Source organism: Halomonas sp. SL1, assembly GCF_003030865.2.
Lineage (GTDB): Bacteria > Pseudomonadota > Gammaproteobacteria > Pseudomonadales > Halomonadaceae > Halomonas > Halomonas halophila.
Genome location: NZ_PYUQ02000016.1, coordinates 226,294 through 283,964, shown reverse-complemented (window position 1 = coordinate 283,964; position 57,671 = coordinate 226,294). Strand labels below are relative to the sequence as shown.

The window sequence follows — 57,671 nt, the reverse complement described above, 5'->3', positions numbered from 1 at the left end:
ACCAGCAGCAGGCCGCCCACTCGGGCGGCTATTTTTCTGCTGCTGCAATTTTTTGTATTTCAGCGGGAGAAATACGCAGCTCTTTTATGGCATCGTTGTCAAGATTGTTAACAGCCAGGTATACGGCTTCTGCAACACCTACTAGCTCATCACTTTCTCGTCTATGCCTTTCTCTTAAGCTGTGGTCGCTCCTAGCTCTTTCAGTCATTGTGGTAATTATTTGAGTTTCTCTAGGGCCTTCGGGCAATGTCTTGTTAGGAACTTCTTCGGCGAATTTCTTGGCAGCTTCTAATAGCTTGTCCATTTGCTGGTTGAGTTTTTTGTTGTGGAATTTGAAATATCCTGGGGTTTCTGACCAGTAGTTTATATCGTAGACATTCTCGACGATTTTCTTTGGGACGCCGTCATAGAAGTCAGCTTCTTTGAGATGAGTCATGTCGTTGTTAGTGACCATCGACTTTACGAAAAAGTATGTTTTTTTGTCAGCTTCAGATTTTTCTTTTTTTATGTTTAGGAGGTATCCAATTACTCCTGAGCCTATTAATGCACCAACTGTTGAGCCTAATAATCCTATTAATGCTGTCTGGATCTCAATTGGCATGTGGTGCCATCCTTTTTTTGACCGGCATTTCTGAGCTCTCTGAGTCGTCCAGTTGGGCGACTTTTCTTTTGGGTTGTCAGATTAGATCCCTTGGATGGAGCTTACCGAAGCTCTAGGCGCGCCGTCGACACCCCGCCCCGCCTACGCGCTAAACGTGCCGGTTTTTATGCACTCATGCACCAGCGCGCCAGGCCGCGCCGTTGAGCGGGTTCGGAGGGGTTTCAGGGAGGCGGCGGTTTATGCGGATCTGTGCAGATTTCGCGGCCGAGGAGTGCGTCCTGTGAGGGTTGCCGCTGCTGAGAAGGTGAGGGGGTCTCGGAAAAAGGTAACGTCGGTCACATGGGAGTGAATCAATGGGTAAGCGACTGATTCTTTGTGGCTTTCTTGTTACCCCTGAAAGGTAACGTGAGGTAATGTAAAAGGTAACGCGGTTGCAAGTTGCTGATTTTAAAGGGTATGAATTTCTCTCTCTGTGACCTCTTAAAAAGGTAACGCATTACCTTTGCATCACCTTTTTGTTACCTTTTGAACGATTGTTCGAACCTCTTTATATACAGTAGGTTAGCTAAGATTTTGGCAGCGCATTACCTCGGTTACCTTTTTCCGAGCCCCCCACGGATTCTGAGATTACCCCGCGTGACAGGCGCACACGCGCGCGTCACGCGCATGATCTCGCCAGTGTCCGGGGAACAGCCTGGGAACAGAAAGCGGCCAAAGCCTGCTGTTGTGCCTATGGAAATCAAATGGTTAGATGGAGGAAGGGCGGTAGTGGAGGTTTCGAATCCCTCCCCCTCCGCCAAGAATTCTAAAAAAGCCGCTGAGCCATCAGCGGCTTTTTTGTGTTTGTGTCCCTCCTCATCCCCCGCTTTTGCCCATCGGCGTCGCTCCGATGCCCGGTCCCGGAATCGCCCCGGATCTCCTGAACACTTTCAGGTTCAATGTCGCCGTTCGTCCTCCATGGATGACAGGTCATGCTTGGGCCGATCTGAAACTGCTCGGCAACGCGGTCCAGTCGAGGCAGGCGGTTTGACCTTTGGGTCGCACAAGGGTTCTAGGCTAAAAGTTTCATGGAAACCATGGCCGAAGCGCCTGGCCATGAATGCCACGCGCGCGAATGCCTGTCAGGCACTGAAGGAGGTGAATGCCCATGAACAGCGTCTCATCGGCGTCTTCCGCACCGCACAAGACGGCCCGTGTCTACCGTATGAAGACGGACGAGCACCTGTGTCCGTTTGGCCTGAAGACCGTGGATCTGCTCAAGCGCAAGGGCTATCGGGTCGAGGATCACCCCCTCGCCTCGCGGGACGCGATCGAGGAATTCAAGGAGCAGGCCGGTGTCGATACCACGCCCCAGGTTTACATCGGCGAGGAGCGCGTAGGAGGCTATGAGGAGGTTCGCGCCCACCTGGGAATGAGCGTGCCCGGCGAGAAGGAGACCACCTATCAGCCGGTCATCGCCATCTTCGCGATTTCCTTGCTGATCGGCCTGGCGGTGAGCTGGGCGGCCAGTGGCACTCTGGTATCGCCACGCATGCCCGAGTATGCGGTTGCCACCGCCATGGTGCTGCTGGGGCTCCAGAAGCTGCAGGATGTCGAAAGCTTCAGCACCATGTTCCTCAACTATGACCTGCTCGCCCAGCGCCATGTCCCTTACGGCTACGTCTACCCCTTCGCTGAGGCCCTGGCCGGTATCCTGATGCTGGCAGGCGCCCTGATCTGGCTCGCGGCGCCACTGGCGCTGTTCATTGGCACGGTAGGGGCCGTGTCGGTCTTCAAGGCCGTCTACATTGACAAGCGGGAGCTCAAGTGCGCCTGCGTGGGCGGCAACAGCAACGTGCCCCTGGGCTTCGTCTCCTTGACCGAGAACCTGGTCATGATGGGGATGGGGCTCTGGATGCCGCTGAAACAGCTCATCCTGTGAATGATACGTAGGCGGATGGCCGAGTCCTCGGATCGTACACCCGAATACCAAGAGGCTAACCCGACGCCGGCGGGCGCGGTTGCCGCGGGCGCGAAGGCATGATCGGGGCCGGCAGCTTCGCCCTGAGCGGCCGGGTGACACCGAGCTTCGGCGTGCTTCAGGCTTCGCCGAGCTGGAGCGACTACCCGGAGATCAACCGTGCCCCTGGGGGTACCTGATATCGAAGCTCATGGCACGGGCCGGGCGGTGGCTGCTGGCCGGCGGGCCGGTCCGGATACCAGATGCGGCACTCACCGGGCGGTGGCTGGTGGCCGCTGGGCACAGGGGTTCCGTACCGGTGATAGTCATCTCCGCGATGTCGATCCTCGTATCCTCCATAGCCACCGTATCCGTCTGCGTACGCCACGCAGCCGGCCAATGTTCCCAGCAGCCCCAGTGCGGCGCCAATCCTCGCGATTCCGATCATGACGTCCTCGGTGGGGAAGTGAAGCGACGGTCATTCTAGCCACCGTGGCAGGCAGGGCTGGCTCTCCACGGGTTCTTTCACGATATTGCCTCCAGCTGTTGCCTTTTTGCCACAGGGGCATCCCGGCAATGTCGGTTAACTTGCAGGTGACACTTGCCGCCGCACATCGCCGGGAGAGTTACCATGCGTTTTCCTCATATGCTGCTGTTCATCATTGCCCTGGCGAGCCTGGTGGGATGCAGCTATCAGCCTGCCCGGATCAGCTCGGTGCCGGCCATCATCATCGATGACGATGTCTACCACCGTGATCGCGACTGGGAAGACCGTGACTGGGATGACGATGACCGCTGGGAGCGAAGGAGAGAGTGGGAACGGGAGCGTCTCGAGGAGGCGTACGAACGCCGGGAGGAGCGTCGTGAGCGTGAACGTGAGCGCTGGGAGGAGGCCAGGGAGCGTCAAAGAGAGCGCTGGGAAGAGGCGCACGAGCGATGGGATTGACCGCGCTTGCGCGATGACGGCTGGGGCGGCTGACTGGCTAAGGGAGGTCCGGTGCCGCCGTTGAGCCTCCGGTTTGCCTGTTTGGCCCCTCCATGAGTAGCCTTTCCGTATCCGGCCTGCCGGCGCCTCCGAGGCTCATGCTGCATGATCCTGCGCGTTTCCTTCCCGAATATCCTGCTGTCGTGCGGCCTGCGCCCGATGCTGGCGGCCATGGTGCTGCTGTTCTTGCTCTCCACCGGCGCCATGGCGTCGTCGGGGCCGCCGCCGAGCATCGAGAGCGTCGCCATGCTGGCCGATCCGGGAGGGCAGTGGCAGGCAAAGGAGCTGGCCGGCCGGGAGGATGCCTTCCGGCCGGTCGAGACCAGGGCTGATCTGAGCATCGGCTACACCGGCCATCCGGTGTGGCTGCGCTTGCGGGTCTCGGGCGGGGCGCATGGCGCGAGCGAGGCCGTGCTGCGCTTCGTCTATCCGTTGCTGGAGCACGTCTCGCTCTATCGGGTCCAGGGCGGCGCGATCGCGGAGGTGTGGCAGAGCGGGCTGGTGGTGCCGCCCGAGCGGCGGGCGGTGGCGCACCGCTTGCCCGCCTTTCCGCTGAATCTCGAGGCCGGCGAGACCGCCACGCTGCTGGCGAGAGTGGAAAGCGCCGGTAGCATGGCGCTCGGCGTCGAGCTGCTGAGCCTCGAAGCCTTCCGGGTCGCCAACGACCGGGAGATGTTCTGGCTCTCCGCCTACGTCGGCCTGCTGGTGGCGCTGGGCGCCTATAACCTGCTGCTGTTCGTCGGGCTCCAGGAGCGCGTGTTCCTGCTCTATGCGCTGTTCGTCGGCAGCTTCTGCGTGGCGGTCATCACCGCCAACGGCCTCGGGCCATTGCTGCTGTGGAGCGGGCTGGGCGAGGCGACGGTTCGCTTCGTCACCTTAGGCTTCACGCTCTCGGCGGCGCTGGGCACGCTCTTCGCCCAGCAGTTCCTGCGTACCCGGCATTTCGCGCCGCGCTGGCACCGGGCCCTGCGCTGGCTGCTGGTGGCATGCCTGGCGGGCGTGGTCGGCGCCGGCCTTCTGCCGCGCCGCGGGGCCCTGCAGCTGATGGACGTGGTCGGGCTGGTGACCTGCCTGTCGCTGCTGGCCTGTGCCGTCACCTGTGCCTACCGCCGCGTGCCGGGCGCCAGGCTGTTCGTGCTGGCCTGGGCCTTCCTGCTGGTGGGCGCGTCGATCTTCGCCCTGCGCAATCTCGGTATCATTCCCTCGAACGCCTTCACGCTGTACGGCATCCAGGCGGGATCGGCGCTGGAGATGCTGCTGCTGTCCTTCGCGCTGGCGGCGCGCTTCAATACGCTCAAGCGCCAGAAGGAGAAGGCCCAGGCGCAGCTGGAGGCATCGCTGAAGACCCAGGAATCGATCCTCGAGAAGCGCGTCGCCGAGCGCACCGCGGAGCTCGAGGAGATGGCCCGCCAGGACACCCTGACCGGGCTGTTGAACCGCACCGGACTGGCCGATCGCGCGGCGGCGGCCTGGGGGCGCCGCGAGAAGAACGGCAGCCCGTTGGCGGTGCTGATGCTGGATCTCGACGACTTCAAGCCGATCAACGACCGCTTCGGCCACGCCACGGGCGACAGCGTCATCCAGGTCATCGCCGGGCGGCTGCGCCACCAGATACGCCAGCACGACCACTGCGCCCGCATCGGCGGCGACGAGTTCCTGGTGCTGTGTGAGGACCTGAGCGGCCTCGAGGAGGTCGAGGCGCTGAAGCAGCGCCTGGATGCCGCGATCCGCCAGCCGGTCCGGCTCTCGGACGACACGGCGATCCGGGTGGGCGTCAGCATCGGGATCGGCTTCGATGCCTCCGGCACCCAGGACCTCGAGTCGCTGATGCGCCGCGCGGACGCGGCGATGTATGCCAGCAAGCGTGACGAGCGGCGGCGCGCCGAAGGCTCGTGATGGCCGGCCGGGGAAAGCGATGCTTAACGAGCGTGGTCCGAGAGGCCGATCAGTCGGTCGGTGCGCTGGGCGCTGAGCCGCTGGATCAGCCGCCGCAGTCGACGTCGTTGTCGCCAGGACGCGAGGCGCTTGGTGTCCCAGCTCGCCGGCGTCAGGGCACACTGATCCCCGCGATCCTCGAGCCGGAAACGCCGCTCGGCGCCGACCGGCATGTCCTCTGGCCCGTAGATGCCGATGAGTCGGATCGTCAGGCTGTGCAGCACCAGATCATCCGCCGGGCGATGGCCGGCCATCTCGATGCCCTCCAGCTCGGCGATGCTGTGGATCAGCCCGGAAAAGGTGCCGATGTGCAGGAAATCGCCCGAGTCCAGCGGCCCCTGTCGGGTGTCATGCCGCCCGGCACTCGGGTCGTGGCGCCGCTCGGGGGGAGCCCCGTCGTGCGTGGTCGTGTTGCCCCGCGTCTCGTCACCTTCGCTGTACTGCTGCTCGCGGTCGGTCACGTCTACGGTGATGGTGCCCCGCGAGGTCTCGAGGTCGGCGACGATGTACTCGAGGAAGATCGATTCGGCGCTCATGTTGCTGATGATGCACAGGGCATCGATGTCGCGTTTCTTGCCGCGGTTGATCAACAGCCTAGGGCGCCGCTGTCGGCGAAAGCCCCAGTAGAGCAGCTGCGCATACACCAGCCAGATGGCCAGCGTGACCAGGTTGATGAAGACGACCAGCACGTCCCGGTGCTGCGCTAACCATTCGAACATGACGTTCCCTGTCGTTGCCTCGCGGATCGCTCCCCAGCCTAAAGCAAAAGCCCCGGCGCTGTCCTGGCGGCGGTGGGCGCTCGGGGTTCTGGCGGACCCTGGCGTCCTCGGAGCGTCGCGTTTCTGTTAGTGATTTCTTACGTCCGGCGGCGTCGATGCCATGCGGCCGGAAGCCGGGAGGCGCGTCATGATGGAGTCATGGCGTGCACCCGGCCACCAGGGCCCGGGTCAGGTCGGGCCATGGACGGCCCGTGCATGCCAGGGACTCGGTGAGCGCCCGGCGGTACCCGTACCCCCTGCGGGCAGCCGCCAAGTCTCATTGTTACGACGTGATCGAGACGTCACTTTTCCCTGCTTGGCCCCCCTCGTGGGGGCATTTTTTGGCGTGGACCACGTTTGGGGGTGAGCCGCACGCCGTGTCGCCGGCGCTATGCCCCGGTGCGGCGGCCGGCTGGCGGGGAGGGCAGATGCTCCACCCACTCCAGGGCGTCGGGCTTGTGGCGGTGGGTGAAGGTGCGGATCTCCATCGACTTGAACAGATGATTCTCCAGCCGCGTCAGGTGGCGCACCCAGTGCCTGTCGCTGAGCACCGCGGCGCGATAGTAGCGGTTGAGATCGCCGATCTGGGTCAGGCCGTAGCCGAGGTCGCGCAGGAAGGCGGTGAAGGTCATCCAGCGCATCTCGTCGATCTCGGCGTAGAGGCTGATACGGGGCTGGGTCTTCTTGGTCGCCTCGATGGCATCGATGGCCACCTGAAGGTCCGGCGCGGTGACGCGGCCGCTGACCTTCATCGCCACCACGTGATCGGCCCCCGAGGGCAGGAGTTCAAGCATGATCTGGCCTCCCTGGCTCTGGCTGGGATGGTCGTGTCTTACCCTGAGCATAGTCGCTGGCGAGGCGAAAGGCCGTGGCTCGGCGCCGAAAGGCAGCGAAGCCCGGCGTCGCGTGCGACGCCGGGCCCCGTTCCTGACGGCGGTGACGCGGCCTCAGTGCTGGGCCGGCAGCTCGTCCATCTCCCGCTCCAGGCGGCGGGCCACGTCGCCGGGCGAGCCGGTGCGCCGGGCCAGCAGGTCGTAGGCCACCGGTACCACGAACAGGGTGAAGAAGGTCGCCGCGGCCACGCCGGTGAAGATCACGGTGCCGATCACCAGACGGGTCTCGGCGCCGGCGCCGCTGGAGAGGATCAGCGGCACCGAGCCGGCGATGGTGGTGGCCGAGGTCATCACGATGGGGCGCAGCCGGGTCATGGCGGCGCGCAGCAGGGCCTCGCGGAAGGCCGTGCCCTGGTCGCGCAGCTGATTGGCGAACTCCACGATCAGGATGCCGTTCTTGGCCGCCAGGCCCACCAGCATCACCAGTCCCACCTGGCTGTAGATGTTCAGCGACTGACCGGTGAGCCACAGCCCGAGCAGGGCGCCGCCGATGGCCAGTGGCACGGTGAGCATGATCACCAGCGGGTGGACGAAGCTCTCGAACTGGGCGGCTAGTACCAGGAACACCACCAGGGTGCCGAGCACCAGCAGGAAGGTGGTGGCGCCGCTGGACTCGCGATAGTCCCGTGCCTCGCCCTTGACGTCGGTCTGCACGCCGGGCGGCAGCACCTCGTCCACGGCATTTTCCAGGTAGGCCAATGCCTCGCCCATGGAATAGCCCTCGGCCAGGTCCGCCTGGACCGTGATCGCCCGTAGCCGGTTGTAGCGATTGAGCTGGCTGGGCCCGGCGTAGGTCTCGATCTCGACCAGGCTGGATAGCGGTATCAGCTCGCCGGTGCGCGCCGAGCGCACCCGCAGGCTTTCCAGGGCGCCCGGCGTCGGGGTGGCCCCGCGCTCGCTCTCGAGGATGACGTCGTACTCCTCGCCGCGGTCGGTGAAGCGGGTGACGGTCCGCCCGCCGAGCAGGGTCTCCAGGGTGCGGCCGATATCGCTGACGGTGACACCGAGGTCGGCCGCGCGGTTGTAATCGATGTTCACGCTGAGCTGAGGCTGGTTCTCCTCGTAGTCGCTCTCCAGGTTGAGCAGCCCCGGGTTGTCCTGGCGGATGTGATCCATCAGGGCGTCGCGCCAGGTCACCAGCTGCTCGTAGCTGCCGCCGCCGAGCACGAACTGCAGGCCCTGCTGGCTACCGCCACCGAACCCCTGGGGCATGATCGGGAACGCACGGATGCCGGGGAGCCCGGCCAGGTCCCGGCGTACCTCGTTCAGCACCGGGCCGGCCGGGCCGCGCTCGTCCCAGTCGGCGAGGCCGACGATGGCGAAACCGGAGTTGAAGTTCTCGGTGCGCCCGCGCCCGCGGGGCGACATGACCATCACGTCCTCGACCTCGCCGTCCTCGCGCAGCGGCAATAGCCGGGCCTCCACCTCGTCCATGTAGTCCTCCATGTACGAGAAGGTGGCGCCGGGCGGGCCATTGATCAGCACGAAGAAGCTGCCGCGGTCCTCCTGCGGGGTGTATTCCGCCGGCAGCTGGGGATAGAGCCAGGCGATGGCCGCGATCAGTCCCACGAAGCCTGCCACCACCAGCCAGCGCAGCCTGAGCACCGCCTCCAGGCAGCGTCGGTAGACCTCCTGGGCCCAGTTCAGCCCGCCGTCGACCCAGTGGGCGAGGCGGCCCTCGTACAGGCTCGGCGAGAGGATCTTGGAGGCCATCATCGGGCTCAGCGTCAGGGCCAGCAGCGACGAGATGGCCACCGCCGCCGAGAGCGTCAGCGCGAACTCGGTGAACAGCTTGCCGACGTCGCCCTGAATGAAGCTCAGCGGCACGAACACCGAGATCAGCACCAGGCTGGTGGCGATCACCGCAAAGGCCAGCTGGCGCGCGCCGCGGTAGGCGGCGACCAGCGGCGTCTCGCCGTAGAGATGCATGCGCCGGTGGATGTTCTCGAGTACCACGATGGCGTCGTCCACCACCAGGCCGATGGCCAGCACCAGGGCCAGCAGGGTCAGCAGGTTGATGGTGAAGCCCATGGCCGCCAGGGCGGCGAAGGTGCCGATCAGCGTCACCGGCACCGTGACCGCCGGCACCAGGGTGGTGCGCAGGTTGCCGAGGAAGACGAAGATCACCACCACCACCAGGCCGATGGCGATCAGCAGCGTGCTGACCACCTCGCGGATGGCGCCGGAGACGAAGGTGGAGGCGTCGTAGTTGACCGCCAGGCTCATGCCGTCGGGCAGCCGCTCTCCGACCCGCTCGGCCTCGGCGCGCACCGCGTCGGAGAGCGCCATGACGTTGGCGGTGGACTGCTTGATCATGCCCAGGCCGACCACCGTCTGGCCGTTGCCGCGGAACAGCGAGCGCTCCTCGACGGTGCCTAGCTCGACCCGTGCGACGTCGGCCAGGCGCACCAGATAGCCGCCGTCGCCGCGGTCGAGCACCAGCTCGCGGAAGTCCTCGGGGCTGGCGAAGCTGCGCGGCAGACGCACGATGAACTGGCGGTCGGCAGATTCCACGGCGCCGCCGGGCAGCTCGACGTTTTCCTCGCGCAGGGCGCTCTCGACGTCGCTGACCGCCAGCCCGCGGGCGGCGAGGGCGTCGTTGTCCAGCCACACGCGCATGGCGTATTCGCGGCCGCCGCCGACGTACACCCCGGAGACGCCTTCCTGCACCGAGAAACCGTCGACCAGATAGCGCTCGGCGTAGTCGGTCAACTCGGCGGTGGTGTAGCCCTCGCCGGAGAGCATCAGCCACATCACCATCTCGGAGCTGGTGTCCTCCTTGCGCACCTCCAGCGGGTCGGCTTCTTCGGGCAGATTGTCGGCGGCGCCGGAGATGCGGTCGCGCACGTCGTTGGCGGCGGCATCCACATCGGTGTTCAGGCCGAACTCGATGGTGATGCTGGAGTTGCCGTCGCTGCTGGTGGAGGAGATCACCTCGATGCCGGCGATGCCGGCGACGCGTTCCTCCAGCACCTGGGTGATGCGGGTCTCCACCACCTCGGCGTTGGCCCCGGGGTAGGAGGTGCTGATGCTGACGATCGGCGGATCGATGGTGGGGTATTCCTGCAGCGGCAGGCGGGTCAGGGCCAGCAGGCCGAAGGCGACGATCAGCGCCGCCATGACGATGGCCAGCACCGGTCGCTGGACGGAGATGTCGGACAGTCGCATCAGGCGTCATCTCCGTCGCGGGTCGCGCGCAGGATGTCGCTGACGCTGGTGGTGTCGTCGGCGATACCGATCAGCTCCACGCTGGAAGCGTCGTGCAGGCGATCGGCGCCGTGGCTGACCACCAGGTCGCCGGGGGCCAGGCCCTCGATGACCTCCACCTCGCCGCGTCGGCGTGCGCCCACGGCGATCTCGCGGCGCTCCACGCTGCCGTCTTCCGTTGAGGTGATCACCCATACCCACTGACGGCTCCCCTCGGGGACCACGGCGGACTCAGGGATCACCAGTGTCTGGCGCGGACGGCGGTCGAGGGTGACGCGCATCAGCATGCCGGGTCGCAGCAGCCGCTCGTCGTTGTCGAGCATGGCCCTCACGCTGACGCTGCGGCTGGCCGGATCGATCCGGGAGTCGATGATGGCAATCTCGCCCTCGAACACGCGCTCCGGATAGGCGGCGGTAGTGGCGCTCAGCGTCAGCCCCTCGGCCAGGGCGCTGAGCTGGACCTCCGGCACCTCGAAGTCGAGCTTCATGCGCGAGACGTCGTCCAGGGTGGCCAGCTCGTCGCCCGGCGAGACCAGTGCGCCCACGCTGAGGCCGCGCACGCCGACCACGCCGTCGAAGGGCGCGGTGATGCGATAGTCGTCGAGTCGCGCGCGCAGCCCCTGGAGGGTGGCATCCACCTGCTGCAGCTGGGCGCGGCTGTCTTCGATGTCGGCCCGGGGGGCCAGGTTGCGTTCCTGCAGCTGGGCCAGGCGGTCGACGGCGTTCTGGCGCTCGACGCGCAGCGCCTGGGCCTCGCGCAGCGACGCCCGTTCCTCGGCGTCGGACAGCTCGACCAGCACGTCGCCGCGGCTGACCGTCTCGCCGCCCTCGAAGTTGATCGCCGTCACCGTGTCGGTGACCGTGGACGACAGCGTCACACTCTCGTTGGCGGCCAGGGTGCCGAGCGATTCCAGCGGGTCCGACCAGGCCTCCAGGCCGGCCTCGGCGCCGATCACCGGCGTCGGCGGCATGCCGGCGGGCTGGGCGAGGGCGGCCGGGGCCAGAAACGTCAGCGCCGAGCAGAGGGCGAGCAGCAGCAGGCTCGGCATGGCCGGCCCGGATCGGTGGAGCCTGGCGCGGCGCGTGGCGAATGCGTGGTTCATGAGCGAGTGTCCGAAAGAGAGGCGTCGGCCCTGACAGGGGAGAGGGTCGAGTGGTGATACGAAAAACGTCGAAGAATGGCGACAGCATGCCTCAAGCCGGGCGCCAGGATGTCAACGCGACGCGCTTTGCACAATGTTTTCGCAACTCGTTCTCCCTGCGACAACACGCCGTTGCGCGAGGCGCGTCGTGGCGGGCTCGCGCCGACAGGCTCTGGTACCATGTCGCCCTTTTGCGGGCGTCCGCCCCGGGCGCGGTCCGGTGGCATGGGGAGTGAGATGAGTAGTGGCATGACGTATGACGTGGTGATTATCGGCGCTGGCGCCGCTGGCTTGATGTGCGCGCTGACCGCCGGCTATGCCGGACGGTCGGTGCTGGTCATCGATCATGCCAACAAGGCCGGCAAGAAGATCCTGATGTCCGGCGGCGGGCGCTGCAACTTCACCAACCTCGATACTGCCCCGGCCCACTTTTTCTCCAGCAATCCCCACTTCTGCATCTCGGCGCTCAAGCGCTACCGGCCGGAGCACTTCGTCGAGCTGGTCGAGCGCCACGGCCTGGAGCACGTGGAGAAGGCGCCGGGGCAGCTGTTCTGTGCCGACTCGGCCAAGGACCTGCTGGCGGTGCTGCTCACCGAATGCGACTGGGCGGGCGTCGAGATCCGCCTCAAGACCTCCGTCGAGTCACTCGAGCGCCAGGGCGAGGGCATGCGGCTCGACACCTCCGCCGGGCGCATCGAGGCCGGGGCGGTGGTGGTCGCCACCGGCGGGCTGTCGATCCCGACCCTCGGCGCCAGCGGCTTCGGCTACGAGATCGCCCGCCAGTTCGGCCTCGGGGTGACCGACACCCGGGCCGCCCTGGTGCCCTTCACCCTGACCTCGGCCTGGAAGGAACGCACCGCGGCGCTGTCCGGGCTCTCCACCGAGGTGGTGGCGCGCTGCCGCGACGGCGAATACCGCGAGCCGATGCTGTTCACCCACCGCGGGCTGTCCGGGCCAGCGCTGCTGCAGGTCTCCAGCCACTGGCATCCCGGTGATGAGCTGGCCATCGATCTGCTGCCCGGGGAGTCGGCCTTCGAGGGGCTGGCGGCCGCCCGGCGCGAGGCGCCGAAACGGCGCCTCTCCACCTGGCTCGGCGAGCGCCTGCCGCGGCGCCTGGCCCAGGCGCTGGTCGAATGGCATGGCGGCGACGGCCCCATGGCCGAACGCTCCAATGCGGACCTTGAGGCCTGGGCCTCACGCCTCAACGACTGGCGGATCAAGCCCGCCGGCACCGAGGGCTGGCGCACCGCCGAGGTCACCATGGGCGGCGTCGACACCCGGGCGCTGTCGTCGAAGACCTTCGAGGTCAACGGTCTGCCCCAGCTGCGCTTCATCGGCGAGGTGCTGGACGTCACCGGCCAGCTCGGCGGCTACAATTTCCAGTGGGCCTGGGCGTCCGGTGTGGCCTGCGGCCAAGCGGTCTAGGTCTTCTGCTCGGGCAAGACTCCTCATGCTATCAATGGTTTAGGCCGGCCTATACTGGGGGTATCGCTCGCCACCGGAGGGAAGGTCGTCATGAGCAAACCGCTGCATCGCAAGCGTCTGAACCGCGTGGTCGGGCGTCAGGGGCTGGTCCTGCTGGCCCAGGCCCGGTCGGCCTGGCCGCGCATCGAGGACCCCGAGGACAGCGAGGGGCTGCACGACTTTCGGGTGGCGCTGCGCCGCCTGCGTTCCTGGCTCAAGGCCTACCGCGGCTATCCGGGCGTGGCGATTCCCAAGACGCAGCGGCGGCGTCTGCGCGACCTGGCCCGGGCCACCAATGAGGCCCGCGACGGCGAGGTGATGCTGGCCTGGCTAGAGGCCGAGCGGCCGTCGCTGGGCAACGCCGAGCGCGGCGCCGTCGATTGGTGGAGCGAGCGGCTGAGGGCCCGGGTCGAGGCCGATTATGCCGAGGCCCGCTGCGTGCTGGAGGCGGGGTTTCCGGGGCTCGATCGCGAGCTCGGCGAGACCCTGGCGGCACTGGCGAAGAAGGGCGGTGGGCCCCGCTTCGGCGAGGCGACGGCCCGTGAGCTGGCCGCCCTGCGCGAGACCCTGACCGCGGAGATCGCCGCCATCGACTCCCCGGAGTCGCAGGAGGCGCTGCATCGTCCGCGCATCACCGGCAAGCGCATCCGCTACCTGCTGAAGCCCTGGAAGTGGGAGGCGCCGATCTTCGATGAGGCGGAGAAGGCCATGAAGGCGTTCCAGGATGCCTTCGGCGTGCTGCACGACGACCTGGTGCGGGAACCGGCCCTGACGGCGGCGGCCGCCGCCCATGCCGAGGAGGAGGCGCGGGAGAAGCTGGTGCTGGCGGCCGAGGGCGAGGAGGCTCGGGCCGCGGCGCCGCGTCATCTGCGCGGCTTCATGGGGCTGGCGAGGGCCCATCGCGAACGTCGCCTGGCCCACTACGACCGCGTCCTGGAGGTGGCGCGCTCGGCCGGGCCGGGCGACCAGGGAGGGCCGCTGACGCTGGCAGACTGGCTGGAAGCGGCCCTCGCCGCCATGCGCGTCGACTGAGCGCGCAGAACGGGGGCGGCGCCTCAGCGCAGGCGCTGCTCGATCTCCCGCCACAGGGCGGTGTAGGCCTTGGCCGCGGCGGTGCGCGGGGCGTAGTCGCGCACCGGGGCACGCTCCAGGCCCATGCGTTCCACCGCACTGGCCGAGGGAATATCGATCGACAGCCGCAGCGGCCAGCGTTCATGGAAGCCGTCCATGACCTGGCGGTGCAGGGTGCGTCGGCGATCGGTGAGGGTGATGAAGGGCCACACCGTGCAAGCGATGTCGTGGTCGTCGAGGAAGTCCTGAAGCTGGTCCAGGGTACGCAGCGACAATACCGTCGGCACCACGGGCACGAGTAGGGCGTCGACGCTGGAGAAGATGTTCTCCGAGAGATGCGAGAGGCTGGGCGGGCAATCGAGGATCACCAGGTCGTAGTCGTCGCGCACCGGCTTGAGAATCCGACGCAGGTGGCTGCCGTCACGCTTGGCGAGCAGGGCATCCATCTCGCGTGACGCCAGCGCCGCCGGCAGCAGGTCGAGCCCCTCGATCTGGGTGGCGCGAATGGCCTTGTCGAAGGATGCCTTGCCCTTGACCAGCTTGTCCACGCCGCCGCGAACCTTCGGTTTGACGCGCAGATAGAAGCTGGTGGCCGCCTGGGGGTCAAGATCCCAGAGCAGTACGCGATATCCCGCTCGAGCCGCTTCCGCGGCCAGGTTGACGGCGGAGGCCGTCTTGCCGACGCCGCCCTTGATGCTATAGAGCGCCAGCATGCGCATGGGGTCCATGTCCTGTCGTCGTTCCGTCACGTTGTCGAAACAAAATCATAACAGGCCTGCCATGTCAGTGTGTTACGGCAGGATGATAATCACGTCGAGGTGGCATCAGGGCCGTGGCAGGAAGCGCTGCAGCCGCTTCAGCCGCCGTGCGGTGACCGCGACGAACAGCGAGCGCCTGGCCAGTCGCTTGGCCGCCGCGGGATGACGCAGCGACCAAAAGAGCAGCAGGGCGCCGCCACCCACGGCGGGCAGCCGGTAGCGCTGAAGGGATTGCCAGCCGGCCTCGAGCGGGCGGGCGGCCTGGTGCCAGTGCTCGGACTCGACCAGCAGGTCGAGGCGCTGCTGTTCGATGGCGGCCTCCAGGGCTGCCTTGCGGGCTCGACGCTCGGCGTTGGTCATCGATCAGCGCTCCTCGCTCCGGGTCTCCATCAGCTCGCGGTCCATCGCCAGATGCTTGAGAGTGTCGACCAGCAGGGTGCGGCGCCGGGCCAGATGCATCACCCAGCCCGCCAGCCCCAGGCCGCCGATCAGCAGCACCGCGGCGCAGCCGCCGATGGCGGCCAGCCGGTAACTGTCCCAGAAGGCGACGATGATCAGGGTGGTGAGCGCGCCGAGCCCCAGCAGCAGCAGCAGCAAGCTGATGCCGGCCAGCAGCAGCAGGGTGACGAGTCGTGCGCGCTCTTCCTCGAGCTCCAGCACGGCGAGACGCAGACGCGTCTCGCCGGTGGCGACCAGGCTGCCCAGCAGCCGCTTGCCGGCGCCGAACAGTCGCTGAGCCGGTCCCTGGCCCTCCGACATCAGCGCCGCCCGATCAGCATGCCGACGACCACGCCGACGGCGGCGCCGATGCCGATGCTGGTCCATGGGTTGTCGCGGACGTAGCGGTCGCAGGCGTCGGCCTGCTGGGTCACGGCCTCGCGGGTGTCGCGGTAGGCGCGCTCGCCGCGGGCCTCGAGCCGGGCGCGGGTCTCGCTGAGGCGCTTCTCGGCCCGCTCGCGCAGCTCCTTGATGTTGTGGCGGGAATCGTCGGCCGTGGCGTTGACCAGCTCCTCGACGGTCTGCGAGAGATGCTGCAGGTCTTCCTTGAGCTGTTCGGTGGTCTCACGGGTATGGGACGTATGGTCGCTCATCGGGTCTTCCTCTGACGGTGCGTGACAGGCCCAGCATAGCAGCCGTTGTCGGGGGTGCGTAATGTAATGACCGGGCACAGGTCAGCGCGAGAAGGTGCCGGTGGAAAACAGCGGGTTGAGGCTGAAGCCGAGACTCACGCGCTGCGTGCTGCGATCGTAGTCGATCAGGCTCTCGCCGTAGCCCTGGTAGAACTGGACATGGCCCCGGATCTTGCCGAACAGCGGCCAGGAGTAGTCGAGCTGGGCACCCATGTGGCCCTGGTCGGGATTGCCTCGCCACAGCAGGCTGGCCTCGTGGTCGTCGAACAGACGGCGCGCCACGGTGACATCGGCGTAGCCCAGGTAATCCTCGATGTCGGGATTGTCGTCCTCGCCCTCGGTCTCGGGCAGGCGCCAGTAGGGCGACAGCGAGACGGCCCAGTCGTCGTTGATGAAGGTGCTGGTCAGGATCAGCCGGTTCCAGCTGCGCGATAGGCTGCCGGAGCGGCCGTTGGACTGGTGGTTGAGCGAGACCCGGTTGTTGATGTTGGTCCAGCCGAGCAGCGACCAGTCGTTCTCGAAGTCGGCGAAGACTTCCGGCTCGTAGTTGGTCTCGCGGAACGGCGATGAGGCGTCGGCGTTGTAGGCCTGCCACCAGCTGCGCTGGGTATAGCCGAAGTAGAGGTCGGCGCGGTCGAACAGCACGTCGTCGGCGATCTTGAACTTGGCGCTGAACTGGAACTTCACCTCGAGCCGGTCGGGATCGGCTTCGCGGTCGATCTCGTTGAAGCTTTCCCGGTTGGGCGAGGTGGTGTAACTCAGCGGCAGCAGGTAGTTGCGATGGTGCGCGGTGATGGAGAAGGGGTTGTCGGACGATTCCTCCTCCAGCAGTCGCCGCTCGGCCACCGAGGCGCCGATCGGTGCCTCGGTCGGCGGTGTGGTGTCGGCGGTTTCGGCACTGGCCGCCGGAGCCGTCTGCGGCGGCTCTTCCGCCGGCCGGGCCAGGCGGGTGCGCAGTTCGCCGATCTCGGCCTGCAGCGACTGGATGCGATCGCGGATCGCCTGGCGCTCGGCGTCGCTCGGCGCGGCGTTCGTCTGGGCCTGTCCCTGGCCGGCCAGGCCGGCGCCGAGGGCGGCCGCGAGCAGCGTGGCGATGGAGCGTGAAGCCATGGGGAGTGACTACCCTGTCTAGGAGGAATCGTCGTTCTATCATGCCCGTCCGGGGAGTCAACGGCCAGGGTCGCCGCTGGTGTCGTTGCCATGTCGCCCCGGGACGCCGACAATCCGCTGCCAAGCCCATGGTATTGCCTTGTCGAGGTGCTCGTGATCGCTTTATCGCGCTGTCGGCGGCCCGTCCGCTTTCACATTCTTTGCTGCCTGCTCGTGCTCATCGCGCTGCCGGTGCCGCTTGCCGCCCAGACCGACGCGCTGCCCGAGCGTTCCACGCTCGAGGAGCGCCTCGCCTCGCTGCGGCCCGAGGAGGGGGCGACCGTGGATGCGGCCACCCAGGAAGGCATCGACGCGCTGGAGGCGACGATCGAGGCCCTGTCGAGCCTCGATGACGTCGAAGGTCGGCTGTCCGAGCTGGAGGCTCGAGCCGAGCGTGCCCCGCAGTCCCTCGACGAGACGCGTCAGGCGCTGTCCGAGGCTCAGGATCGGCCGCGCCAGGCGCCTGATCGCGAAGCGCTGGAAAAGCTGGAGCTCGAGGCCCTCACCGAGCGGCTGGACACGGTGACCGATGAGCTGGAGGCGGCCCAGGATCGTCTCGCCGAGGTCGAGACCCGGCTGCTGGGCACCCAGACCCTTCCCGAGCGCGCCCAGCAGTCCATCGTCGAGGCCTCTGCGGCGATGGAGGAACACCGGCGTGCCCTCGAAGCTCTGGACGCCCAGGGCGTGGCGTCGGAGGCGCCCCGGCGCCTGAAGCATCGCGTCGAACGCACCCTGGCCGAGCGGCGCCTGGCCCTGCACCGGCGCGAGCTGGCCACCAACTCGCGTTTCCGCGAGCTGGCCCAGCTGCAGCGCGACCTGTACCGGCTCAGGGTCGAGCGGCTCGAGACCCGGGTGCGGGCCTTGCAGGCGGCGCTGGAGGCCCGGCGTCGAGAGCAGTCGGAGCAGGCCGTCGCCGAGGCGGTGGGCGACGAGCCGGAGAACGTGGTCAGTCATCCGCAGATCCTCGAAGCGCGCCAGGCCAATCGCGACCTGAGCCTCGAGCTGCTGCGCGCCACCAGTCGCGCCAACGAACTGGGGCGACAGAGCCAGGAAGCGCGTCGCCAGCTCGAGCGGGTGCGCCAGCTGCAGCGGGGGCTCTCCCAGCATATCGAGGCGATCCGCGGCAGCCCATTGCTGTCGCGCATTCTGCGCGAGCAGCGTCGGGCGCTGCCCAGCGTCGAGTCCACCGGCGGCCTGAAGGAGGAAATCGCCGACCTGCGCCTCCAGCAGTTCGAGCTCGATCGTCAGCGCGAGCGCCTGCAGAATGCCGAGCTGCAGGCCAGGCAGCGTCTCGACGAGGCCGACGCCGATGCCCCCGAGGCCGTGGAAGAGGCGCTGGCCCAGCTGCTGCGCGCCCGCCGGGATCTGCTCTCGCGCCTCGAACCCACCTACGGCGAGCTGTTGACCGCCGCCATCGAGCTGCGACTCAACCAGCAGCAGCTGCTCGAAACCAGCCGTGACCTGCGTACCACCATCGACGAGCAGCTGTTCTGGATCGCCAATGCCCGTCCGATGGACCTGAGCTGGCTGAGCCGGCTGCCGAGTCATCTGCGCGCCGAGTGGGGCGAGGGCGAGTGGCGCCGTGCGCTGCCGACCCACTGGCGCTGGCCGGATCCGGCGGCGTTTCTGGCCTCGCCGCTGCTGCTGCTGGCCGGCGTGCTGCTAGGACTGCGCCGGCCGCTGTCGCGTCGCCTCGCTCGCCTGCACGACGAGATCGGTCATCTGCGCCAGGACAGCCAGGGGCATACGCCGCTGGCGGTGGGCGTTGAGGCCCTGCTGGCGCTGCCCGGACCGCTGTGCCTGCTGGCGGTGTCGCTGGGAATGTCGCTGGGTGGCGCCGGACTGGCGGTGAATATCGGCTGGGCGCTGCTGTATCTGGCCCTGGCCTGGGCGGGAATCGCCTGGATGCGACGGCTGCTGGTGCCCGAGGGCGTGGCGACGCGCCATTTCCACTGGCCGGCCGGCTACGTGTCGCAGCTGCGCCTTTGGCTGTGGTGGCTGGGTCTGGCGCTGGTGCCGGTGCTGTTCGTGGGCACCCAGGCCCGTGACGTCGATATCGACCTGACCCAGCGCCCCCTGGCGATATTGTTGCTGCTGGCGGGGTTGGTGGGCATGAGCGTGGCGCTGGCCAGGCTGATCCTGGCCCATACGCCGTTCTTCGGCGTCAAGCTGTTCCGCCTGTTGCTGGGCCTGGCCATGGCGCTGGTGCCCCTGGTGCTGGGCGGGCTGGTGATGCTGGGCTATGCCTATGCGGCGCTCAGCCTGGTGGGGCGTTTCGTGATCACCATTTACCTGCTGGGCGCCTGGATCCTGGTGGAGGCGACGGTGGTGCGCGGGTTGGCCGTGGCGGCGCGGCGCCTGGCCTACCGCCGCGCGCTGGCGCGTCGGCGGGCGATGATGGCCCAGGAGGGTGGCAACGGCGAGCACGGCCAGGAGGTGGTCGAGGAGCCGCCGCTGGACATGCAGCAGGTCAACCAGCAGTCGCTGCGCCTGTCCAAGCTGATCCTGATGCTGGGCTTCGTGGTGGTCTTCTACCTGGTCTGGGCCGACCTGTTGACAGTGTTCGGCTACCTCGAGCAGGTGATGATCCTCGGCGGCGACGGCCAGCAGGGCAGCGAGCTGGTGGGCACGTCGATCTCGGTGGCCGACCTGTGTGTCGCGCTGCTGGTGGTGGCGCTGACGCTGATCATGGCGCGTAACCTGCCGGGGCTGCTGGAGGTGATGGTGCTGTCTCGCCTCGAGCTCAAGCAGGGTAGTGCCTACGCGATCAGCTCGCTGCTGTCCTACGTGATCGTCGGCACCGGGGTGGTCTGGGCGCTGGGCTCCCTCGGGGTGTCATGGAGCAAGCTGCAGTGGCTGGTGGCGGCGCTGGGCGTGGGGCTCGGCTTCGGGCTGCAGGAGATCTTCGCCAACTTCATCTCGGGGCTGATCATCCTGTTCGAGCGCCCGGTGCGCATCGGCGACACCATCACGCTCGGCAACCTCACCGGCACGGTCAACCGCATCCGCATCCGCGCCACCACGGTGACCGACTTCGATCGCAAGGAAATCATCATTCCCAACAAGACGTTCGTCACCGACCAGCTGATCAACTGGTCGCTGTCGGACAACATCACCCGGGTGATCCTGACCTACGGCGTGGCTTACGGCTCGGATCATCGTCTGGTGCAGCGGCTGCTGACCCAGGCCGCCGACGAGAACGCCCGGGTGCTGGCCGACCCCGAGCCCCAGGTCCTGTTCATGCGCTACGGCGAAAGCAGCCTGGAGTTCGAGCTGCGCATCTTCGTCAACAGCCTGGGCGACCGGCTACTGGCCACCGATGAGCTCAACGGCCGGGTCGGCGAGCTGTTCGCCGAGCACGGCCTGGAGATCGCCTTCAATCAGATGGACGTGTGGCTGCGTGACGACAGGGGCCGCGAGGCGCGAATGCCGAGCCGCGGCTCGGGCGAGGCGCCCGCCAATCCGCCGCCCGGGGCGGGCGGCGATCCCGGCGAGTTGGATGCGGGCGATGGCGGGGGAGGGGGCGGCGACGCCGGGCGCTAAGGCGTTTCCTGGCGGCGGGCGTAGAGCAGGAACTCCCTGTTCCCGTCGCCGCCGCGGATTGGGCTCTCCTGCCAGTGCGCGATGGCGAAGCCGGCGTCGGCGCAGGCCTCGCGGATGCGCGCTTCCACCTCGGCGTAGCGCGCGGGGTCGGTGACCAGCCCGCGGGCGTTAACGCCCTCGGGGCCGACCTCGAACTGCGGCTTGACCAGCGACACCAGCTCGCCGCCGACGGGCAGCAGGGCGCCGAGCTCCGGCAGGATCAGCGTCTGCGAGATGAAGGACACGTCCATCACCGCCACCTCGGCGGGATACTCGGCCAGCACCGCGGTCAGGCGCGGGTCGTCTCGCATGGCGCGGGCATTGAGCCCCTCCAGGCAGGTCAGGCGCGGCTCGTTGCGCAGCTCGGCCGCGAGCTGGTCGTGGCCGACCTCGACGCCGATCACATGCGCCGCGCCGTGGCGCAGCGCGCAGTCGCTGAAGCCGCCGGTGGACTGGCCGACGTCGAGCACCGTGCGGCCCTCGAGCGGCAGTGCCAGCGCCTCCAGCAGCGCCTCCAGCTTGAGCCCGGCCCGGGACACGTAGCGCTCCTCCGGATCCTCCTCGACGTGCAACTCGGCGGTGTCCGGCAGCTTCTCGCCGGGCTTGGTCAGCACCCGGCCGCCGTCCTTGAGGCTCACTCGGCCGTGGCGGATCAGGCGCTGGGCGCGGGTGCGCGAGCGCGCCAGTCCCTGGAGGAGCAGCAGCTGGTCGAGGCGTGGCATGGGCGGTCCTGGCAGTCGTGGAGCGGGAAAACGGGGCCGCCATTATGCCACAGCGGGCGGCCCGGTCAGCCGCCCGGCTCGGCCTGCAGCCCGCCCGGCGGCAGGCGGTCGGCGCCCCAGCTGCGATGCAGGTAGCCGATCGCCCGATCCAGCTCGGCCTGCTCGATGCGCGCCGGTTCGCCGCGCTCCAGCGGATCGTGGTGGAAGATGTAGAGCCGCGAGGCGAACTGGTCGAAGGGCAGCGAGGCCTCGCCGAAGCGCTCGCCGTGGCCGGCGGTGCTGACCTGCACGCCGTCGCCCCAGTCCTGGCCGCTGTCGTTGTTGGGGTTGTAGAAGAACACGCGCATCTCGCCGCCGGGATCGATGCCGACCCGCAGCAGGGTGATGGCGTGCCAGCCGATGAAGCGGGCGGCGCTGTCGGTGACCGCGATGCCGGCCGGCTGGGGATGAATGAGCGGCTGGTTGCCGTTGTAGTGCGGGTGGTAGCTGGCGTAGAAGTGGCGCAGGAAACCGTCGAGGTCGATCAGCTGACCGCTGGCGACGTCGACGTTGATGCGAAAGCCGCGCCCCGACCACCAGCCGTGGAACTCCGGGTTGACCCAGCGGTGCGGGTCGCCCTCGCGGCCGATGCAGCGCCGTCCCATCTCGGCGTAGATGCGGTCCAGATGCGGCACCACGATCAGCGATACCGGGTCCAGGTCCATGGGCAGCTCGGTGGCCACGCCACCGACGCTTGCCATCGACGAGATCGGCTGGCCTTCGAAGTGCATGATGATCTCGTCGTCGCGGGCCGCCCAGGCCACCATCTGCAGCAGGTAGTCCGGGTCGTTGTAGGCCCACATCGACAGCGCCCGGGCCGACTGGCAGGTGGGGTTGTTGCCCTGGCCGACGCCCAGCGGCAGGCCGAGCATGCACAGCACGCCTTCCAGCAGCCGCGCCCGGGGCGAGACCGCCTCGCCGAATGCCAGGTTGAGCCGCGCCGTCGACCAGTCCGACAGCGTGAGCCCCAGCTGACGCCATATGGCCGGTGCCACCGGCGGCTGATACAGGATGCCGCGCTCGAGCATCAGCGCCAGGCCGTAGACCGCCTGGGCGGTATCGGGGTGGAGCCCGCCGCGGATCAGCGCATGCACCAGCTCGCGATAGCACAGCAGGCAGTCGCGGCCGGTGGAGGAGAGCCCCAGCGCCTCGCCGATCAGGGTATCGCCGTTGTCCAGCAGGTGGCGCAGCAGCACCGGGTGATAGGGCGACACCAGGCCGGTGTCGTGCATCGACCGGGCGAAGCCGGTGGCCTCGGCCTGCAGCGCGCTGGCGTCCATGCTGGCCAGGCGCTGGCGATAGACCTCGAGGCCCGGGTCCTCGCGGCAGGCGTGGGACGGGCCGAACAGCGCGCTGACCAGGCGGTCGGCGCCCTGGCCGCTGGTGCCCAGGTCGATGGCCGGGTCGGCCTGGCAGATGGCGATCTGGGTGATCATCTGCTTGACCGGCCCGACCTGGATCGGGCGCTGCTGGAGGATGCGCCAGATCTCGCCAATCAGCCGGTCGATGATGTGCTCGTAGCCGATGCGCTGGGCCAGATGGGCGAACAGGCGCCGCGGCAGCTCGGCCAGGCGCCCCTGGGTCTCTCGCTCGGCTTCGCTGGGGGCGCCGAACAGCAGCCACAGGTTCAGGGCGATCACCTGGGTCAGGTAGTGGTGGGCCTGCTCCGCGGAGAGCATGGCATGGCGGACGTCGCCCTTGGCCACCGCCAGCAGGCGCAGTTCGCTGAGTGCCTCGATCGTCACCACGTTGGGATCGGCGCTCTTCAGCGCCTGGGTGGTCAGCGAGGGCACCAGGAACTGGGGCGTGGCCCAGTCCGAGCCCTCGAAGACGCCCGCGGCCTCGAGGGCCGCGGTGCGGGGTTCGATCGCCGCGGCGCCGCCTTCCTGCAGCAGCACGCGGCGGGCGGTGTCGAGCACCCGCGGTAGCTTGCCCGGCTTGGCGAAGTCTCGGGCCTCGTTCAGCAGGGCCGTGGCTTCGTCCAGTCGAGCCAGCAGGCCCGTGAGCTTGTCGTCGCCGGTTGGCGTGGATGGACTGGTCACACCGACTCCTCGTCGTCCATGGGTAACGCCTCCATGACGCGCCTGTCAGACATAGAAATCAAGTTCTTCCATGTGCTTGAGCAGGTCGCGCATGCGGTGAGGCTCGTCGCCCTTGAAGTAGATCAGCCCCCAGTGGGTGCCGAAAGCGGTGCGCTTGGTGACGGTTTCCTGCAGCGGGGGCGTCAGCTCGTGGGATTCGAAGTAGGGATCGTCCTCGACCTCCTCGGGAATCTCCAGGCGGCTGACCACACGCAGTCGCGGATAGACCCCGAAGCAGCCCGCGTAGCCGTCGGCATCGACGACTTCCCTGGGGAAGAAGTCGGCGACCTCCTCGGCGGTGGACTTGGGATCGAACACCAGCATGCTGGCCTGGTAGGCGTTGAAGCCGTAGACCCGTTCGAGCAGCTCGAAGACCTTGAACCCCGGAGGCCGATAGGCGACCTCGCCGAAGTACATCTCGCCGTCGCTGGTGACGAAGTACTCCGGGTGGATCAGGCCGAAGGAGATGTCGAAGGCCTTGATCAGCTTCTCGATCTGGGCGGTGATCTGCGGGCGATAGCGCTCGAGCTCCGGCGAGGCGGGCACGAACACCGAATAGCCCAGGGTCACGTACTCGGAGATGTTCAGGAAGGCGATCTTGCCGTCGTGGATCCAGGCCTCAACGGCGAACTCCCAGCCATCCAGGTGCGACTCCATCAGCACCGGGAATTCCTCCTCGGGGATGGTATCGACCTCGTCCGGCGTGCGGATCACTCGGTGACCCAGGCAGCCGGCCTTGTCGAAGGCCTTGAGGTGGATGGGGTCGTTGGGGTCGCCATCCAGCTTGAGCAGGGTCTGGTTGACGCGCTTGAGGAAGCGGATCACGTCATCCTTGTCGTGGGCCTCCTCGAAGATACCCACGCGGATGCCGCCGAGCTGAGCGCGGCGCTTCATCAACGCCTTGTCGCGCAAGAGCAGCGACTGGCCGTAGAGCCGCGGGCTGTCGAGCAGCACCGAGTTGATGGCGCCGGCCCATTCCACGGTTTCCTCGAACAGCGGGATGGCGACATCGACGCCCATCTCCTTGAGCGTCTCGGCGATCTCCAGCGAGCGGTCGTTCAGGCGCTCGAAGTTCCAGGAAAGATAGGGGATGTCGTGCTTCTGGCAGTATTCCTCGGCCCAGTCCGGGGCCACCACCACATAGCGGCGGTCGAAATTGGCGGCGGCCTCGATGGCATTCAGGCTCCAGCCGAGTAGTGCGATATGGCCCTTGTCCGGGTTCTTGTTCATGGACGCCTCCGTCGGCGGTTCACGATGAAGCCTCCCGCCGTGCGGCGAGAGACGAGTCACCCCTCACCATAGCCCCTTGTGGCGGATCAGAAAGTGAGACGCTTCCACGCACCGGTATCCGGATCGCAATCGCTCCTTGCTGCGCCGGCGGTCGCTTGGTATAGTGCGCGGCGTTCGGCAAGTGACTGATCCCGCTCAGAGAACTGCCTGACCCAAATGGCACGTCAAGTGCCCGCTGTGGTGGCCCCTTAGGTCCTCCCGCAACGCTAAGTCGCAAACCCCGCCAGGCCCGGAAGGGAGCAACGGTAGTGATGGACGCGTGTGCCGGGATGTGGCTTTCGGGGCCGCCTCCAACTTATTGTTTTTAAAGGATTTTTCCTTCGGCTGACCTCCCAGTGGGACAAATTGGGGGGACAAACTCGTGGGAAATTCTGCTAAAACGCCTGCCTACCTTATCCGCTCGCGCCATGGCGTCTGGTACTTTCGCATCGTCGTACCTACCTATGCTCAGCGACGTATCGGCAAGAAAGTCATCAAGAGATCCTTGAGGACACGCTCAAAGCGTGAAGCTATCCTGAAGGCCTCTAGCTTGCTGATAGAAGCGTCCGAACTGATCGGTCGTGCTATCCCTGATGCTCAGCTCAACGGCTCCAGCCTCCCTGTGAGCTTCTCCGAGAGCCATTTGGCATCGTCCCAGAATATCGTTATTCCTCATGCTCCAGCGAAACGCCTGTCCGAGGTTCTAGAAGGTTACAGGCAGCAACAAAGGCTCGAAGGTGTCTCATTGAAGACGCTGGATGATAAGCAGGCCGTCGTTGACCTCCTCATTCGTATTGTTGGCGATCTCTCTATCACTGACTACACCATTGAGACTGCCAAGCAGTTCAGAGATAAGGTTCTGCAGCTCCCTCCGCTTGCCACGCGAACACTGGTACAAAAGCCCCACCTGACACTTGATATGCTTATCGAGACGGCTGACAAGACGATCTCGATAACGACTTATAACAATTATGTTAAGAACCTTGTGACCGTCTTCGAGCATGCTGTTGCCATGGAGTTGATCACCAGAAATCCATTTTCAGGGATGAAGATCAAACTCAAGCGTAAAGTGAATAGTTATCGAGATGAGTTCACTGAAGAGGAAATTGGAAGAATTTTCTTTGAAGTAAAACAGCAAGAGGGGTGGAAGTATTGGATTCCTCACCTTGGCTACTATGGTGCATTTCGCCTCAATGAGATATGCCAGCTTTACAAGGAAGATGTGAAGATCATTGATGGCATTGCCTGTATTCATGTCCGAGAGAGAAAGCCAGACCAGAGGCTAAAGAATCATTCAGCTGAACGCGTGATACCGATTCATCACGACCTTTTAAAGATGGGGTTTGTCGAGTATGTATCTTCTTTGCCGGATCAGTCCCGTGTTTTTAATCTGAGGTGGAGCGAAAAGCATGGGTACTCTGCGACTCCCTCTAAGTGGTTTGGTCGTCTGCGGGATAAGCTTGGCATAGTACAGAGAGGGAAGGGGAAAAAAGACTTCCACAGTTTCCGGCATACAGTAGCCAATTTTCTGAAGCAGAAAGGAGTCGCGGAGAATCAGATTGGAGGATTTCTGGGGCATTCAACCGGTGGCATCACAAACACAAGGTATGGTAAGGAATATAAGCCTCAGGTCTTGATGCCTGTGGTAGAGATGATTGATGGTGATTTTTAGCAAATAGGTTTATAGTTTTTTTAAATTGAGGTCTTGGCATAGTGTCGCGGCTCCAGAATTAATTCGGTAATTTTCAGGCTGATGAGTGACGGTGCAAGAGTTTATTTGGTTAAATTATGGGCGAGGCATGGATTTCTGATTTATAAAGCATCCTTCATTTCTCTTGCCAGACTGAGATTTTGGGTTACCATTTGATTGTGTCGTTCAGAAAGCTTCCTGACCAGTATTAGGAGGCGCGTTACTACTTAGAGTCCACGCTGCCTCTTTACTGATGGCATTGTTTAATACCTATATGCCAAATCTTTGGCAGGATGCTTTCGTTTTTAATAAAAACAGGAATAAAGTTATGTGTAATAATGAGTGTAATGTTGGTGAGGTTGAGCGATTGGTGGAGATTTGTGACGTAAGCAGGGTGAATGTTGAGAAGGTGGTTGCTGGCTTACAGTCGAGAGTAAACATGCGTCTCCAAGCAGAAGGATTTGGCAGAGATAGAGTAATCAAGATAAAAGCAGGAGAGGCTTATAACTTGTTCGGTATTGGTCATGATTTACATAAAAAAGTTCTCTGCTTGTACTTGTCTATATCTGAACTTCAGCCTTCATTGGCAGATGAAGTAGAAGTGAAAGATGTGATCGAGATATATGATAATGAGGTTATTGAATATTTTGGGAGAGTTTTTTCGCCGCATTGGGATGCCGTTGTCAATCTTGAGGTTTAAGGCTTTACAATGTTCCGATGACCTTGTCAGTAATTAGGCTGATGGATTGTTATGGAATAAAAGGGCAGGGGGCTTTTCTTTCAGGGTTGTTGAGCTGGTTTATATCGAGATGCATAAACTCGGTTAGCATCAGGTTTGATAGCGAAAGTATATCTTGTGATGTCGCATGCTGTTTTTTTACAATAAAGACGCGTTGATGACTACAGGTATAGATGTTCCCATCTCTTTTGATTGCATAACTTAAAAACTCGAATTAGTTGTATGTCAAGATGAAAGTGGATGAACAGGCTTTGCTTGTTCATCCGCCAAGTGACATTGCGAAGCGATGTCACTTACATATTATCATTTGTATGAAGTCGAATGTTATTTGCCATGTGATTTGATGTCCTTCATGTTGATGAAGGAGGTGTATCGTATGGGCTCGTCTGATTGTGATTGAATTTAAGTATACGTGTTTCAAGTAAGCCAAGAAACAAGCACGAGTTGGTGGATTTCTGAGTGTAAGTTTACTTGCACTCAGGAGTTCACAACTCCAGCGGAGCTGCAATTATTTTAATTACTGGTAGTTGGTCTTGGAATGCACTGAGTAAACTCAGTGCATAGGGAAGTGACGTTCCGCTCCTTGGCGTCGCTACTGCGCCACTTCCTTTTTCCTTTTTCTAGCTGCTGTATTGATCTGGTTTTCAGTGCCAATCAATTTTATGTTGAGTAAAAACGGGACGTTTCTATATACATTATAGAGATGTGTAACGGTTTTGTTGATCAGCCCCGAATTCGAAACTTTTTATAAGGAGAGTATATCATGAATGCTAAGAACGTTAATGTAAGTCAGCAAGACATCGTCGCTGCTGTTGAGAATCAATCAGGCTGTGGGACTGTAAATTTTGATCCGTCGCTCACGGGGTCAGGAAAGACACATGGAGCGATTAAAGATGTACTTAAGAGGAGAGAAAAAACCATTATAGCAGTTCCATACATAAAGTTAGCGAACGAATATAAATCAAAGATACACGAGATTTCAGAGGAGTTGGTCATAACTCCTTCCTGCGCCTTTATTACGAGCGAAGAAAAGAGTGTTGATAAGAAAACGTTCGAGGAACTTGAGTGCCATCTTGAAAAGGGTAATAACTACTACAATGACTACATTATAGTCACGACACATCAAACACTACGACTAGCTCTTTTGAATGACATTGTTGGAATTGACGGTTGGCACTTGATTATAGATGAATGTATGGATATGTTCTATACATGTTCATATGAAGTTACAAAGGCATCAGCGAAGATGTTTTTGGATAGCTTCACTTTAGAACATGGTGTCAATGATAAATTGTATGAGCTAAGTGTTGAGGCATCGCAGAGGGCTACATTTAGGAATATCCTTAACGGTGGTATTGGAGATAGTTTCTGGAAGAAAGATGCTCATGAACAATTCGTGGCTCACTCACTCTCTAAATCCTTCTCAACCTATGCGCGCATAGAAGATGTCAAGAAAGCTGTGAGCGTCTTAGAGGGAAAGCATGAAAAAGAGTCTGCGAAGCTATCCACTCTTTCAGTGATAAAAAAAGATATTTTGACTAAGTTTTCTAGTCTTACCTTTATTGCAGCGGACTTCGATAAAACAGTGATGGCCCTTGTTCTAGAGAATCTAGGTTTTGAATTAAACAGGGTAAGTTATGCTGCATATCCTCTTTTACAACACAGCAATGGGAAAAGATTAACTATAAAATATGCTGTGGATAGGAAGAACAGCATTAGTTATAAAAGGGTTAAGTCTTTAAAGAGAGATGATGATAATGAGATTATGGATCACGAAGACTTGATAGTTGCTCGTTATCTTAGGGAGATCGGTGGTGAATGTTTTATATTTAATTCAAACGTGGCATCTAGAGACAAAAAAGTCTATCGCGAGTGTATGGGGGGTGACAATCAAGATGGCCAAGCTGTCTTGTTAACTGCTGTTTCCGGTGTTAATGAATATTCCACTTACAACTACGCCATGTATACAACAGCTAAGAATTCTAAAGACTGCGAGGCGTCTATTTTTGAAGCTTTTGGTGTTCCAAGAGAAGTTGTTGACATGGACCGTAACCAATTATCTGCTTACCAGTTTGTGTCACGTACAAGTATACGTGAGCGCAATGCAACTGACCCTGTAGTCTTTTATGTTATTGACAAAAATACAGCAGAGTTCCTAAAAGAAAAGTGGCCAGAATCTGAGTGTTTAAAGATTGATGTTGATGGGTTAGAGGCTGATGATCTTAGTGATCGACAGAAGATTAACAATGATAAGGACTATAAAGCTTATAGGGATAAGGTAAAGAAGTACAATGAAGGTAATAGGCGGTTTTACAAACCTAGCGCCGAACGCTTTGTTAAGATGTATGAAGCTTTAGGATTGGCAGCCAATGATGAAGTGTATTTACACATGAGGGAGCAATGCATTGACCGTAAATAGAAGCTAGCGGCGATGTGTCTACACCGCTATATATCTTTTTCTGTGTAATCCGGCCTTGTTTCTTCCTCCACGCCTCCTGCGTACGCAACTTCTTGTTAATCGTTTCTACAGTATCGTACCGGCGTTTCCCTTCGCTGCACATCATCATCACCCCTGAAAGACCAGTGGGACGATACCACAGCGAATGCATATGGCTAAGCCATATTAAACCTCTCCATTTTTTTTGGAGATAACTACTCTTCGACAGCATTAGCGGGATGTCTTATCTACGGCCGTATGACTTCGCTCTGCGGGTATAAAGGACAAGCAAACCGTCTAAGGGGCAAACCATGATGACTCATGGGGAAGCCTTAGTAGAAGAGTACCCAAATGTTAACAATATCAAACAAAGGATAAATTATAATGAAATATGAAACATTAAATGAGGAACACAAAAAAGATATAATTGACTTCTGCCGGTCATTCAATCCGGAGTTCTTTATGACACTGGTTTTTCGACCTAACATCAAAAGAAAAGACGCAGAGAAGTCCATGGTCGACTTCATCAATAAATTGAATAGAGCTCTTTTCATTAGAAGAGAGAAAAAAAGACTACGACTTCTCCCAGTCCTTGAGATGGGGCGTGCTCGATATGAACACGTGGGATGTGTCCTTGACAAGGTAGAAGCCAACTGGCATATACATGTAATAATGGAAAGCCCGATCAACAGGGATTCACGTGTATCGGACATATCCCTAGAAGAACTAAAGAAATTAATTGGTAATTTATGGGGCAACACCCCCAATGGAGACGAGACGTTTACTACTAGACATTATAGCAACGACTGGTTCAAGCCAATTTACGATATTGAGCGCTTAACCCATTACTTGCATAAAGAAATCAGTCAAGGCAATGAAGGCGCAGTCTGCTATGAGTACGCCAACAACAAAGGTATAAAAATGAAATAAAAATCATGTGATGTCCGAATGCTTCAGCATTCGGCGAGCATGATTTTCGGGTGCTTGAGAGGAACGAAAGCAAGCGTGCAGTTGTGGGTCCAGCATGATCTTGAAAACCACTCCGTCACATTAAAAATGTCAGTGAAAACAACAAGCCGCTTCCATTAACGAGTAGCGGCTGTTATAATTTCTACTATATGCACCCAATAAAGTGGCGTGCATAAGAGGAGGCCTATGAATGACAGCGGATATGGAGCTCTATTTTATCGATACACAACCATCCTCAATTTAATCCCGAATTACCCAGACTCGATTACTACAAATGACATTCTTCGTCATTTAGAGGCGAAAGGTATCTCCACTTCGGTTCGCGGTCTTCAGAGAGACCTAGCTGATCGCCTGTCCCTGTACTTCCCGATAATTTGTCTTGATGAAACGCGTCCATTTCGTTGGTCGCTTGATGTTGATTACGATTTTAACATCCCCTATCCGCGTCAAAACCCGAAACAGCATGTATGTGAGTGCTGCATGTCCGGGACGTAGGCCGTAGAAATCATCTGCTGTTGCGTCAAGGGATGACGCAGAAGGCATGTACCATCTCCATTTAAGGAGATCACATGCCTCACACTCATTGCCTTCCACTCGATACGACATCATCTTCATCGGTTCATATCCCAGTCGATTCCATTGGAGGAGGCGAGCTGAGCGAGTATGGCGGCACGAGTGCGGTAGTGGTAACGCCGTACCTCCGCTGCCTCGATATCTCTGACTGCGAGAAGCTTGAGCATCTCGACCTTACTGAATGTCAACCGGAATGCCATGTCACTATTCGGGCTTGCCACGCCTTATGCGAAATACGAGTCCGTAGCGGAGGTCGCGGAGCAGTCATTCACATCGACAGCGGTGATCAGCCTCCCTCGCTTCACATTAAAGGGGCTGTGGATCAGGTCGATGGCTGCTGGTCTAAGGGGCAGTTCTATGTCAGCAGTGCTGAGTCTCCATGGAATAACGCCATAGTTTGTCCGTATATCAGTGCAATACCTGATTCACATAGCGCCAATGCTGCTGAGTGTTGGGTCCTGCTGGCTCCTCAGATCACTCATGCAGTTATTGATGCCCCAGAGCTACGCCATTGTTACGTCTCAGGCGGTAACCACCTCGAAGCCCTGTCGATCATTGCCCTGAGCGATAAAACACCTCAGATCGAATTATACGCGCTTCCTGAGCTGCTGTCGGTGGACGTACATGCATGGAACGCATGCTGTCGCGCACGTGATTGCTGCTCTTTGACAGCACTATCTGGGGAGCTAGCCGATTTGCACTTATCTAAAGTCTCACATCATGTACATGCCCTATCCATTGAGGTAGAGGGCGAACGTATAGCCCTTAGTCATTCCAGTCTGAATGAGCTTGCACTATCCAAACCGGTATATCTGAGCTTGGTGCACTGCACGTCACTAGAGATGGTGTCGCTTCCCCCTATGACATCCATTGATTGCGTAGGCCCCGTGCCGTCTCCACTGGTCGGTATCGCGACAGTGGTTGTTGATGAAAGCTCAGTCAAATCGTTGGTGGCTGCCTTTCCACGTGATCCTGAAGGCACCATGCAGCAATTGCCCACGTTGATCCCATCGATGGCTCCACCAGCTTCGTGCGTGAAAGCTCTGCAACTGCTTCATGAGCTGTCTGAGCTTGGTGCACAACCCGAACAGATATGGGACCTTCGACTTTCGCTAAGTGCTCGGCACCTGTCCATGCATCGAAAGAAACAACGTGCTGAGTCGCAACAGCGGACAAACGCGTCAAATCGCTGGAAATGGTGTCTCCCCGATGACCTCGCTCGCGAAGGCTGGATGGCCGATTATCGAATATGGGTAGAATGCGCTAAGACGGTGCCTGATGCTTTCCATTACCGACGCGCACTGGTTCGTGCCGCTATACAAGTTCCAGACGGACTCGCGATGCAAACAATAGTGCAGGCCATGTCGCTTCACAGCGAGGGTACGTTGCGCCATGAGCTCGACCTATGGCGCGATATCATGGAGGCCATGGCAGACAAAGAGCCCATCGGTATTGTTTGTTGGGTAAAACATGCACGTACCTTAGCTCTCCGTTACGGGAAGGATGAACGTCTTGACCGAGCCTATCTTGAGGCTTCCGAAACACTCTTGCCGCTGGGTGAGTTGCTGGACTTGCTTCAGCGCCTTGGAGTCCATCGTCCTGAAGTCCGCACATGCCTTCTTCGGGTTGCTCATCGACCACGGCACTGGCGCGAAAAACGTTCTGAATCACCGAAAGAGGCGGAACAGCTGCGAGCCACAGCGATGACTCTCGCAATATCACGTACGACATGAAGGTATCGAACACAGGAGAATATGACTGGCTGGTAGATAATCTTTGAAGAATCAAAGCGACAGGGAGTGTCGCATAACAGGGTTATCATGGGTGTCTACCTTTCAGGAGACGCCATGACGCTAACCGCCAGCCTGTCCCAAGTTCGCCGCATCATCGAAACGCAACTCCACCTCTTGTGGTCGTTCCCCTGTTGCCCTCAGCTCATCGCCCCCTTGATGCTCTGGGGAAGTCCCGGCATAGGAAAGAGTCGAGTTGTCCGTGAGGTCTGTGAAGCCGCTGGCATTGGTTTCGTGGATGTCCGGCTTTCACAAATGGAGCCTGTCGACCTCCGTGGCATTCCCGTTCCGGACGGGGACAGTGTGAAGTGGTTGGTGGCTAGCCATTGGCCGCGTGATCCCGAAAGCCGTGGCATCTTGCTCCTTGATGAACTATCAGCGGCAGATCGCTCCATGCAGGTAGCAGCGTACGAGCTACTGCTGGATCGCCGTCTTGGCGATCTCTATCAGCTACCCGATGGTTGGCTTGCGGTGGCCGCAGGTAATGGTGTCGAGGATCATGCGGTCTCGGCCCCGATGTCGTCGGCCTTGGCGAATCGTCTCCTGCATCTGGACGTCGAAGCTGATATTGAGTCGTGGAGCGCCTATGCGGTGGCACAGGGCATCCATCCCGACATTCTGGCGTTCCTCCGTTTCAAGCCGGAGTATCTGCTGGCCAACGAGGACACTTCGCACGCGTGGGCATCTCCCCGCTCTTGGGAGCGCGTATCGGCCTTACTGATGTCAGAGGCCCATCTCGATGAGGCGACAGAACGCCTCATGATCCACGGTCTGGTTGGAGAAACTGCCTGCCACGAATTTATGGCCTTTCGCGATCTATCTCACGAGAAGGTAGATATCCCGGCGATGTTACGTGGTGAGGTGCCTGTCAGCATCCCGACCCGCACAGACCTCAAGCTGGCCTTCTGCGCTGCGGTATCCCAGCACGTTTGGAAGGGGGATGAGGACGCTCAGGATCAGCGTCTTGAAGTGTTCTTCGAAGTGGGGGTTCAGCTATCGAGTGATCTGGCAACGCTCATGCTGATAGACGCCCTTCGTAGCGATCATGGATGTGGCGCTGATGCACTAGCGGAGCAAATGTTCGCGCATCCCGGCTTCCAACAGTGGTTGGAGCTACATGGCCTCCCGATGGAGCAGATCGACCCTGAGCCAGACACGGGACTACCCGACGGGCGTTTTCTCGTAGCAGATGCAGCCACAGGCCCGCTGGGGGAGGATGAGGGCAGCGAACAGGAGTATCACTGAATGAACGATGCTCCGACCTCTCCACAACAGCAGGGTGATCTCCTCACGGGGGACAGCATCCAAGGTAGCTGGCGTGAACCGACGCCCAACGAACAGGCGTTGAAGAAGCGTGTCCTGATCGAGTGGCAGCAGGAGCTCCGCGACTGGCTGATCAGTTACCCGTTTATCGCCAAGCTGGTGATGCGCATGACGCTGGTCATGGTCGTGGATGTCCGAGTCCCCACGGCCTGCACCGACGGCAAGCACATCTTCATCAATGCTCGCTTCGCAGATCGTTGCTCCTCAGCACTGCGTCGATTCGTGTTGGGGCACGAGCTCTACCATGTGCTGCTTGGCCACTTTGTGCGCCAATACGGACGAGACCGTCTACGTTGGAATCTCGCGGTAGATTCTGAGGCCAACTACCGGCTCATGATAGATGGTCTTCCACTTCCTGAGGATGCGGTTTTGTATCCAGCTATGGCAGGACGAAGCGCTGAAGCCATCTACCAGTGGCTGTTGGGGCACCCGTCCCCAGAGGTAGATACGCCCTTCGACCGCCATGGAGGTGAGCTACTGGCTCCTGCCCCCTTGAACGGTGGTGACAAGGAGATGGTGATCGATCCCGACTATGCTCCGCTTCGCATTGATGTGGACACGGCTCGACAGATCACGGAGGAATGGCAGGAAGCCGTGAAATGGGCCGCACTTGAGAATGATGCTGGGATAGTGCCAGCCGGCATGCAACTGGTCATCGATGATATTCCGGCACCTCAGGTGCACTGGCGTGGTCTGTTGCGTGATTTCTTGCGACGGCATCTCGGCGGTTCATTCACATGGAACCGGCCCAATCGTCGTCATCTGGCCCAAGGGCGCTATCTGCCGGGGCAACAGGGCGCCGCTATCTCTATCATGGTAGGACTGGACACGAGCGGGAGCACGCGCAGCCACCTTGGGACATTCCTTGCCGAGCTGAGCGCATTGCTAGACACCGCTGAACACGTAGAGCTTACCCTCATCCAGTGCGATGCAGCGATTCAGTCAGAACGCATCATTACGTCACTGCATGATCTGCGGGAGTTCGATGGCTCTGACATACACAACTCCATGACGCTGTCTGGGGGAGGAGGCACAGACTTTCGCCCAGTCTTCGACCGAGCAGAGGCAGTCTGGCCAGATGTTGTGGTGTACCTCACGGATGGCTGTGGACGAGCGCCGGATGTGGCTCCCCCTATACCCGTGCTGTGGGCGATCACTGGCAATGGCGCTTGCCCCGCGACATGGGGCTCCGTCATTCACTTGAAGAAGGAGGGCAACGCATGAAGGTTATCTTCTCTCACGGCAAGGAATCCGGCCCCTATGGGCAAAAAATCGTCCAGCTGTCGCAGGTTGCCTTGAGCAACGGGCTTCAGGTAGAGAGCATTGACTATCAGAGCATCACGGACCCTGAGGCACGGGTCGTCAAGCTGGTGGAGGTGCTATCCACGACCAGCGGCCCCTATCTGCTCGTAGGGAGCTCTATGGGCGCCTACGTGTCACTGGTGGCTAGCCAAACGGTTCCTGTGGCGGGGTTGTTTCTGCTGGCACCTGCGGTGGGTCTCCCCGGCTACGCTATGCAGTCGGGCTTCCAGCTGGAAGGCGTGCCCATCGCTATCTGCCACGGTTGGAGCGACAAGGTGGTCCCTGTGAGCAACGTGATAGCGTTCGCCGAGGAGCACCGAGCTGACCTCCACCTACTCAATAGCGATCATCGTATGACATCTGTATTGCCCTGCATTAGATCGATATTCGCTCTATGGGTCGATAGCCAGAATAATTTCTATTAACGTGGTAATGTTTTCTGGTGAAAAGTCTCTATCACCGTTTTAAAGTTATCTAATCACAAATAGTCCTGAGAATCTCGCTATGACCGATATTGATTTCAGAAAGACTTACAGGGTGGCAAAAAGAAAGAATCTACTTAGCAAAGGCAGTGGTGCACTACAAGAGGAATTGCGCACTAAACATCCTAGTGCGGTGGTAAAGGATGACAAAATAAACTCCTTCACCAGTATCCACGGCTATCGTGTCACCATCGGGAACAATGTCGGTTTTTTTCCGAAAGACTTGAATGACAATCTCCCAATCACGAGTGCTCACCGATTGAGAAACACCTTTTATGAAGCAGGACTAATTGTCCCTCCTTTCTTCATGAACTCTTTTTTGTTGCAGCAGGGTGACAGGCTGCGTTTGAGCGAGGACAAGGAGGCTGCTGCCAGAAAGATACTGACAGAACTTTACACTCCAGAATCCATTTCTATATTATTTATTGAGAAGTGGTCGAAACTTACGACATTCTATCAGTACAAAACAGCAATAGAGCAATCAATTAGGTGCTATTTTTCTGGACTTTTATATGCTGCAGTCATCACTATCATCCCTTGCATAGAAGGTATTGTAAGAGAGTTAGGGGTGATGAAAGGAGGAAAAGAAGACGAAGTTGGAAGCAAAGACTTAATTCGCGTTGTCAAGAAAATATGTAACGAAGTTAGAGAAAGGCTGTTCTCAGGTTATACATGGTACCCAGAATCAGAAATTACAATTGACTACCTTGATCAAGGTAACGAACAGGTTCAAATGTTAAAAAATCTTAGCCTGTTTTTTGAGAAGCAACTTTATGAGCATTCGTCGAATCTTCCGAAAAACACTCTCCTCAACAGACATAACATTGTTCATGGCCTTAGCTTTGAAAGCATAAACGATGCCTCGTATCTGAGGTTGATCAATATGCTTAATAGCCTGTCTTTTGCCTCAATACTTGCAGGCGTGAGAGCCAGTTCCTTTTTTCCACCTTCTTCCCCGGAATCTGAGGCTTTTCTATCTGAGATTGAGGCTGATATTATTAGAAGACAAGTGAAGGACGGCGCTCTCAAACTCCAAGCAAAACCCTATTGAAGGGTGGTGCTCGGGCCTGCGCCCGATGTCTTGAGCATCTCGGCGTAAACTTCCAGCGGCGTTCGCCGCGCCATACACTGGACTGGCGCTGCGGTGAGCCGCCTCATCAGATAAACTGAACTGGCCAGCTCCAGCACTGTACTGGTCATATGAGCGACGATATCCCCTTCAGGTTATGGACCATTGAAGCCATGGACCTTTCAAGGGCGAGACCACGACGGCTGAGGTAATCTGCCGACATGTCCTGACTGCTTGCTGCCCATGGTGTCGACCTATGACGCTCAGTTCCGGGGCAGGGTAGCACGTGTTGATCACTCCATGATCAGGCCTGCATCGCTCGCTTCTCCGCTCGCTGGACCGTGCTCACTCCGCACCCGACGATATCCGCAGTCTTACGGATGCTGAGTCCATGACGGCGGAGCTCCAATATGCGTGCATGCACCTCTTCATTGACAGGGCGGCCCTTGTAGCGTCCCTCGCGCTTCGCCTGCTCGATCCCTTGCTGTTGGCGGCGCCGACGATCCTCCCAATCCTTGTGGGCGACCGCAGCTAACATATCCATCAGCATTGAGTTCACCGCGTCGAGCATTCGCCCCGTGAAATCATCGCCAGTAGACATGTTCAAGGCCGCGTGACTAGTGGGGAGGTCCAACGAGACAACGCGCAGGCCAGCACTCTGGATAGCCCCCTTGAGACGATCCCAATCGGGCTTGCTGAGGCGAGTCAAACGGTCGACCTGCTCCACAAGCAGCACATCTCCGTACTGGGCATCATCAATGAGGCGGGAGAGCTCGGTGCGGTCTACCTTGGTACCGCTGGCATTCTCCGTGTACCAAGCAGCTACCTTGAGCCCTTTCTCTTCCACGAAGGCGCTGAGGGCGTCACGGGCGCGACTCGCATTCTGGTCCTCAGTAGAAGCCCGAAGGTAAGCGCGTATAAAGACAGCGTGTTCCATTGGCATCCCTCCGAGCGCCCGATGTATTCATTTGGATATATTCATATTATATGTGTTCATTTAGATTGTAAATGGCAACATATGAACACGGATACGGAGGGATGCAGGGTGTACTCGCTCAGGTATATTCATCAGAACTCATTAATGATAAGTTTTGAGAAAGGAGCAAGGTCGAGCATCTTTAGCTGGATGCAAAGTTATACTTTGGTCGCAGGGAAGTGATTATGAAGGCATCTTACATAGAAATAAGAAAGTTTCGCTCTATAGACTTTTGTAAAATCCCGCTTGACTCAATAAATGCTGTTGTGGGGCAAAATAATAGTGGTAAGTCGGCTGTTATCCGTGCTTTGAATTGTTTTTTTAATGTTTTCGAAGAAGAGCTGAGTTTTTCACAAGGCAAGCATAATTATTCGCCCTCATCGATTCCAAAAATAACTGTGGGGTTTGAAAATATTGATGAGGATAGTGCTGCTTGGCGCCACACGGATAATGGGAGGGCTGATATACAGCTTGTCTTTCATCCATCTTCAAAAAAGTTACAGTACAAGAAAAAAGTTGGAGGAAAGTTTGTAAATATTTCTATTGGTGACGTTGGTGATATCCTAGAGAATTTTGCGTTTGTTTATATACCCCCAAATAGAAGCCCGTCCCAGCTTAAGTGGCAAGAAGATGCTCTTATAAAAGAGCTTGTAGAAGAGTTTTTGAAAATTGAGACAAGTAGGCGTGATACATTAACCCCGAGATTCAAAGGTGCTTCTGATTACTTGGAGTCCGGTGCGCTTAAGAAGATATCTAGAGAGGTTGGGAGGTTTTATTCATTAAGAAAGGAGTTGGATTTTTCCCTGAGTTTTGATAAAAAAGCAAACTTCCTTTCCTTTCTTACAGACATCCATATGTATGTTAATGAGTATGGGGTGGAAAGTACTCTTGATGATTGTGGGACAGGTCTGCAAAGCTTAACTATCATAGCTTTCCATAGGGTTCTTGCAAAGATAAGGCATAAAAGAGTTATCCTCGGAATTGAGGAGCCAGAGACAAATCTTCACCCGCAAGCACAAAGAGAGCTTATCAATTCCATCAAAAATGCTCCAGATGATAATGTTGCACAAGTTGTAATTACAACTCATTCTACAGTTATCATTGATAATATTGATCATCGGAAAATATGTTTGGTTAGAAAAACGGAAGATAGGGTTCGAGGCTTTAAGTCGATTGTCGCTAAAACAAGCGAATCTTTTTTCGATGACCATGGCCTTGAAGAGTTCAAGTACTATCAGTTTCATTCATATAAAAATAGCGACTTCTTTTACGCGAATTATGTGGTTTTTGTAGAAAGTAAAAATGAGGCTGAAGTTGTAAAGCATTTGTCTCTTAGGAACGGTGTGGACTTGGATTTGCAAGGAGTCAGCGTTGTAAACATAGGAGGGGTTAATAATTTAGCTTACCCTTACCATATCGTCAAAGACCTTGGTATTCCTTTTCTAATTATTTTGGATAAGGATTTTTTTATTCCTTATTTGAATGATGACTTACAGCAAAGTCGTAACAACGAAGGGTTACCGAAGTATCGGTACGAATACAAAGCCAAGTCTATTAGGATTCTTGAGTCTATAATTCCTGCGCAAAAGGATCGTGATAAAATTTTAAGCACTATGAGGGTTAATCATAGTAAGGCAAATGAAGAGTTTTTGAAGCATAATGTGATCTGCATGAATTACTCTTTGGAGATGGATTTGCTTTGCTCTAATAAAGCCGTTGAGTTATATTCTGACGTTTTAGGCCTAAGAGGTGAGCAACGTTCCCGTGGCTTCCTGCTAACGAATAGAAATAATACTGTGAAGAAAATTGGTAATATTCTTAAAGTCTTAGATCAGCTTGAAAATAGGAATCTCCCCAACTCTTACAAATCAATAAAAAGGAAGCTTGGAGAGATTTCAAGTTTTTCCTGAGTCGAATGTAGTTGATGTCGTGATTAAGGGTGAATGACTTATGTTTAAAAAATCTCTGTGCGGGGCGCTTGTTGGTTTATTAACAGTGCCGTTTTCAGTTGGCGCATACGCGCAATATAAAGACCTTGAGAGTTTGAATTCTGATGTAGTGGCGGCTGTAAGCTGTTCTGGTACGATAATTGGGTATGCACTGAATAATTATGAGCTAGGTGTTTTTAACGAGGAACGCGCTAGAGAGGTTGTTCATGCTGCTTCTCTGTATCAACTTTCTGTCGCTTTGGATAAAGAAAGCATGGAGCATTTTTCCCAATATTCGGATAGCTATGTAAGTTTTGAAACTGGCGCTACAGAAGATATTTTGGATGCTTCTTATGCAGGTAATTACACTTGGCAAACCCAAGAAGAGGTAGATGTTTGTTTGTCGAAAATGGTTAAAGAGATCATTCCGCCTTACCCGCAACAGTTACAATCACAGGAGGTTAGAGATAGATTGAAAGGTACGGTGAATGATCGCTTTGATAAAATGTTGGAAATTTATGAAGCCATGCAGTAGCGAAATATAAATTGCGTAAAGGTTGGTGTTGTCAATGTTCAAATGTAATGCATGACCCTGCGGGTGATGGTATTGCCCTTGACCATTGCTACGCCAACCTTTACGGGTTTTGTGATCCACTAGCTGAGTAGTTCACGTTTACCTCAAGTATATGTAGGTCGTTCTGTCTTGACTGGCATCAGACATTCTATGTCTGGCTCGTTGTTTATGATATCGATGAAAATCGATGGAGGCCTGTTTACTAAGTAGGGGCACTTGCCATTGAGGGGCTCTTGTTTCTTACGCGATTGAGGTGTTTATAGGGAAACGACGTGCATCAAATCGGAAGCATTCGCACTCTCATTAGTGCAGGTAGGACAATCCTCCTTAGCATGTCTTCGTCGAAGCCTCGTGCAAGGCCCAATGTAACAAGCCTCAAGTGCACATGGTGGGTCATGTAGGTGGGACAAATTAGTCGGGCGCATGCTATCGTAAGCGCTCTGTATGAGGTTAGCCTGTAAGGTTACCTTCCATTTTAAAAACAATGGGTTACGCTGTCCAGACCTTCCGGAAGGGAGCAACGGTAGTGATGGACGCGTGTGCCGGGATGTGGCTTTCGGGGCCGCCTCCATTTGTGCCCTCCTGTTTCTATCTTCTTTATTCGATCACCTCGTTTCATGCCCATCGTGGGGCGTGCCCGTGCTTGCGCGTCCAGGCTTGCAGCGGCTATCGGCGCGCGTCATAGTCGTGGCCCGGGCGAGGCCGGCGTTGGCCGCCGCCCCGTGCAATTCCCGTCAGGAGGTGCCGATGAACGCGCAACGGATCCTTTCCCAGCTGATGCGCCAGGCCGGCGATGGCCGCCGCGGTGGCCTGGATGTCCAGGGGCTGCTCGGCGGGCTGACCTCCGGCGCCGGCGGCAAGGCCGGCGGGCAGGGTGGCGGCCGCCTTGGCAGCGCCCTTGGCGGCGGCGCCCTGGGGGTGCTGCTGGGCTCCAAGCGCGGCCGCAAGCTGGGCGGAAAGGCGCTCAAGTACGGCGCTATCGCCGGCGTCGGCGCGCTGGCCTGGAGGGCCTGGCAGAATGCCCGGGCGTCGTCCGGCGGCGAGGCCCACGAGGGCACGCCGCTGGACGATCTCCAGGGCGAGCCACTCGAGCGTCGCAGCCTGGTGCTGCTGCAGGCGATGATCATGGCCGCCCGAGCCGATGGCCACGTCGACGAGCGCGAGCGCGCGTTGCTCACCGAGCAGATCGATGCCATCGGCGCCGACGACGAGCTGCACGCCTGGGTGGAGCGTCAGCTGTCGGCGCCGCTGGATGCGCTGGCCCTGGCTCGCCAGGCCGACTCGTCCCAGGCGGCGCGGGAGATCTACCTGGCCAGCGTGGCGGTGATCGACGATGACAATCCTATGGAGCGTGCCTGGCTCGACCAGCTTGCCTCGGGCCTCTCGCTGGACGAGGACATGAAGCGCTCGCTCGAGCGCGAGGCCCTGGCCGCCGGAGAGGGGTCTGATCACGAGGAGCAATGGTGAAATGTTGACCTTCCACAGCGATGACACCGGCCTGCGCCGCGCCCGTACCGAGCTCGATGGTGGCGAGCTGGTGACGCCCTACGAGTGCCCCGAGCGTGTCGAGCTGGTACTGAGGCGCGTGCGCGAGGTGGGGCTCGGCGAGGTGCGCGCCCCCGAGGCGTTTGGCTTCGAGCCGGTGCTGGCGGTGCACGACCGCGGCTACGTCGACTTCCTTGCCAGCTGCTGGGACGACTGGCGCGCCGCTGGCCATGGCGGCGAGGCCATCCCCAGCATCTGGCCGACCCGGACCATGCGTGACGACATCATTCCCGAGCATGTCGAGGGCCGTCTCGGTCACTACGCGCTGGCCGCCGAGACCTCGATCTGCGAGGGCACCTTCGACGCCGCCCTGGCCAGCAAGGACATCGCGCTGTCGGCCGTCTCCCACACCCTGGCCACCGGCGAGCCCGCCTTCGGGCTGTGCCGGCCGCCGGGTCATCATGCCGCCAGCGACCAGTTCGGCGGCTACTGCTTCTTCAACAACGCCGCCATCGCCGCCCAGCATGCGCTGGACAGCGGCAGAGGGCGCGTGGCGGTGCTGGACGTCGATTTCCACCACGGCAACGGCACCCAGCAGATCTTCTACGAGCGCGACGACGTGCTGTTCGCCTCGCTGCACGGCGACCCGCGCACCTGCTTCCCCTACTTCCTGGGCCACGCCGACGAGACCGGCCGCGGGCGAGGGGAGGGTTTCAACCACAACTATCCGATGGCACCGGGAACGGGCTTCGATGTCTGGTCCCGAGCGCTCGACGACGCCCTGACGCGCATTCGCGAGGCCGGCTGCGAGCTGCTGGTGGTCTCGCTGGGCGTCGACGCCTTCGAACACGATCCCATCAGCGCCTTCAAGCTGACCAGCAACGACTTCACCGAGCTCGGCCGGCGACTGGCCGGCGCGGGGCTGCCCACGACCTTCCTGCTCGAGGGCGGTTACGCGGTCGAGGAGATCGGCATCAACGCCGTGAACGTGCTGACCGGCTTCGAGGCCGCCCGTTAATTCGCCCATCACAAGGAACGATCCATGGCACGCATCTACGACGACAATTCCCGCTCGATCGGCAACACCCCGCTGGTCCGGCTCAACCGGGTCAGCGAAGGGGCCACGATCTGGGCCAAGATTGAGGGCCGCAACCCGGCCTACTCGGTGAAGTGCCGCATCGGCGCGGCGATGATCTGGGACGCCGAGGAGCGCGGCGTGCTCAAGCCCGGGATGAGCATCGTCGAGCCCACCAGCGGCAACACCGGCATCGCCCTGGCCTTCGTCGCCGCGGCTCGCGGCTATCCGCTGGTGCTGACCATGCCGGCCTCCATGAGCCTCGAGCGGCGCAAGGTGCTCAAGGCGCTGGGCGCCGAACTGGTGCTGACCGAGCCCGCCAAGGGCATGGCCGGCGCCATCGCCAAGGCCAAGGAGCTGGCCGGGGCCGAGCCGGAGACCTACTTCCTGCCGCAGCAGTTCGAGAACCCGGCCAACCCGCGCATCCACGAGACCACCACCGGCCCCGAGATCTGGCACGACACCGACGGCCAGGTCGATGTCTTCGTCGCCGGCGTGGGCACCGGCGGCACCCTCACCGGCGTCTCGCGCTACATCAAGCAGACCCAGGGCAAAGCCATCACCAGCGTGGCGGTGGAGCCGGTCGACTCACCGGTGATCGCCCAGACCCGGGACGGCCAGGCACCGACGCCGGCGCCGCACAAGATCCAGGGCATCGGTGCCGGCTTCGTGCCCGCCAACCTCGATCTGTCGCTGGTCGACCGCATCGAGGCCGTGGGCAACGACGAGGCCATGGAGATGGCACACCGGCTGATGCAGGAAGAAGGCATCCTGTGCGGTATCTCCTGCGGCGCCGCCGTGGCCGCCGCGGTGCGCCTCGGGCGTGATCCGGCCTTCGCCGGCAAGAACATCGTCGTGATCCTGCCGGACAGCGCCGAGCGCTATCTCTCCTCGCCGCTGTTCGCCGGCCGCTTCGGCGAGCAGGAAACCGAGCAGTAAGCCGCATCCCCCGTGCCAGCCCCGGCGGCCGCCGGGGCATCGCCGCCGCCTATCCCCTGGGCGGCGGCAGGCTCGGCACCAGGTCCACCACCCCGAACGTCTCCATCCCGATCCATGCCAGGAATCCGGCGTAAAGGGCCAGCAGGGCCACGCATTCGGGGTTCGTCAACACCATGCCGGTACGCATCATCAGGAACAGCGCCACCGTGGCGGCGGTGAGCACCGCCATCATCGGCGCGGCGACGGAGAAGTTGATCATGGCGGTGCCGGCGATCAGCACGCCGGCCGGGATGCACACCAGCAGGTCGAAGGTGTTGCTGCCCAGCACGTTGGCGATGCTGGTGACGCCGCGGCCCTGACGGGCGGCGCGGATCGAGACGAAGGCATCGGGAATCGAGGTGCCGGCGGCGACCACGGTGATGCCCCACAGGAAGCTCGGGGTGTCGAAGATCTCGCCGAACGCGATCGCCGCCCGGACCAGACCCTCCACGCCGATCACGATCACCGCCAGTGACAGCGCCAGGCGGGCCCATTCGCGTCCCGGGCGCACGTCGCCGGCGTCGACCTCGCTTTCGTGGTCGAGGGTGTCCTGGTACTGCACGAACAGGTAGAGCCCGTAGAGCGCCACCGGCATTAGCGCCAGGCCACGGGTCAGCTCGCCGCGGATGGCGCCGCCCGTCGCCTCGGCGGGGTGATAGATGGCGGCGAAGGCGAAGGTCAGGGTCAGCACCGCCACCGCGATCATGTAGAACTGGGCTTCCTTGTAGACCAGGTCGCGGTTGGCGGTCAGCGGTTGGCGACTGGCCAGGCCGGAGACGGCGGGAATCACCAGGATGTTGAACAGCGCCGAACCGACGATCGCCGCCACGCCGAGCTCGAACTCGCCATGCACCAGGGTGGAGATCACCGTGGTGGAGAGCTCCGGGAAGCTCGAGCCCACGGCCACCACGATGGCGCCCTGGACGATGTCTGGCAGCCGGTAGTGGGCCGCGAGCCGCTCGCTGCTGGTTTCCAGCAGCCCGCTGCCGCGCCAGACGATGGCGGTGGCCGCCACGGCCACGAGGCTCCAGAGCAGGATGGCAGGCATCGGGGCGTCCTTTCCTTGAATGACGGGTTTCCAGCCTAACAGCCTGCTGCCGTCGGTAGCATATTGGCGACCGCTGATATTGATGTCGCCATCGCCGACCGGCAGGATAGCGCCTTTCCGACATGGAGGGGCGCATGCAACGTCTTGTCTTGGCAGGTTTTCTTACACTGGCTCTGGCCGGTTTCCCGGGGCTGGCCGGCGCCGCGGTGATCGGCAGCTGGAACCTCGAACATCTGGGCTGGAACAACGACAAACGGCTCGATCTGGTGGCCCGGGTGGCCGGACGCTTCGACCTGCTGGCGGTGCAGGAACTGATGAACGACGAGGCGCTGGCGGCGCTGGAGCAAGAGCTCGAGGCCGTGTCCGGCGAGGCATGGTCGTCGATGGCCAGCCACGCCGTGGGGCGCAGCCGCTACCAGGAGCACTACGGCTTCCTGTGGCGCGAGTCGCGCATCGCCTCGCTCGGTGGCGGGGCGGTGTATATCGATCGCGGCGACGTCTTCGCCCGCGAACCCTTCTCGGCGCGCTTCCGTGATCGTGAGAACGACGACGCCTTCGTCGCCGCCACGGTGCACGTGGTTTACGGCGACGGTCTCGCCGACCGTCGGCCCGAGGTCGAGGCCCTGGCCGACTACTGGCAATGGCTCGACGAGGCCTATCCCGACACCCCGCGAATGCTGATGGGCGACTTCAACATGGCGCCAGACGATCCCGCCTGGGCACCGCTGAGGGCGCTCGGCGTGGTGCCGGCGCTGAACGGACAGGCCACCACGCTCGGCACCACGCCGGGCCGCTACGCCAGTCCCTACGACAACATCTGGTATCGGCCGGACCGTCTGAGCCCGCAGGCACTTGGCATGCTGCGCTATCCGGCGCTGACCGGCCTCGATCATGTTGCGGCCCGCGAGCACGTCTCCGACCACGCCCCGGTCTACCTGGCCCTGCATCAGGGCGAACTGCGTGCTCTGCCGCCCGGCGCCGGTGAGGTGGCCGGTGCCGGCGGCGCCTCCCATGCCCGTGCGGCCGGCTGCATCGACTTGAATGCCAGCTCCGTGGCCATGCTCGAGCGCCTGCCGCACATCGGCCCGGCCCGCGCCGAGTCCATCGTGGACGGCCGACCCTGGGCGGGCAGCGGCGAGCTCTCACGTATCGACGGCATCGCCGTCGGGCGTCTCGCCGACATCCGCGACAGCGGCCGGCTGTGCAGCGGCTGACCCGCTCCGGTCCACGCTTTGCGCCCGGGCCGCCACCCGGTAGAATGTGGGCCATCTCTTCAAGCCCGTCGGTCGGCGATTCGCGCACCGGCGGGGCTTTCGTGTTCGGCTGCCAGCCAGCCCAGCCGCAAGGATTCCGAGCTGCATGAGCTATCAGGTTCTGGCCCGCAAGTGGCGGCCGCGTACCTTCCATGAACTGGTCGGCCAGGAGCATGTCCAGCGCGCGCTGGTCAACGCCCTGGACCAGGGCCGGCTGCACCACGCCTACCTGTTCACCGGTACCCGCGGGGTCGGCAAGACCACGCTGGCGCGCATCCTCGCCAAGTGCCTGAACTGCACCGCGGGCGGGCAGGGCGACGAGGGCGTGACCTCCACGCCCTGCGGCCAGTGCCCCAGCTGCGAGGCCATCGACGACGGGCGCTTCGTCGACCTGATCGAGGTCGACGCCGCCTCGCGTACCAAGGTCGAGGACACCCGCGAGCTGCTCGACAACGTGCAGTACGCGCCGACCCAGGGCCGCTACAAGGTGTACCTCATCGATGAGGTGCACATGCTCTCCACCAGCAGCTTCAACGCGCTGCTGAAGACCCTGGAAGAGCCGCCGCCCCACGTGAAGTTCCTGCTGGCGACTACCGACCCGCAGAAGCTGCCGCCCACGGTGCTGTCGCGCTGCCTGCAGTTCACCCTCAAGCACATGCCGCCGGAGCGCATCGTCGGCCACCTCTCCAAGGTGCTCGAAGCCGAATCGGTCTCCTTCGAGGAGAGCGCGCTGTGGCTGCTCGGCAAGGCGGCCGAGGGTTCCATGCGCGACGCCATGAGCCTGACCGACCAGGCGATCGCCTTCGGCCAGGGCGAGGTGCGCCACGCCGACGTGGCGGCGATGCTCGGCACCCTCGACCATCGCCACGTGCTGGCGCTGCTCGAGGCCATGGCCGAGGTCGACGCCGCGAGGGTGCTGGCCGAGGTCGCCGCCCTGGCCGAGCAGGGCCCGGACTTCGCCGGCGTGCTCGACGACGTCACCGGGGTGCTGCACCGCCTGGCCGTGGCGCAGATGGTGCCTGACGCCCTGGACAACGGCCACGGCGACCGCGAGACGCTGCTGGCGCTGGCCGCGCGTTTCACCGCCGAGGACATCCAGCTCTACTACCAGATCGGCATCCAGGGTCGCGGCGACATGGCCCACGCGCCGGACCTGCGCACCGCCCTGGAGATGACCCTGCTGCGCATGCTGGCCTTCCGCCCCCAGGGTGTGCCGAAGCCGGCCCAGACGCCGCTGCCCATGCGCGGCGATGGTGGCGCTCCTGCGGCCGGAGGCGGCACCGGGCCGGCGGGTGGCAGCGATCAAGCCGCCAGTGCCGCGCCAGCGCAGAGTGTGGCGCCTGGCGCCGCTGCAGCGCAGCCGGCGGCCGAATCCGCCCCGGCCCCCGAGCCGACGCCTGAACCGGCCCCGGCGCCAGCACCGGTCGAGTCCGCCGCCGTCCCGCCGCCGGCTCCTGAGGCCGCGCCGGAAACCGCGCTGTCCGAGCTCGCGGCAGCCGAATCGGCCCCCGAGCCGCCGCCCTGGATCCAGGACGTGCCTGTCCAGGACGCGCCTGTTCAGGAAGCGTCCGCTCAGGCGGCACCCGCGCCTGAACCCGCAGCGCCTCAGCCACAAGTGCCCGCGCCGCAGCCTGAGCCCGCGCCGGTCGCGGCGGCTCCCGAGCCCGAGGCTCAGGCCGTGCCGGCCGAGGCACCGGCCGCCCCCTCGGCTGCCGACGCCGCTCCGGGCGAGCTGAGCCATGCCGACTGGCTGGAGCGCTTCGACGCGCTGGGCCTGTCCGGCCTGACGCGCAACCTGGCGGCCCATTGCGTGGTCGAAGCCGACGACGGCGACGCCCTGACGCTGCGGCTGGATCCGTCCCAGGCGGCGATGAAGGCCGACGTCCACGTCGAGCGCATTCGCGAGGCGCTGGCCGGGGCCGGTTTCACGCGGCGCCTGACGATCGCCGACGGGCCGCTGCCCGAGGGCGTCGAGACGCCGCGCCAGCGCGCCGACCGCCTGGCCGCCGAGCGCCACGCCGAGGCGGTGGCCGCGCTGCAGGCCGACCCCCAGGTACAGAAGCTTCAGCAGGCCTTCGGGGCCCGGCTGATCGAGACCACGGTGAAGCCCGTCGAGGCGGCGCGTCACTGAACGGACGCCAACGCCACGCGTCGGAAGGGGTAACACCGACCGTACACGACACCGGCTGCCCGGGTGGCCGGACAGAACATCCAATCGAGAGGACGTCACCATGATGAAAGGTGGAATGGGCAACCTGATGAAGCAGGCTCAGGAAATGCAGGAGAAGATGCAGAAGGCCCAGGAAGAGGTCGCCAAGGCCGAGGTTCACGGCGAGGCCGGTGCCGGCATGATCAAGATCACCATGAACGGCCGCCACGACGTGCTCAAGGTCGACATCGACCCGAGCGTCATGGAAGAGGACAAGGAGCTGCTCGAGGACCTGCTGGCCGCCGCCGTGAATGACGCCGTGCGCAAGGTCGAGGCCAACTCCAAGGAGATGATGGAAGACGCCACCTCCGGCCTGAACCTGCCGCCGGGCTTCAAGATGCCGTTCTGAAGCCTCTGCCGGAACGCAACGACGAGAGATGAGCGCCCGCGTGGCGCTCATCTCGTCCCATGACGAGACCTGAGCCCTGAACGACTCATGAGCTTTTCTCCCCTGGTCGAACGGCTGATGGAGGCCTTCCGGGTGCTCCCCGGCGTCGGCCCCAAGACCGCCCAGCGCATGGCCATGCATCTGCTCGAGCGCGACCGCGACGGCGGCCGGCGGCTGGTCGAGTCGCTCGGCACGGCCCTCGAGGCGGTCGGCTACTGCCGGCGCTGTCGCACCCTCACCGAGGAGGAACTGTGCGGCATCTGTGCCAGTCCGCGCCGCGACGACGGCGTGCTGTGCGTGGTCGAATCCCCGGCCGACCAGCTGGCCATCGAGGAGGCCGGCGGCTATCAGGGCCGCTACTTCGTGCTGCACGGTCACCTGTCGCCGCTGGACGGCGTCGGGCCCGAAGACATCGGCCTCGACCGGCTGGAGGCGCGGGTCGCCGAGGCCGGCGTCGAGGAGGTGATCCTGGCCACCAATCCCACGGTGGAAGGGGAGGCCACGGCCCACTACATTGCCTCCCAGCTCGCGCCGCTGGGGCTCAAGCTCTCGCGCCTGGCCTATGGCGTGCCCATGGGCGGCGAGCTCGAATACGTCGACGGCGGTACCCTGAGCCGGGCCTTCAACGGCCGGCTGCCTTTCCAGGGCGAATGATCGCCGTTCCATCCCTGCCATGCCGGATGACCGCATGTCCCTGACACCCGAGATCCGCTGGATCGACACTCCCGAGGCGCTGGACGCCGCCTGCGCCGAGGTGGCCGAGGCCGACGTCCTGGCCCTGGATACCGAATTCTTCCGCGAGCGCACCTTCCACCCGGTGCCGGCGCTGATCCAGTTCTGTGCCGGCGGGCCGGCCTACCTGGTCGACCCCCAGGAGGTCGCCTGCACCGAGCGCTTTCGCCGCCTGCTCGCCGAGGGGCCGCTGAAGCTGCTGCACGCCTCCAGCGAGGACCTGGAAGTCTTCGCCCACTGGGCCGGCGTGCCCATCGCGCCGCTGGTGGACACCCAGATCGCCCAGGCGCTGCTCGGCGAAGTGACCTCCATGGGTTACCAGAAGCTGGTCGAGTACTGGGTGGGCGAGACCCTGCCCAAGGACGAGACCCGCTCGAACTGGCTCGAGCGCCCGCTCTCCGAGGCCCAGAAGACCTACGCGGCGCTGGACGTGGTCTATTTGCTGGACGTCTGGGAGCACCAGCGCGAGTCCCTGGAGCGCCACGGCCGCCTGGCGTGGCTCGAGGAAGACTGTGCCGCCCTGACCGACCAGGCCTCGCGCAGCGACGAGGCCGACGGCCAGTGGTACTTGCGCCAGCGCAACCTGTGGCGGCTGGGCCCGCGCCAGATCGAGGCCTATCGCCTGATGACCACCTGGCGCGAGGGCGAGGTGCGTCGCCGCGACCTGCCGCGCAGCTGGCTGGTCAGCGACAAGCTGCTGTTCGCCATCGCCGAGCGGCTGCCCGAGAATCGCTACGAACTGGCCGCGGTGGAGGGCATCAAGCCGCCGCTGGTCAAGCGCGAGGGCGACGTCCTGCTGGCGCTGGTCAAGGAGGCGCGCTTCCTCGACGAGGCGGAGCTGCCGTCGGTGCCGCTGTCGCCCTTGTCGCCGGCCTTCAAGCGCTGCCTGAAGGCGATGAAAAAGGTGGTGAATCTCGAGGCCGAGTCCCTGGGGCTGGCCCCCGAGATGCTGATGCGCCGCCGCGACCTGGAGGCCCTGGCCAGCGCCCGGCTGCGTGGCCGCCCGCTGCCGCTGCCCGCTGGCTGGCGCGGCGAGCGTCTCGCCGCTTCCCTGGAACGTGCCCTGAGTGAGGTCCCCGCATGACCACCATGAACGGCAAGCTGCTGTGCGAGGTCTTCAAGAGCCCGCGCAAGGACGAGATGTACCTGTACGTGGACAAGCGCCGCGGCCTCGAGGACGTGCCCGAGGCGCTGCTCGAGCGCTTCGGCAAGCCGGTCTCGGCGCTGACGCTGATCCTCACGCCCGAGAAGCCGCTGGCCCGCACCCGCGGCGCCGAGGTCATGGCCGCCATCGAGGAGAAGGGGTTCTACCTGCAGATGCCGCCGGCCAAGGAGGACTATCTGCTGGATCTTTATCGCACGCCTACCGAGGCCCGCTACTAGTCTGGCGAATCCGGGGCCGCGCGAAGGCCGCCTTCGCACATGGGGTCAGACCCTTCAGCAGACTTAGGAGCAAGCTCCTAAGTCTGCTGAAGGGTCTGACCCCGGGCATGATCCCTGAAGGGTCTGACCCCGGGCATGATCCGGCCTCGCGCAGGAGAGAACATGAGAGAGAAATTCTGGGAGCGCTTCCCGCTGGAAGAGCTGACCGATGAGGAGTGGGAGGCGCTGTGCGACGGCTGTGGCCAGTGCTGCCTGCTCAAGTTCCAGGACGACGAGGGCGACCTGGCGGTGCTCAACGTGGCCTGCGAGCTGCTCGACATCGAGGGCTGCCGCTGCAGCGACTACGCCAATCGCTTCGAGAAGGTGCCGGACTGCCAGCAGCTTACCGTCGAGCGCATCGAGGAGTTCCGCTGGCTGCCCAAGTCCTGCGCCTACCGGCGCCTGGCCGAGGGCCGCAAGCTCGCCGGCTGGCATCCGCTGATCTCGGGCGATCCCGAGCGGGTGCACCGCAAGGGCATCAGCGTGCGCAGCTTCGCGGTGTCCCAGTCCGAGGTGCCCGAGGAGGAGTTGGAGGACCATATCATCGCGATCCTGCCGATCGACGGTTAGGTCTCCCGACGAGGGGCATGACGAAACGAGGCGGCCAGGTGGCCGCCTCTTGCGTTTCTGCGCCGCTCAAGCCTCCCGTGTCTCCAGCCCCAGCGCCCACAGGATGAAGGCATCCTGGCGGGCGTTGTCGTGCCAGCCCTTGAAGCGCCCCGAGGCGCCGCCGTGGCCGGCCTCCAGGTCGGTGCGCAGCAGCGTGGGATGGTCGCGTCCGTCCACGCCGTGTCCCACGGCCAGCTCGCTCAGGCGGGCGTAGAGCTTGGCCGGCTCCCAGTAGGGCACCCGGGTATCGTGCCAGCTGCCCTGCAGGAACACTGGTGGCCAGGGCCGCTCGGGCAGGTTGTCCAGCGGCGAGTAGTCGCGGATGCGGCGGTGGGCGGCCGGCTCGCGCGGATCGCCCCATTCGCTGTACTCGGCGGTGGTCAACGGCAGGTCGGGGTTCTCCATGGTGCGCAGCACGTCGACGAAGGGCACGTCGAGCACCGCGGCGCAAAAGCGCTCCGGCGACAGGTTGAGGCTGGCGCCGACCAGCAGCCCGCCGGCGCTGGCGCCGTAGGCGACGATGCGCTCGCCGTCGCTGACGCCCTGTTCGACCAGGGCGTCGCGGGCGGCCAGGAAGTCGTGGAAGCTGTTGGCCTTGTGCTCGAGCTTGCCGCTCAGGTACCAGGGTTCGCCGCGGTCGCCACCGCCGCGCACGTGGGCCACGGCGAAGGCCGCGCCGCGGGCCAGCAGCTCCAGGCGGGCCACCGAGAACCAGGGATCGAGCGTTTCGCCGTAGGCGCCGTAGCCGTAGAGCAGGGTGGGCAGCGGGTGACCGGCCAGATCGGCGCGCATCACCACCGAGACCGGGACGTGCTCGCCGTCGTGGGAAGTCGCCCACAGCCGCTCGCAGGTCAGCTGGTCGGGGCGCAGGTCGCCGTGCACCGGCTGCTGCTTGAGGCGGCGGCGCTCGCCGCTGTCCAGGTCGAGCTCGGTCCAGGTCACCGGCAGGGTGAAGGATTCCTCGCGCAGCCGCAGGCGGCGCTCGTCGAAGTGCGGAGCGTCGGCCAGCCCCAGGCTGCAGGGCGTTTCGGGCAGCGGCAGGTACTCGTCGCGCCGGAGGGCGTGGTCGGCGTCGAGCTCGATCACCCGCAGGCAGACCTGGGCCTGCTGATGGTCGCGCTCGCTGGCCACCAGCCCCCAGCTGAAGGCGTCGATGCCCTCGAGCGTGGTGTCCTGGCGGTGCTCGATCAGGCGCTCGGGCTCGCCCTGAGGGGCGGCCTCGTCGACCCGGTCGAGGCAGAAGTGCGGGGCCTCGCGGTTGTGCAGCACGTAGAAGTGCCCGGGACGGTGATCCACGCCGTATTCCACGCCGCGCTCGCGGGGGCGGAACAGCGTCGGCGCCGTGGCCGGGGCGTCCGCCGGAACCAGGTGGATCTCGCTGGTGTCCTTGGAGGCGGACTCCAGCATCAGCCACTCCCGCGAGCGGGTCTTGCCGAGCCCCAGCCAGAACTCCGGGTCGTCCTCGCGCAGCATCAGCGCCGGCTCGCCGGCGCTCGGCGTGGCACCGAGGGTCAGCGGCAGCCGCCAGATGCTCTCGGGGCGCTGGGTGGCGTCATAGCGCGTGAACAGCAGGGTGGCGCCGTCCTCGGCCCAGCACAGCTCGGGGCCGATCTCCTCGAGCAGCGCCAGCGGCTCGCCGTCCGGCAGGCGCTTGAGCCACAGGGTGAAGATTTCGTCGCCCTGGGTGTCTTCGCTCCAGGCCATCCAGCGCTCGTCCGGCGACAGCGACATGTCGCCGACCTCGAAGAAGGCGTGGTCGGCGGCGCGGCGCTGCAGGTCGAAGAACGGCTCGCGGCGCTCGGGCTCGCCGTTGGGATGGCGCCACCAGACCGGATGGTCGGCGTCCACCGCGGTCTCGCTCCACACCGTGAAGTGGTCGAGCGCCGTGGGCAGGCCGTGAACGGCCAGCTCGCGGCGGGCCAGATGGCCGTGGTAGAGGCGCTCGGTGAGGTCGTCCAGGGGCGCGAGCCAGGCCCGGGAGTGGGCGTTGGCGGCCTCGAGGAAGGCCGTCACCTGCGGGTCGTCGCGCTGCTCCAGCCAGTGCCAGTCGGGGTCGTCGGCGCGCCGGAACGCGGCGGTCGGGTGGGGGGCGTCGGTCATGTTCGTCGGGCCGGGGTCACGTGGCGGCTGTGCTTTCATGGTGCGGGATGTACCATACTCGGAGTGAATTCAACGGGGTGCGTCTTTCGACGCCGCAATGACGAGGTACCGATGCTACTTTCGGATTCGATGTCCCTACTATGGCTGACCTATGCCGTGCTGTCTCTGGTGGTGCTCGGCACCGGCTACCTGGGATTGGCCTTCCTGCCGCGCCTGCCGCGGCTGGTGATCACCTGGACCGTGGCCGGCATCATGTGGGTGCCGGCGAGTTTCCAGCTGCCGCTGACCACCGGGGAGGGGGTCTACCAGGGTTTCGCGCCCGCGGTGGTGGTGGCCGGGCTGGCGTTCCTCTCCCACGATGGCGGCGCCATGCTGCCGGCGCTGATGCTGGTGGCCGTGGCGGCCGGCCTGGGCGCGCTGGTGGGCCTGCTGCTGTGGCGGCGCGGACGCCGCGCGGCCGCTCGCCAGGCACCGGAGCAGGAGAGCGAAGACAAGGGCCGCCAGGACGGCGGTGAGGCGCGACGCGAGCCGGTGATCGGCTAAGGACGTTCGATGCAGAGGGGAAATCCCGGCGGCCGAGGCGCGCTGCGACTGTTGTGGCTGATAGCGCTGTGCCTGCTCGGGCTCGGCGCGAGCTCGTCTCACGCTCAGACTCAGACCGAGCCTCGGGCCGTGCAGGAGCATGACGACGTGCGTGCGGTGGTCGACGTGTCGGGCAGCATGAAGAACCACGACCCGGATCGCCTGGCCGAGAGCGCCATGGGGCTGCTGGTCTCGCTGCTGCCGGAGGGCGCCAGCGCCGGCGTCTGGACCTTCGGCGAGCGGGTCGGCAATCCGCTGCCGCTGGGGCGGGTCGGGGACGACTGGCGCGAACGTGCGCTGTCGCTGCCGCCGTCGTCGCGCGATCAGCAGTACACCGATATCGAGGCCGCGCTGCGTGAGGCGGCGAACGGCGAGGCCAGCGGTGGTCTGCACCTGATCCTGATGACCGACGGCGTCATCGATCTGCCGCCGGGCAGCGGCGACAAGCCGGCCATCGATCGTGCCTCGCGTCGGCGCATCGTCGAGGAGCTGGCCCCCGAGCTGGCGGCGCAGGGGGTGACGGTGCATGCCATCGCCTTCTCCGACGAGGCCGACCTGGCGCTGGTCGAGCGTCTGGCCCAGCGCACCGGCGGGCTGGCCTCACGAGTCGCTTCACCGGAAGGGCTGATGGGCGCCTTCCTCGATATCTTCGAGCGCATCTTCCCCGCCGACCGCCTGCCGCTGGACGACGACGGCGGCTTCGTGGTCGACGAGGGCGTGGATCGGCTCTCGGCGCTGATCTTCCACGATCCCGAGGCCGAGCCGCTGACGCTGATCGCACCCGACGGCACCCGCTATCGCGCCGATTCGGCTCCGGAGGGAGCGAACTGGCAGGTCGAGCCGCGCTTCGACCTGATCCGCATGCCCGAGCCCGAGGCGGGGCAATGGCGCCTCGAGGGACCGGTGGACGACGGCAGCCGCATCAGCATCAGCGGCCCCTGGCGGCTGCGCACCGCGACGCTGCCGGCGACCCTCTATCGCGGTTTCCCGGTGCCGGTGGAGGCCTGGCTGGAGGCGGAGCGCGAGGCGCTGCCCCTGCCGGGCAACCTGACGCTGGAAGTGTCGCTGGCGTCGCCGGACGGCGAGGCGCAGTCCTCGGTGACCCTGGCCGCCGACGACCAGGGCCGCTTCCGAGGCGAACTGCCGGCGCCGGCGCTGACCGGCAACGCCCAGCTGCTGGTGCGCGCCGTCGGCGACGGCTTCACCCGCCAGCGCCGCCAGGCGGTCAACGTGCTGCCGTCCATCGGCGTGGCTCACGACCCGGCCGAGGGCCGCGTGGTGCTGGCCGCCGAGCACCCGCGCCTGAACCGCGACAACACCGAGATCCGCGGCGAGCTGGCCGGCGCGGCGCTCGAGGCCGAGCCGGTCGGCGAGACGCGCTGGACGATGGCGCTGCCCGAGCTGGACCCGGACCTCCGCCAGCCGCTGACCCTGACCGCCCGCGTCACCCTGGACGGCGAGACCCGCGAGCTGAACCTGCCGCGGCTGATGCTCAACCCCGACGCGCGGGTCGGCATCGCCGGGGCCGACGCCGGCCCGACGCTGGCCGCCGAGCGCTTCGGCGATGCCGACGAGGCGGCCGCCCCCAAGGCCGAGCCGAGCCTCGCCGACCGCTTCGTCGAGGGCGTCAACGACCTGCCGGCCACGCTGCGAATGGCCTGGCAGGAGGGCTGGCCGGGGCTGGTCGAGCGCGTCCGTGGCTGGTCACAGGGGCCGACGTTCTGGATTCTGCTGGTGCTGGCCATCGGCCTGGTGCTGCTGCGCCTGCTGTGGCGCCATACCAGCCGTTCCGCTTCCTCCCGCGAGCGCAGGGACCCGCATGTGTGAATTGCTGGGCATGAGCGCCAACGTGCCGACCGACATCTGCTTCAGCTTCACCGGCTTCCTGACCCGCGGGGGCGGCACCGGGCCGCACCGTGACGGCTGGGGCATCGCCTTCTACGAGGCCGGCGGCTATCGCGACTTCCGCGACCCGCACCCCTCGGTGCATTCGCCCATCGCGCGGCTGATCTGCGACTATCCGATCAAGTCGCATATCGTGATCAGCCACATTCGCCAGGCCAACGTCGGCCAGGTGCGTCTGGCCAACACCCATCCCTTCACCCGGGAGATGTGGGGCCAGCCCTGGTGCTATGCGCACAACGGCCAGCTCGCCGGCTGGGAGGATCTGGCGCTGTCGTTCTACCGGCCGGTGGGCGGCACCGACAGCGAGTACGCCTTCTGCTGGCTGATGGGCGAGCTGCGCCGGGTCTTTCCCGAGCCGCCGGACGACCGTCGCGCGCTGTGGGCGCACCTGCACGGGCTGTGCGAGCATCTGCGCGGGCTCGGGGTGTTCAACCTGCTGCTGGCCGACGGCGAGTACCTCTACACCTACTGCACCACCAAGCTGGCGCATATCACCCGCCGGGCGCCGTTCGGACAGGCGAGCCTCTCGGACGCCGAGATGGCGGTGAACTTCGCCGAGCACACCACGCCCGACGACGTGGTGTCGGTGATCGCCACCGAGCCGCTCACCGACAACGAGGAATGGGTGCGCATGGTGCCCGGCGAGCTGCTGGTCTGGCGGGACGGCGAGATCCAGGGGCGCTTCACCGCCGAGGAGTGAACGAAAGTTTCAAACGTAAGTTTTAATCGTGTATTCCCAGATGAGGCGTGACTGGGATAGGGTGGAGGGATAGCCGCAACACCATGACAATGCAGCAATAACAACAAGGCGCGATCCCCGCAGGGTCGACCACAGCCTGGAGAATGCCATGAGCGAGCACGCCACGCCTGCCGTCCTGCGCGGCCCCGATCTCGAGGGGCGCGACGACTATGCCTCGGTGATGGAGGTCTTCCACGCCGCCATCGAGCGCTTCGCCGACAAGCCCGCCTTCACCTGCATGGGGCGGACCCTGGATTACCGTGAACTCGATCGCCTGTCCGCCGACTTCGCCGCCTGGCTGCAGCACGAGGCCGGGCTCGAGCCAGGGGATCGCATCGCCATTCAGCTGCCCAACCTGCTGCAGTTCCCGGTGGCGGTGTTCGGTGCCCTGCGTGCCGGCCTGGTGGTGGTCAACACCAATCCGCTCTATACCGAGCGGGAGATGGCCCATCAGTTCAAGGATTCGGGCGCTCGGGCCATCGTCATCCTGGCCAACATGGCGGCCAAGCTGGAGAACGTCCTCGACCAGACCCGGATCGAGCGGGTGGTGGTCACCGAGATCGCCGACC

At 62.5% G+C, this 57,671-nt stretch carries 47 protein-coding genes and 1 other RNA gene (1 of these 48 running past the window's edge); 32 read left to right on the top strand and 16 right to left on the bottom strand.

What is annotated here, in order from left to right:
• Window positions 1–28: 28 nt before the first annotated feature.
• Window positions 29–601 (bottom strand): hypothetical protein, encoded by a 573-nt coding sequence (locus C9J49_RS16995; protein WP_146612994.1) that lies wholly within the window; start codon window positions 599–601, stop codon window positions 29–31.
• 1,141 nt (window positions 602–1,742) lie between these two features.
• Here C9J49_RS16995 and C9J49_RS11485 point away from each other — a divergent pair.
• The 3 genes from C9J49_RS11485 to C9J49_RS11470 all read left to right on the top strand — a co-directional run bounded on the left by C9J49_RS11485 (window position 1,743) and on the right by C9J49_RS11470 (window position 5,421).
• Complete coding sequence (locus C9J49_RS11485) at window positions 1,743–2,522, top strand: glutaredoxin (protein WP_046080108.1); 780 nt, start codon at window positions 1,743–1,745, stop codon at window positions 2,520–2,522.
• 649 nt (window positions 2,523–3,171) lie between these two features.
• Complete coding sequence (locus tag C9J49_RS11475) at window positions 3,172–3,486, top strand: hypothetical protein (protein ID WP_107180803.1); 315 nt, start codon at window positions 3,172–3,174, stop codon at window positions 3,484–3,486.
• Between the two features lie 144 nt (window positions 3,487–3,630).
• A complete protein-coding gene (locus C9J49_RS11470) occupies window positions 3,631–5,421 on the top strand; it encodes a diguanylate cyclase (protein ID WP_107180802.1) in 1,791 nt (596 codons plus the stop codon).
• Between the two features lie 23 nt (window positions 5,422–5,444).
• Here the strand turns inward: C9J49_RS11470 and C9J49_RS11465 are convergent, their stop codons facing one another.
• From C9J49_RS11465 to C9J49_RS11450, 4 genes are all read right to left on the bottom strand, one after another.
• The gene (locus tag C9J49_RS11465) at window positions 5,445–6,179 is read right to left on the bottom strand and encodes a hypothetical protein (RefSeq protein WP_046080112.1); all 735 of its coding nucleotides are present in this window, start codon (window positions 6,177–6,179) and stop codon (window positions 5,445–5,447) included.
• A 428-nt stretch (window positions 6,180–6,607) separates the two neighbouring features.
• A complete protein-coding gene (locus C9J49_RS11460) occupies window positions 6,608–7,012 on the bottom strand; it encodes an STAS/SEC14 domain-containing protein (RefSeq protein ID WP_046080113.1) in 405 nt (134 codons plus the stop codon).
• Window positions 7,013–7,165: 153 nt separating this feature from the next.
• Window positions 7,166–10,279, bottom strand: a complete 3,114-nt coding sequence (locus C9J49_RS11455; protein WP_107180801.1) for an efflux RND transporter permease subunit — start codon at window positions 10,277–10,279, stop codon at window positions 7,166–7,168.
• Window positions 10,279–11,421, bottom strand: a complete 1,143-nt coding sequence (locus tag C9J49_RS11450; protein WP_107180800.1) for an efflux RND transporter periplasmic adaptor subunit — start codon at window positions 11,419–11,421, stop codon at window positions 10,279–10,281. Before C9J49_RS11450 ends, C9J49_RS11455 begins: the two co-directional genes overlap by 1 nt.
• A gap of 288 nt (window positions 11,422–11,709) precedes the next feature.
• Between C9J49_RS11450 and C9J49_RS11445 the strand changes: the two genes are divergently transcribed.
• Together C9J49_RS11445 and C9J49_RS11440 are read left to right on the top strand one after the other, a co-directional pair.
• Window positions 11,710–12,885, top strand: coding sequence for an NAD(P)/FAD-dependent oxidoreductase (locus C9J49_RS11445; protein ID WP_107180799.1), 1,176 nt, complete (start codon window positions 11,710–11,712; stop codon window positions 12,883–12,885).
• A gap of 90 nt (window positions 12,886–12,975) precedes the next feature.
• On the top strand, window positions 12,976–13,956 hold the full coding sequence (locus C9J49_RS11440; protein ID WP_107180798.1) for a CHAD domain-containing protein: 981 nt from the start codon (window positions 12,976–12,978) through the stop codon (window positions 13,954–13,956).
• A gap of 23 nt (window positions 13,957–13,979) precedes the next feature.
• Here the strand turns inward: C9J49_RS11440 and C9J49_RS11435 are convergent, their stop codons facing one another.
• The 5 genes from C9J49_RS11435 to C9J49_RS11415 all read right to left on the bottom strand — a co-directional run bounded on the left by C9J49_RS11435 (window position 13,980) and on the right by C9J49_RS11415 (window position 16,993).
• The gene (locus C9J49_RS11435; RefSeq protein ID WP_107180903.1) at window positions 13,980–14,714 is read right to left on the bottom strand and encodes a ParA family protein; all 735 of its coding nucleotides are present in this window, start codon (window positions 14,712–14,714) and stop codon (window positions 13,980–13,982) included.
• A 105-nt stretch (window positions 14,715–14,819) separates the two neighbouring features.
• A complete protein-coding gene (locus tag C9J49_RS11430) occupies window positions 14,820–15,113 on the bottom strand; it encodes a YqjK family protein (protein ID WP_107180797.1) in 294 nt (97 codons plus the stop codon).
• Between the two features lie 3 nt (window positions 15,114–15,116).
• The gene (locus C9J49_RS11425) at window positions 15,117–15,512 is read right to left on the bottom strand and encodes a phage holin family protein (RefSeq protein ID WP_046080118.1); all 396 of its coding nucleotides are present in this window, start codon (window positions 15,510–15,512) and stop codon (window positions 15,117–15,119) included.
• Complete coding sequence (locus tag C9J49_RS11420; protein ID WP_035595112.1) at window positions 15,512–15,844, bottom strand: YqjD family protein; 333 nt, start codon at window positions 15,842–15,844, stop codon at window positions 15,512–15,514. Before C9J49_RS11420 ends, C9J49_RS11425 begins: the two co-directional genes overlap by 1 nt.
• 81 nt (window positions 15,845–15,925) lie before the next feature.
• Window positions 15,926–16,993: a phospholipase A gene (locus C9J49_RS11415; RefSeq protein ID WP_046080119.1), complete on the bottom strand. Its 1,068-nt coding sequence runs from the start codon at window positions 16,991–16,993 to the stop codon at window positions 15,926–15,928.
• A 213-nt stretch (window positions 16,994–17,206) separates the two neighbouring features.
• Here C9J49_RS11415 and mscK point away from each other — a divergent pair, with 213 nt between their 5' ends.
• Window positions 17,207–20,575 carry a mechanosensitive channel MscK gene (mscK, locus tag C9J49_RS11410; protein WP_375700490.1) on the top strand — a complete coding sequence of 1,123 codons (3,369 nt, stop codon included), beginning with the start codon at window positions 17,207–17,209 and terminating at the stop codon, window positions 20,573–20,575.
• Here the strand turns inward: mscK and C9J49_RS11405 are convergent.
• The 3 genes from C9J49_RS11405 to C9J49_RS11395 form a co-directional block, all read right to left on the bottom strand.
• The gene (locus C9J49_RS11405; protein WP_046080120.1) at window positions 20,572–21,336 is read right to left on the bottom strand and encodes a TlyA family RNA methyltransferase; all 765 of its coding nucleotides are present in this window, start codon (window positions 21,334–21,336) and stop codon (window positions 20,572–20,574) included. The two genes, mscK and C9J49_RS11405, sit on opposite strands and share 4 nt — an antisense overlap.
• A 65-nt stretch (window positions 21,337–21,401) precedes the next feature.
• Entirely contained in the window at window positions 21,402–23,417 is a 2,016-nt protein-coding gene (locus tag C9J49_RS11400) for a hypothetical protein (RefSeq protein WP_107180795.1), read from the bottom strand.
• A 45-nt stretch (window positions 23,418–23,462) separates the two neighbouring features.
• Complete coding sequence (locus tag C9J49_RS11395) at window positions 23,463–24,686, bottom strand: acetyl-CoA carboxylase biotin carboxylase subunit family protein (RefSeq protein WP_046080122.1); 1,224 nt, start codon at window positions 24,684–24,686, stop codon at window positions 23,463–23,465.
• A gap of 247 nt (window positions 24,687–24,933) precedes the next feature.
• On the opposite strand from C9J49_RS11395, the gene ffs reads away from it, so the two are divergent.
• The 10 genes from ffs (at window position 24,934) to C9J49_RS16970 (ending at window position 37,081) form a co-directional block, all read left to right on the top strand.
• An RNA gene (gene ffs, locus C9J49_RS11390) (signal recognition particle sRNA small type) lies at window positions 24,934–25,030 on the top strand.
• 77 nt (window positions 25,031–25,107) lie between these two features.
• Window positions 25,108–26,397: a site-specific integrase gene (locus tag C9J49_RS11385; protein ID WP_146612993.1), complete on the top strand. Its 1,290-nt coding sequence runs from the start codon at window positions 25,108–25,110 to the stop codon at window positions 26,395–26,397.
• Window positions 26,398–26,668: 271 nt separating this feature from the next.
• Window positions 26,669–27,115, top strand: coding sequence for a hypothetical protein (locus C9J49_RS16990; protein WP_181454292.1), 447 nt, complete (start codon window positions 26,669–26,671; stop codon window positions 27,113–27,115).
• Window positions 27,116–27,917: 802 nt separating this feature from the next.
• On the top strand, window positions 27,918–29,573 hold the full coding sequence (locus C9J49_RS16985) for a DEAD/DEAH box helicase family protein (RefSeq protein WP_146612991.1): 1,656 nt from the start codon (window positions 27,918–27,920) through the stop codon (window positions 29,571–29,573).
• A 402-nt stretch (window positions 29,574–29,975) separates the two neighbouring features.
• Window positions 29,976–30,521: a hypothetical protein gene (locus tag C9J49_RS16980; RefSeq protein ID WP_146612990.1), complete on the top strand. Its 546-nt coding sequence runs from the start codon at window positions 29,976–29,978 to the stop codon at window positions 30,519–30,521.
• A gap of 608 nt (window positions 30,522–31,129) precedes the next feature.
• Window positions 31,130–32,866: a hypothetical protein gene (locus C9J49_RS16975; RefSeq protein WP_146612989.1), complete on the top strand. Its 1,737-nt coding sequence runs from the start codon at window positions 31,130–31,132 to the stop codon at window positions 32,864–32,866.
• Between the two features lie 114 nt (window positions 32,867–32,980).
• Window positions 32,981–34,168 (top strand): AAA family ATPase, encoded by a 1,188-nt coding sequence (locus C9J49_RS11380; RefSeq protein WP_181454291.1) that lies wholly within the window; start codon window positions 32,981–32,983, stop codon window positions 34,166–34,168.
• A complete protein-coding gene (locus C9J49_RS11375; RefSeq protein ID WP_107180792.1) occupies window positions 34,169–35,470 on the top strand; it encodes a VWA-like domain-containing protein in 1,302 nt (433 codons plus the stop codon).
• Complete coding sequence (locus C9J49_RS11370; protein ID WP_220084868.1) at window positions 35,467–35,973, top strand: alpha/beta hydrolase; 507 nt, start codon at window positions 35,467–35,469, stop codon at window positions 35,971–35,973. The genes C9J49_RS11375 and C9J49_RS11370 overlap by 4 nt, the downstream gene beginning before the upstream one ends.
• A 79-nt stretch (window positions 35,974–36,052) precedes the next feature.
• Window positions 36,053–37,081 (top strand): hypothetical protein, encoded by a 1,029-nt coding sequence (locus tag C9J49_RS16970; RefSeq protein WP_146612988.1) that lies wholly within the window; start codon window positions 36,053–36,055, stop codon window positions 37,079–37,081.
• A 322-nt stretch (window positions 37,082–37,403) separates the two neighbouring features.
• Here the strand turns inward: C9J49_RS16970 and C9J49_RS11365 are convergent, their stop codons facing one another.
• Window positions 37,404–38,036, bottom strand: coding sequence for a recombinase family protein (locus C9J49_RS11365; protein WP_107180790.1), 633 nt, complete (start codon window positions 38,034–38,036; stop codon window positions 37,404–37,406).
• 224 nt (window positions 38,037–38,260) lie between these two features.
• On the opposite strand from C9J49_RS11365, the gene C9J49_RS11360 reads away from it, so the two are divergent.
• The 5 genes from C9J49_RS11360 (at window position 38,261) to cysK (ending at window position 44,076) form a co-directional block, all read left to right on the top strand.
• Complete coding sequence (locus tag C9J49_RS11360; protein ID WP_107180789.1) at window positions 38,261–39,985, top strand: ATP-dependent endonuclease; 1,725 nt, start codon at window positions 38,261–38,263, stop codon at window positions 39,983–39,985.
• Window positions 39,986–40,025: 40 nt separating this feature from the next.
• Window positions 40,026–40,538, top strand: coding sequence for a hypothetical protein (locus tag C9J49_RS16965; RefSeq protein ID WP_146612987.1), 513 nt, complete (start codon window positions 40,026–40,028; stop codon window positions 40,536–40,538).
• 786 nt (window positions 40,539–41,324) lie between these two features.
• Complete coding sequence (locus C9J49_RS11355; protein WP_107180788.1) at window positions 41,325–42,044, top strand: tellurite resistance TerB family protein; 720 nt, start codon at window positions 41,325–41,327, stop codon at window positions 42,042–42,044.
• 1 nt (window position 42,045) lies between these two features.
• Window positions 42,046–43,080 carry a histone deacetylase family protein gene (locus tag C9J49_RS11350; RefSeq protein ID WP_107180787.1) on the top strand — a complete coding sequence of 345 codons (1,035 nt, stop codon included), beginning with the start codon at window positions 42,046–42,048 and terminating at the stop codon, window positions 43,078–43,080.
• A gap of 24 nt (window positions 43,081–43,104) precedes the next feature.
• The gene (gene cysK, locus C9J49_RS11345; protein ID WP_107180786.1) at window positions 43,105–44,076 is read left to right on the top strand and encodes a cysteine synthase A; all 972 of its coding nucleotides are present in this window, start codon (window positions 43,105–43,107) and stop codon (window positions 44,074–44,076) included.
• Between the two features lie 49 nt (window positions 44,077–44,125).
• On the opposite strand, the gene C9J49_RS11340 is transcribed toward cysK, so the two are convergent.
• Window positions 44,126–45,163, bottom strand: coding sequence for a sodium:calcium antiporter (locus C9J49_RS11340; protein ID WP_107180785.1), 1,038 nt, complete (start codon window positions 45,161–45,163; stop codon window positions 44,126–44,128).
• A 134-nt stretch (window positions 45,164–45,297) separates the two neighbouring features.
• Between C9J49_RS11340 and C9J49_RS11335 the strand changes: the two genes are divergently transcribed.
• From C9J49_RS11335 to C9J49_RS11305, 7 genes are all read left to right on the top strand, one after another.
• Window positions 45,298–46,377 (top strand): endonuclease/exonuclease/phosphatase family protein, encoded by a 1,080-nt coding sequence (locus C9J49_RS11335; protein ID WP_046080137.1) that lies wholly within the window; start codon window positions 45,298–45,300, stop codon window positions 46,375–46,377.
• Between the two features lie 145 nt (window positions 46,378–46,522).
• Entirely contained in the window at window positions 46,523–48,547 is a 2,025-nt protein-coding gene (gene dnaX, locus C9J49_RS11330) for a DNA polymerase III subunit gamma/tau (protein WP_111382308.1), read from the top strand.
• A 100-nt stretch (window positions 48,548–48,647) separates the two neighbouring features.
• Window positions 48,648–48,974 carry a YbaB/EbfC family nucleoid-associated protein gene (locus C9J49_RS11325; RefSeq protein ID WP_035599551.1) on the top strand — a complete coding sequence of 109 codons (327 nt, stop codon included), beginning with the start codon at window positions 48,648–48,650 and terminating at the stop codon, window positions 48,972–48,974.
• 87 nt (window positions 48,975–49,061) lie between these two features.
• The gene (gene recR / locus C9J49_RS11320; protein ID WP_046080140.1) at window positions 49,062–49,667 is read left to right on the top strand and encodes a recombination mediator RecR; all 606 of its coding nucleotides are present in this window, start codon (window positions 49,062–49,064) and stop codon (window positions 49,665–49,667) included.
• 34 nt (window positions 49,668–49,701) lie between these two features.
• The gene (gene rnd / locus C9J49_RS11315; RefSeq protein ID WP_046080498.1) at window positions 49,702–50,829 is read left to right on the top strand and encodes a ribonuclease D; all 1,128 of its coding nucleotides are present in this window, start codon (window positions 49,702–49,704) and stop codon (window positions 50,827–50,829) included.
• Window positions 50,826–51,128: a YcgL domain-containing protein gene (locus C9J49_RS11310; protein WP_107182148.1), complete on the top strand. Its 303-nt coding sequence runs from the start codon at window positions 50,826–50,828 to the stop codon at window positions 51,126–51,128. Before rnd ends, C9J49_RS11310 begins: the two co-directional genes overlap by 4 nt.
• Window positions 51,129–51,290: 162 nt before the next feature.
• Window positions 51,291–51,737 carry a YcgN family cysteine cluster protein gene (locus tag C9J49_RS11305; protein ID WP_107182147.1) on the top strand — a complete coding sequence of 149 codons (447 nt, stop codon included), beginning with the start codon at window positions 51,291–51,293 and terminating at the stop codon, window positions 51,735–51,737.
• Window positions 51,738–51,803: 66 nt separating this feature from the next.
• Here the strand turns inward: C9J49_RS11305 and C9J49_RS11300 are convergent, their stop codons facing one another.
• On the bottom strand, window positions 51,804–53,915 hold the full coding sequence (locus C9J49_RS11300) for a S9 family peptidase (protein ID WP_107182146.1): 2,112 nt from the start codon (window positions 53,913–53,915) through the stop codon (window positions 51,804–51,806).
• A gap of 90 nt (window positions 53,916–54,005) precedes the next feature.
• On the opposite strand from C9J49_RS11300, the gene C9J49_RS11295 reads away from it, so the two are divergent.
• From C9J49_RS11295 to C9J49_RS11280, 4 genes are all read left to right on the top strand, one after another.
• Window positions 54,006–54,419, top strand: coding sequence for a hypothetical protein (locus C9J49_RS11295; protein WP_237022312.1), 414 nt, complete (start codon window positions 54,006–54,008; stop codon window positions 54,417–54,419).
• A gap of 9 nt (window positions 54,420–54,428) precedes the next feature.
• Entirely contained in the window at window positions 54,429–56,285 is a 1,857-nt protein-coding gene (locus tag C9J49_RS11290) for a vWA domain-containing protein (protein WP_107182145.1), read from the top strand.
• Complete coding sequence (locus C9J49_RS11285; protein ID WP_107182144.1) at window positions 56,278–57,063, top strand: class II glutamine amidotransferase; 786 nt, start codon at window positions 56,278–56,280, stop codon at window positions 57,061–57,063. The genes C9J49_RS11290 and C9J49_RS11285 overlap by 8 nt, the downstream gene beginning before the upstream one ends.
• 148 nt (window positions 57,064–57,211) lie before the next feature.
• Window positions 57,212–57,671, top strand: partial view of an AMP-binding protein gene (locus C9J49_RS11280; RefSeq protein WP_046080145.1) — the beginning only. 1,232 nt of this gene lie beyond the right edge of the window; 460 of the gene's 1,692 nt are visible here — the first part of the coding sequence; it begins with the start codon at window positions 57,212–57,214; the stop codon falls past the right edge of the window.

Coding starts and splice junctions, on each gene's coding strand:
- C9J49_RS11485 (WP_046080108.1), top strand. CDS start 1,743: ATGCCCATGAACAGCGTCTCATCGGCGTCTTCCGCACCGCACAAGACG.
- C9J49_RS11310 (WP_107182148.1), top strand. CDS start 50,826: ATGACCACCATGAACGGCAAGCTGCTGTGCGAGGTCTTCAAGAGCCCG.
- C9J49_RS11370 (WP_220084868.1), top strand. CDS start 35,467: ATGAAGGTTATCTTCTCTCACGGCAAGGAATCCGGCCCCTATGGGCAA.
- dnaX (WP_111382308.1), top strand. CDS start 46,523: ATGAGCTATCAGGTTCTGGCCCGCAAGTGGCGGCCGCGTACCTTCCAT.
- C9J49_RS16995 (WP_146612994.1), bottom strand. CDS start 601: ATGCCAATTGAGATCCAGACAGCATTAATAGGATTATTAGGCTCAACA.
- C9J49_RS16965 (WP_146612987.1), top strand. CDS start 40,026: ATGTTTAAAAAATCTCTGTGCGGGGCGCTTGTTGGTTTATTAACAGTG.
- C9J49_RS11375 (WP_107180792.1), top strand. CDS start 34,169: ATGAACGATGCTCCGACCTCTCCACAACAGCAGGGTGATCTCCTCACG.
- C9J49_RS11415 (WP_046080119.1), bottom strand. CDS start 16,993: ATGGCTTCACGCTCCATCGCCACGCTGCTCGCGGCCGCCCTCGGCGCC.
- C9J49_RS11435 (WP_107180903.1), bottom strand. CDS start 14,714: ATGCGCATGCTGGCGCTCTATAGCATCAAGGGCGGCGTCGGCAAGACG.
- C9J49_RS16985 (WP_146612991.1), top strand. CDS start 27,918: ATGAATGCTAAGAACGTTAATGTAAGTCAGCAAGACATCGTCGCTGCT.
- C9J49_RS11300 (WP_107182146.1), bottom strand. CDS start 53,915: ATGAAAGCACAGCCGCCACGTGACCCCGGCCCGACGAACATGACCGAC.
- C9J49_RS11285 (WP_107182144.1), top strand. CDS start 56,278: ATGTGTGAATTGCTGGGCATGAGCGCCAACGTGCCGACCGACATCTGC.
- C9J49_RS11455 (WP_107180801.1), bottom strand. CDS start 10,279: ATGCGACTGTCCGACATCTCCGTCCAGCGACCGGTGCTGGCCATCGTC.
- C9J49_RS11305 (WP_107182147.1), top strand. CDS start 51,291: ATGAGAGAGAAATTCTGGGAGCGCTTCCCGCTGGAAGAGCTGACCGAT.
- C9J49_RS11405 (WP_046080120.1), bottom strand. CDS start 21,336: ATGCCACGCCTCGACCAGCTGCTGCTCCTCCAGGGACTGGCGCGCTCG.
- C9J49_RS11380 (WP_181454291.1), top strand. CDS start 32,981: ATGACGCTAACCGCCAGCCTGTCCCAAGTTCGCCGCATCATCGAAACG.
- C9J49_RS11465 (WP_046080112.1), bottom strand. CDS start 6,179: ATGTTCGAATGGTTAGCGCAGCACCGGGACGTGCTGGTCGTCTTCATC.
- rnd (WP_046080498.1), top strand. CDS start 49,702: ATGTCCCTGACACCCGAGATCCGCTGGATCGACACTCCCGAGGCGCTG.
- C9J49_RS16990 (WP_181454292.1), top strand. CDS start 26,669: ATGGCATTGTTTAATACCTATATGCCAAATCTTTGGCAGGATGCTTTC.
- C9J49_RS16970 (WP_146612988.1), top strand. CDS start 36,053: ATGACCGATATTGATTTCAGAAAGACTTACAGGGTGGCAAAAAGAAAG.
- C9J49_RS11355 (WP_107180788.1), top strand. CDS start 41,325: ATGAACGCGCAACGGATCCTTTCCCAGCTGATGCGCCAGGCCGGCGAT.
- C9J49_RS11460 (WP_046080113.1), bottom strand. CDS start 7,012: ATGCTTGAACTCCTGCCCTCGGGGGCCGATCACGTGGTGGCGATGAAG.
- C9J49_RS11335 (WP_046080137.1), top strand. CDS start 45,298: ATGCAACGTCTTGTCTTGGCAGGTTTTCTTACACTGGCTCTGGCCGGT.
- C9J49_RS16980 (WP_146612990.1), top strand. CDS start 29,976: ATGAAATATGAAACATTAAATGAGGAACACAAAAAAGATATAATTGAC.
- C9J49_RS11425 (WP_046080118.1), bottom strand. CDS start 15,512: ATGTCGGAGGGCCAGGGACCGGCTCAGCGACTGTTCGGCGCCGGCAAG.
- C9J49_RS11420 (WP_035595112.1), bottom strand. CDS start 15,844: ATGAGCGACCATACGTCCCATACCCGTGAGACCACCGAACAGCTCAAG.
- C9J49_RS11470 (WP_107180802.1), top strand. CDS start 3,631: ATGATCCTGCGCGTTTCCTTCCCGAATATCCTGCTGTCGTGCGGCCTG.
- C9J49_RS11325 (WP_035599551.1), top strand. CDS start 48,648: ATGATGAAAGGTGGAATGGGCAACCTGATGAAGCAGGCTCAGGAAATG.
- C9J49_RS11430 (WP_107180797.1), bottom strand. CDS start 15,113: ATGACCAACGCCGAGCGTCGAGCCCGCAAGGCAGCCCTGGAGGCCGCC.
- C9J49_RS11340 (WP_107180785.1), bottom strand. CDS start 45,163: ATGCCTGCCATCCTGCTCTGGAGCCTCGTGGCCGTGGCGGCCACCGCC.
- C9J49_RS11290 (WP_107182145.1), top strand. CDS start 54,429: ATGCAGAGGGGAAATCCCGGCGGCCGAGGCGCGCTGCGACTGTTGTGG.
- C9J49_RS16975 (WP_146612989.1), top strand. CDS start 31,130: ATGCCTCACACTCATTGCCTTCCACTCGATACGACATCATCTTCATCG.
- C9J49_RS11450 (WP_107180800.1), bottom strand. CDS start 11,421: ATGAACCACGCATTCGCCACGCGCCGCGCCAGGCTCCACCGATCCGGG.
- C9J49_RS11475 (WP_107180803.1), top strand. CDS start 3,172: ATGCGTTTTCCTCATATGCTGCTGTTCATCATTGCCCTGGCGAGCCTG.
- C9J49_RS11365 (WP_107180790.1), bottom strand. CDS start 38,036: ATGGAACACGCTGTCTTTATACGCGCTTACCTTCGGGCTTCTACTGAG.
- recR (WP_046080140.1), top strand. CDS start 49,062: ATGAGCTTTTCTCCCCTGGTCGAACGGCTGATGGAGGCCTTCCGGGTG.
- C9J49_RS11440 (WP_107180798.1), top strand. CDS start 12,976: ATGAGCAAACCGCTGCATCGCAAGCGTCTGAACCGCGTGGTCGGGCGT.
- C9J49_RS11445 (WP_107180799.1), top strand. CDS start 11,710: ATGACGTATGACGTGGTGATTATCGGCGCTGGCGCCGCTGGCTTGATG.
- cysK (WP_107180786.1), top strand. CDS start 43,105: ATGGCACGCATCTACGACGACAATTCCCGCTCGATCGGCAACACCCCG.
- C9J49_RS11295 (WP_237022312.1), top strand. CDS start 54,006: ATGTCCCTACTATGGCTGACCTATGCCGTGCTGTCTCTGGTGGTGCTC.
- C9J49_RS11360 (WP_107180789.1), top strand. CDS start 38,261: ATGAAGGCATCTTACATAGAAATAAGAAAGTTTCGCTCTATAGACTTT.
- C9J49_RS11395 (WP_046080122.1), bottom strand. CDS start 24,686: ATGAACAAGAACCCGGACAAGGGCCATATCGCACTACTCGGCTGGAGC.
- C9J49_RS11350 (WP_107180787.1), top strand. CDS start 42,046: ATGTTGACCTTCCACAGCGATGACACCGGCCTGCGCCGCGCCCGTACC.